This window comes from Nannocystis punicea (assembly GCF_026965555.1).
GTDB classification, from domain to species: Bacteria; Myxococcota_A; Polyangia; order Nannocystales; family Nannocystaceae; genus Nannocystis; species Nannocystis punicea.
Window position 1 is genome coordinate 11,047,672 of the sequence record NZ_CP114040.1, and the last position, 56,768, is coordinate 11,104,439.

A 56,768-nucleotide genomic window follows, 5' to 3' on the forward strand; every position below is an offset into this window, starting at 1 on the left:
TGGCGGCCGACGAACTCGACCGGCAACAGCGGCGTGCCGTCGGGCGCCGTCCACAGCTGCCCGAGCCAGTTGAGCTTGACCAGCCGCTCGTGGATCGGCAGCGTCAGCAGCTCGGCCGAGGTGACCTCCTTCGGGTCTGTCCGTTTCAACCTGTCCCTCCACACATGCTCATAGGTTCATGTCTCAAGGCGCAGGCGAAGCGGGTCGCCGGCGCAGCGCCAGGAAATAATACGGCAACGGCAGCAGCAGACAGCCGGCCGTGAGGGCGACGATCGTCGCGCCCGAGCCGGCGATCATCAGGGCGACCACGGCCAGGCCGACGGTCGCGGTCCACGGGGCGCGGCGGCGCTGCTGCGGCGAGAAGCGGTCGGGTTCGCGCCGCAGCAGCACCAGCTCGGCCGCGCAGGCCACCCCGATGGCGACCAGCGCGGTGGCGGTCGAGAGCAGGGCGATGAAGTTGTAGATCTCGAGGGTCGTGCCGCTGAAGTAGAGCCCGACCAGCGCGCCCGACAGCACCGCGGTGAGCACCAGCGCGCGGGTCGGCGTGCCGAAGCGCGGGTGCAGCCGCGCCAGCGCGCGCGGGCCCAGGCCGTCGCGCGCGGTCGCGTGGGCCATGCGGCTGGTCACCAGCACCCAGCCGTTCAAGATCCCCGCCACCGACACCAGCGCGCCGATGGTCACCAGCGTCGCGGCAGTGGGGCCGAAGTGATAGGCCGCGACGTCGGCGAGCGGGCTGGCGCTCTTCGCCAGCAGCTCGGCGGGGACGGCCAGGCCGAGCGAGCCGAGGACCAGCAGGTAGATCGCGCTGGTCATGAGGAAGCCGATGTAGACCGACTTCCGGATCGTGCGACCGGCCCCGACGATCTCCTCGGCCGGCACCGTGACCGACTCCATGCCGACGAACAGCCACGACACCAGCGACACCGCCGGCAGCAGCGAGCCCCAGCCCCTGGGCGCGAACGGCTCGAGGTTCGCCGTCGACGCCAGCGGCCACAGCGCCACGCTGAGCACCACCAGCGGCGCGAGCTTGCAGATCACGGTGATCACCTGGACCGCCCCGCCGGCGCGCACCCCGAGCGCGTTCGTCAGGGTCAGCGCCCACAGCAGCGCCTGGCTGACGACGAAGGCCGTCCACGGGTCGCCCGCGGCCGGCCACAGCACCGCGAGGTAGCCGACGAAGGCAGTGAGGAACGCCGCGTTGCCGATCACCGCGCACAGCCAGTACAGGAACCCGACCTCGAGCCCGACCAGGTCGCCGAAGGCCCGCCGCGCGAACGCCTGCAGACCGCCCGACACCGGGTAGGCGCCGCCGAGGTCGGCGAACACCGCGGTGAGGCACAGGTAGCCGGCCGCGTTGATCGCCCACGCGACCAGCCCCAGCGGGCCCGCGGTGTCGGCCAGGCTCGACGGGATCACGTAGATCCCCGAGCCGATCATGTTGCCGACCACGAGCGCGGTGGTGGCCACCAGCCCGAGGCCGCGGAACATCCCCGACGGAGGGTTCGTCGGCGCCGCCGCGTCCGCCACCGTCACCCGATCGGCCGCAGCCGGCTCATCAGCGGCTCGACCTGCTTGCTCAGGCTCTGGTCCTTCGAGCGGCGCACCAGGCTGCCGGCGGTGAACAGGGCGAAGCTGACGTAGTCGTACAGCAGCTCCTTGAGCTGGCGCTCGATGTTGGCGCCGGCGAACAGGGCCCTGGCGTTGTCGACCACGCGCTGGGCCTCGAACGCGCCCTTCTCGGCCGGGCCGGCGCGCGAGAACAGCTGCTCGTAGGTCGGGTCGACGAAGCTGGCCAGGTTGTTGCGCAGGATCGTGCCCTTGCCGCCGGAGTCGGCCTCCTGGTGGATCTGCTGCAGCACCGAGTTGGCGGTCTCGACCACCTCGAGCGGCCCGCCGCGCATGCGCGGCTTCTGCATCGTCACGTGCTTCGACTGGATCAGCTGGAACAGCTGCTTGGTGGTCTGGAACTCGCCGAGGCCGAGCACGCGGCCGAGCTCGATCACGCTGAGCACGCCGTCGATCGTGTCGTAGATCGCGCGGAACTCCTTGGGCGCGTCGGTGCGGCCCTCGGCGCGCTCGGGCACGTAGTCGCCGCTGGGGACCCGCTGCCGGAAGTAGCGCATCTCGTCCATGCGCGTGACGCCGTCCATCAGCAGGTTGTTGAGGTTGAGCGAGTGGTGGAACGGGACCGCCTCGTCGTCGAAGCCGTCGAGGAAGCAGAACATCCCGTCGCTGACCTGCATCGACGCCAGGACGATCTCCTCGGCCTGCTTGCCGAGGTACTGATAGACCTGCGAGTGGTTCGAGATCCCGAGCTCGACCGCCATGTCGCCGAAGCGCAGGCCGCTCTCCTTCTGCTTGTCGAGCGTGTGGCGCAGCTGGAACTCGTCGATCGCGCCGAAGCGGTACATGATCTTGCCGAACCGCTCCTCGTCGACGTCGCTGGTGGCGCACACCGCGTTGCCCGAGTCGATGAAGATGCTGCGCACGTGCTCGCCGTCGCGGACGGTCAGCTCGCCGCGCCAGTTGGCCTGGGCGATCAGCGCGATGACGTCGCACATCGTGCCCGGGTGCGTGATCTCGCCGGCCAGGCGGACGATCGCGCCGTCCTCCTCGTCGCGCCGGCCGTCCTGGCCGGTGAAGCGCATGAACACCACGTGGTTCGGCGTCGGCATCAGCCGGTACGCGCCCGCGCGGGCGCGCATCTGCGTGCCCGCGTGCTCGCCGTGCGGCTGCGCCACGCCTCGCTCATCGATGAAGACCAGGTCGTCTTGCGGCTTGCGCATGCGCTGCGCGGACCTGCGTCCGCGTTCTCCGCCTGCTTGGTATCACCCGCTCGATCTGCCCGCAAGCGGCCGCGAGCCCTCTGCAACCCGTTGCAACCGGCGCCGCGACCCATGGAGACAGCGTTCCACGCGCCGTCGTCGGCACACGCACGCCTCAGTCGAGGCGGAACGTGAACAGCACCGTGTCCTGCGGCTCCTCCACCCCGCCGACGGCCGCGTACAGGCGCATCGCCGGGGTGTTCGAGCGATCGGTCGCCACCCACGCCACCCGACAGCCGAGCTCGCGGCCCAGCGCCAAGGTCGCCTGCAGCAGCGCCTGGCCGAGGCCCTTGCCGCGGTGCGACGAGGCCACGCCGACCTCGTTGATCCACAGCTCCGGGTCGGCCTTGTCGGGGTGGAGGTAGTCGACCGCGGAGACCATGCCGACGACCACGTCGTCCGCGACCGCGACGACGAGGTGGTGGTGCGGGTCGGCCAGGAACTCGCGCGCGCGCGCCGGCACGATCGGGTCGTCGAACACGTCGTCCGCGACCCGCTCCAGCAGCTCCGCCTCACCCGCTCCGAGCGGCCTGATCTCCGTGCTCATACTGTCCCTTTCAACATGTCCTAGAAGACAGCCACGGAGCCGGCCCAGGTGAAGCCGGCGCCGAAGGCGGCCATCAGCACGCGCGAGCCGGGGCCGATCTTGCCCTCGCGCCACGACTCGCTGATGCCGATCGGGATGGTCGCGGCGGTGGTGTTGCCGTAGCGCTCGATGTTGTGGACGACGCGGTCGTCGGGGATCCCGAGCTTGGCGGCGACCAGTTGGTTGATGCGCATGTTGGCCTGGTGGGGCACGAACATGTCGATCTCGGCCATCGTCAGGCCGGCGCGGCGGACCACCGAGTGGGCCACCTCGGGCATCTTCTCGGTCGCCCAGCGGAACACCTGCTTGCCGTTCATGCGCGGGTAGTGGCGGCCCTCCTCGAACATCTCCGGGGTCAGGCGCGGCACGTACATGCTGGCCGGGGCCTCGACCCACAGCTCCTGGGCGCCGACGCCGTCGGCGTGGAGCTCGACGTTGTGGATGCCCTGGCCGTCGCGGGTGGCCTCGCCGACCAGCACGCAGCCGGCGCCGTCGCCGAACAGCACCGCGACGTCGCGGCCGCGCTCGTTGAACTCCATCCCGGTCGAGTGGACCTCGGCGCCGGCGATGAGCACGTTCTTGTACACGCCGGCGCGGACCCACGCGTCGGCGACCGACAGGCTGTAGAGGAAGCCCGAGCACTGGTTGCGCACGTCGAGCGCGGGCACGCCGGGGATGCCGAGCTTGTGGGTGAGGAAGCAGCCCGAGCCGGGGAAGTTCACGTCGGGGCTGAGGGTGGCGAAGATCACCGCGTCGACGTCCTTCACCTCGCGGCCCGCCTGCTCGAGCGCCATCTTCGCCGCCGGCAGCGCCAGGTCGCTGGCGCCGATGCCGGTGCGCTCGATGAAGCGGCGCTCGCGGATCCCCGTGCGCTGGTGGATCCACTCGTCGCTGGTCGGCATCAACTTCGACAGGTCGTCGTTCGTCACGACCCGCGTCGGCACGTAGTGGCCCGAACCCAGGATTGCGGCGCGCTTCGTCATCGTCGGCATGGTGCCAGGCGCGCCGCAGCGTTCAAGCTGAAAGCCCGTGCGCACCGCCTCTGCAGGCCGGGCGCAGCGTTTTTCGCAGGGCCAGCGCACGCGCTAGCGAGCGCGGCCGCGACGTCGCGAGCGCGAAGGACCGCAGGCTTTCGCGGCCGACAGCGAGGCTCGAAAATTTCGAGACCAAAAAGACCGAGACCGAGCGGGCTGGTGGCCGGCTCGGTCTCGTGTTGGTTCGGGCTCTTGGTTCCCGCGGTGGAGGCGAGGGGGTTCGAACCCCTGACCTTTGCGCTGCCAGCGCAATGCTCTCCCAGCTGAGCTACGCCCCCGCTTGTTTGGTGGGCGGAGTGTCTAACAGCGAAGCCCCCGTGTCGTCAAGCCCGTGCACGTGAGCGCACTCCCATGGCGGCCGCACCGACAGGTTGCGACGGGCCCCTGGCAGAGAGTAAACCGCTTCAATCCGCTCCCGGCGGATCTTCTTTCCTCGGCCGAGCCGCCGGCTCTGCCCGCATCTGGCAACACTCACGGGCCTGCCGCCGAGGTAAGGCTCTCCGACCGGGCGAACCACAGCGATGGATCTCAAGGAACTCTTCGAACAGGGCGGGCCCCTGATGTGGGCCATCTTGGCCGCCTCGATCGTGGGGGTCGGCATCTTCTTCGAGCGGCTGTGGTCGACGCAGCGGTCCAAGGTGCTGCCCCGCGCCTTCGTCGACCGCATCCGCGCGCTCGTCGCCAAGGGCAAGGTCAACGAGGCGCTGCTCCTGTGCGAGGAGAACGCGTCGTCGATCGCGCTGATCATCGCCTCCGCGCTCCGCGCGTTCGAGCACAGCACCAGCCGGGCCGACATCAAGGAGGCCGTCGAGGAGGTGGGCGCCCGCGAGATCGCCCACATGGACCGCAACGTCGAGATCGTCGGCACCGTCGCCACCATCTCGCCGCTGCTCGGCCTCCTCGGCACCGTCGTCGGCATGATCCAGGTGTTCCGCAACTTCGTCGAGGCCTACGCCTCCGGCGCGGTCGGCCCCGACACCTTCGCCCAGGGCATCTGGCAGGCCCTCATCACCACCGCCTACGGCCTCACCGTGGCGATCCCCATGCTGCTCCTCTACCGCGTGCTGCTCGACCGCACCAACAAGCTGGTGCTCGAGATGGAGGAGGACGCGATGGCGATCGTCAACCTGCTCGAGGACGGCCGCCGCGCCGCCAAGGCCCGCCCGGCCGCCGCCGCGCCCGCGGAGCCGAAGCCCGCGCCCGCGCCCGCCGAGGTGTCTCCGTGAACTTCCGCGGCAAGAACGGCCGCAAGCGGCCGGGCAGCGGCGGTAACCTGGTCGACCTGACGCCGCTCATCGACGTCACCTTCCAGCTGCTCATCTTCTTCCTGCTGACCGCCACCTTCAACACCGACAGCGCCTTCAAGGTCAAGCTGCCCAAGGCCTCGAGCAACGAGCCCGCCAGCGAGTCCAAGGCCCTGGTGGTCGAGATCAGCGAAGACGGCCGCTTCGAGGTCGACCGCGTCGTCGTCGACGACCGCGAGCTGCAGATGCGCCTGTGCAACGCCGCCAAGGACAAGCAGGTGTCGACGGTCAACATCAAGGCCGACCAGAACACCCGCCACGAGAAGGTCGTCCAGGCGATGGACGTCGCCAAGCTGTGCGGCATCGAGAAGCTCGGCATCCTGCACCGCCACTGAGCCTTCGAGGCATGTCCTTCGGGACAGCCTGAGCGGGCGCCGGGACCCGGGTGACGAGCGAGCTCCCCTGTCTCGCCTCGGCACATGTCCTCCGAGACAGCCTGAGCGGGCGCCGGGACACAGGCGAGCGGCGAGCTCCACGTCCCGCCCGAGAAGACTCTCGGGACATGTCCCTTGAGACACGCCCGTCGACCGCGAGCCTCTCGGACCTCCGGCGCGCGACCGCTCAGGGCAGTCTCCCGCGCCGTAGCTCGTCCGAGCGCCCCGTCCGCGCGCCATTTGACGCCGACGCCGCGACGGAGGAACCTCGAGGCGAGATGCTCCGCCGCGGGTCCGCGCGCCTCGGATTGCTCGCCGCCGGCCTGCTGTGGGCCCGGCCTGCGCCGGTCGCCGCCTGCAAGCCGGCCGCGTTCATCGCCGAGAAATTCGACCTCGAGCTGGTGGCAGCCCACCGCGCCGGCCGACCCGCCCCCCTCTCCGGATTCCCCGCGCGCCTCGGCCTCCACAGCTCGCCCTACGACCAGATCCTCTCCTTCGACATCGGCTGGCTGCCCCTCGTCGAACACACCCGGCCGCTGCCCGCGAAGGTCGAGCGGACGATCCGCCGCCACCGCCGACGCTTCGTGATCCAGTGCTATCTCCAGGCCGTGGTGTTCCACGAGCCGATCGTCCCCGGCCGCTTCACCACGGTCGGCGGCGAGCGGGACACCGACGCGGACGCCCGCTGGCGCTCGACCTGGCCGAGCGACGTCGACGGCACGCTCGAGGTGATGCCGACCCGCGACCGCGTGCGACTCCACATCGAGCGCCCGGACGGCCCGCTCGAGCTCGAGTACCGGCTCCGGCACCGGACCTACTGCGACGTCACGACCGACACCCGCCCGCCCGCGCTCCTCCTGGTCGTCGCGCTCGCAGTCCGGCGTCGCCGTCGGTGACAGTCGTCCGCGCTGCTCGCGTTCGCGCTCGCCTTCCTGCCGCAGCACATCGCCACCGGCGGGAGCGCCGGGGACCTCGCGAGCTGGCCCGCTTGTGGTTCAAGCTCAACTGGCCCGTCCGCGACGTACACGAGCGCGCCCAGTGGCGACACCTCATCGAGGTCCGAGCACCCGCTACAAATGCTCGCCTTGCGACCGGGTCAGACTGGTGCTGCCCCGAAGTCGATACGTTCGACTCTGCGAAGCGTGGCGGGGCATCGACTCCATCGATAAGCGGGCTGCGATCATCATTCATGAAGGGGGCCACCACGGCCCCTGCGTCGCGCCGTCGAGGCCTGGCCCTCTCGTCGGCTGAGTTGACCTCGGTGTGCCGGTCTGAGAAATTCGTTGCGAGTGAAACATCCGTCGTACCGCTGCAGCCCGCACCTGGCCGTGGCTGTCGGCGCGTGGCTGCTGCTCCACTCGGCTCCGGTGTCGGCCTGCAAGCCGCCGCAGTTCGTCGCCGAGCGCCTCGACTTCGCGCTCGTGGCCGCACGGCAGGCCGGGCAACCGGTCTCGCTCGAGCATCTGCCACCGACCTTGCGCGCCAGCAGCACGCCGTATGCTCACCTGCTGGTCCGCGACATCGGCTATCTGAAGCTCGTCGAGGCCACGAGGCCGCTCCCTCGCCCGATCGAGCGCCACATTCGCCGTCAGCGGCGCATCGCCAAGCCGATCTGCGCCATCCTCGTCTACCGTGAACCGGCGGTCCCCGGCCGCTACGCCCCGGACCTCGATCCTGAATACCACGAGTTCGACGATCCTCGGTGGCGCGCTCTGTGGCCGCTGGACGTCCCGGGCGTCGTCGAATTGACGCCGCACCGCGATCGCCTCCTCGTGACCATCGAGCGGCCCGACGCGCCGCTCGAGCTCGAGTACCGCCTCACCCACGCGACCTTCTCGAGCTGTGACGTCACGTCCGGTGATGGCCGTCCGCCCGCCGTCCTCGTGCTCCTCGCTCTGGCGCTGCGACGGCGACGCCGCGAGTGACGCGGTCGGTCGCCTGTCCGCCACTGCACAGGCGCGCAGCATCGCGCACTCGGCCGGTCGCTCTCGCCGATTTTTTGCCCCGATCGATCACCCCGGCCAAGGTCGGTCCGCTCCCCATGCAATGGGTCAACCGGATCCTGCTCGCCGCGCTGCTCGCGTTCGCGATCGCCTACCTGCCGCAGCACGTCGCCACCGGCGGGAGCGCCGAGGACCTCGCGCGCGTGGAGAAGGAGCACGCCGCGCTGCGCCGCGGCAACGAGCGGCTGCAGGCCGACATCGACGCCCTGCGCGCCGAGATCGCCGCCCTCAAGCGCGACCCCGAGGAGGTCGCGCGGATCGCCCGCGAGGACCTCAACCTGATCCGGCCAGGTGAGGTGGTGTTCGAGATCCGCCGCGACGACAAGACCAAGCCATGACGACGCTCGCCCGCACCATCCACGGCCTCCGCCTCCGCGCCCGCGAGCGCTGGAGCCTCCTCGTCCTGCTCGCCACCTGGCTGGTGCTGGCGGTGGGGGCAGCCACGCCGACCGCCTTCGACGAGGGCAGCCCGGCCCTGGCCGCCTCGCTGACGGTGTTCGCCGCCACCCTCGTGCGCGCGCTGCTCCGCGAGCTACGCCCGAACGCCGCCACCTATTCGCAGACCCACGAGCTCGAGCTCGGCCTCCTCATCATCACCGGCACCTATCTGCTGATCGCCGTCACCGGCGGCCTCGCCAGCCCGGCCCACCCGCTGGTCTACGCCCTCGCCTCGTTCCTGCTGCTGCTCCACCGCGCGCGCTGGATCGCCGGCGTGTGGCTGGCATCGATCGCCCTGCTCGAGGTCGCAGTCGGCTGGTCTGCGGGACATGACTCCGGGGCCAGGATCGCCTTCCACCTCAGCTACATCGCCTTCTTCGCCGCCGGCAACCTGCTGATCCTCGGCGCCCTCGTCCGGCGCCTGCGCGGCGAGCACGCCCAGCGGCTGGCCGACGAGCTGTCGCACATCCGCCAGGAGGCCCGCGACTTCCGGCTGGTCGCCGCCGCCGCCCCGCGCAAGAGCCGGGACGCCGAGGAGGCGCAGCTGACCCAGTCGGCGGTGCACGCGATCCACGAGCAGGTCGCGTTCAGCCTCGAGCTCATCCGCGGCGACCTCGAGCTGCACACCTGCGCGCTGCTGTGGATGTCCGAGGAGGAGCTCGTGCTCAAGCGCGCCGCCTCGGCCGCGACCGCGCTGGTCGGCGCGCCCGAGCTGGCGAGCCCCGGCGTGCTGGCCGGGCTGCTGCGCAACCCGAAGACGCTCGTCCTCAAGAACATGTCCGAGAAGCACCTGCCGCCGTACTACGGCGCGCCGGTGGCGGTCACCGACCTGTGCGCGGTGCCGCTGGTCCGCGGCGAGCGGCTGCTCGGGGTCCTGTGCGCCGACCGGATCGACGGCAAGCCCTTCACCGCCGCGGAGCAGGACAAGCTGACCTCCGCGGCGCAGCACGTGCTGCGGACCGTCGACCACGAGCGGGCCTTCATCACCGCGATGCGCAGCCGCTACGAGCACGAGCAGCTGTACCGGGCGAGCGAGCTGCTGAGCGGCGCGCTCGGGCTCGAGGCGCTGTACGGCAAGAGCTTCGAGGCGATCCGCGCGATCGCCCCGTACGACCTGGCCGCGATCGCCACCTACGACGAGCACGCCGAGGCCCACCGGGTGCTCGCGGTCGACGTCCCCGGCGACCGCGACCCGACCCACGGCGACGGCTGGCGGAGCATCGCCGAGTCGCTGCGCGACCGCGTGTTCGAGCACGGCTCGGGCCTCGTCGCCATGGCGACCAAGAACCGTCACTTCATGCCGGCCGCCGACGAGCGCGTCGAGCCGGAGACCGTCGTGTTCGACGTCCACACCCGCCTGCGCCCGGCCCAGAGCGTGCTCGTCCTGCCGCTGCTGCACGGCGAGAAGGTCCTCGGCACCCTCACCTTGGCGGCCGCGCGCGAGCGCCAGTTCCCGCGGGCGACCCGCGAGATCCTCCGCGTCCTCTCGCACCAGCTCAGCGTCGGCCTGCAGAACGCGCGCATGTACCGGGCCATGGAGGAGCGGGCCACCACCGACGGCCTCACCGGCCTCACCAACCACCGCGCCTTCCAGGAGCGCCTGGCGCAGATCCACGCCCTGGCCGAACGGACAGGTCGCAACTTCTCGCTGATCCTCACCGACATCGACCACTTCAAGAAGGTCAACGACACCTACGGCCACCCGATCGGCGACGCAGTGCTCAAGCGCGTCGCCGCGGTGTTCGCCGGCCGCGCGCGCAAGGTCGACATCGTCGCCCGCTACGGCGGCGAGGAGTTCGTGCTCGTCCTGCCCGACACCGACGCCGAGGGCGCCGCCATCTTCGCCAACAAGCTGCGCGAGGAGGTCGCCGCCCAGACCATGACCAGCGACCAGGGCCCGTTCGCAGTCACGATCTCCATGGGCGTCGCCGAGTACCCGACCGACGGCCACGCCACCGCCGAGCTCATCGAGCGCGCCGACCAGGCGCTCTACCACTGCAAGCACAACGGCCGTAACTGCGTCACGCGGGCCAGCCAGCTGCCCTGAGCGCCCGCGCGCCCGCCGACCTCCCACCGATCTGCCATACTGACCGCATGCGATACGCCTGGCTCGTCCCCCTCCTCCTGGTGTTCGCCCCCGCCTGCGCGGAGCAGCACAACTACAGCGAAGGCGAGATCTGCGTCGACGCCCCTGCCCTCGCCTCGTTCGCGGCCGGCGACGAGCTCGAGGTCATCGTCGTCCTCGACGACTGCATGGCCTGTCCCAAGGACTTCAACGCCAACTGCGAGGTCGAGCGCGAGGGCAGCACGATCAAGCTGCTCGCCGGCGGCGTCTACACCCAGCGCAGCGGCCCCTGCGACACCTGCCTGACCCTCTCCGTCGCCTGCATCATCGGCGGCCTCGAGCCCGGCAACTACACCCTCCGCAGCGGCGACCAGACGCTCGAGATCAGCCTCCCGCAGGCCGAAGCGCCCAAGCTCGACTCGACCTGCGACGGCGTGAAGTGGTGAGCGGAGCGCCAGTCACTCGCCACACGACAGGACCTCGTAGCCGAACACGCGCAGCTGCTGGTGCACTGGATGCACCAGTCCAGTCCGCAATGCCGTGACGGGTGGTGCCAGCTGGACACGAAGCACGTGGGCCGCGAGCAGCTCGAACCCCGCGATCGCCTGATCCAGTGAAATCACTGCTGGGGTGTGTTCGAAGCCGAAAATTACGACCGCGCGCCGCTCCACGAGCGGGGCAGCGAGTAGCTTCAAGCAGTCGCCCAGCGCACTCGTGTTGCCGGCGTAGGGGTGCAGAACATTCTCGCTCCAGTGTTCGGCTGGCTTTCCGTTGTCGCCGAACGGACGCAAGATCTTGAACTCGATCGCCCACTTCGACGGGATGAGCAGATCCGGCAGGCGCTTGATTCTCGCCGCTGCGTAGTCATCCGCGTGTCGCCGTTGTAGCTCCTGCAGCGCGGCCCGCACGGCCTCGGATTCCCCCCAGGGACCGATACCGAGCTGGAATCCCTTGTGTGCGACGCGAGTAGCGTCCACCGCGACCAATGCATCCGCGAAGTTCTGAACGACTCGCTCGAGTGAGAGCTCCATCTCGTCACTCCCGCAGCTCGATGCGCACCGGGCAGTGGTCCGACACCGAGCCCATCTTCGGCGGCTCCGCCGTCTGCGTCTCGCACGCCAGCTCGGCGCACATGCCGAGCACCTGGGGTGTCCCGAGGGACATGTCCTTCGATCCGAGCATGTGATCGAGCAAGCTCGGCTCCCAGCGCTCCACCCTGGCGTCCCGCTGCCAGTACTCCGAGCATCCGAGGGTGCTGGTCGGCAGCTGCAGCGCGTGCTCCTCGACCATGTCGTCGATGAAGCGCCGCTCGTCGTTCGCCTCGAGGTAGCCCGTCGTGTTGAAGTCGCCCGCGACCACGACCTGGGCCCCGAACTCCTCGCGCAGCGCGGGCAGGATCGACGTCAACCACCGCCACTGCTGCTTGCGCCGCGCGACGTCCTCGGGCTTGCCACCCGGGTCGAAGTGCACCGACACCAGCGCGAAAGCCCGTCCGGAGGTGGTCTGGAGGGACGCGAGCGACGCAGGCGCCTGTCCCGTGGGACAGGCCTCGCCCTTGCTGAGCGCACGGTAGTCCTTCAACTCCAGCCGCGCCGTGTCGTAGACGACGCCCACGTTCAGCCGCCCGCCCGAGCGTCCTCGACACGAGGGCGTCAGCGCCGCCGCGTAGCGCCTCCCGGTCAGCGCGCTCGCTCTGTCGAGCGTCTCGTAGAACTTCCCGGGCTCCCGGATCTCCTGCACCGCGAAGGCGTCGGCGTCGAGCTCGGCGATCGCCCCCGCCACCGCGCCCGGATCCGTCGTCTCGTGCGGGAACGTCTGGATATTAAACGTCCCGAGCACGAGCGGCGCCTCGCGGCTGCACCACAACCACAGCGCGACCACCACCAGCACCACCCACGGCCACACGCGACGACGACGACGGCGCTCCTGCATTGCAGGGTCGACGGTAGACGCCGCCGGAGCCGCTCACAAGGCGGCGAGATCGCGCCTCAGCCGTCGCGGGGCTCGCGGAGCAGGCGCATGCGGACGTGCTGGTGTTGTCGGCGCTTGTACTCCGCGTGCGAGCTCTCGCCCTGCTCGTTGGCCTCGGCGGTGCGCTTGTCCATCACCTGGAACTCGGCGAGGACGAACACCACGCGGCCGCGGCGCTCGTCGTGGTCGTGGGGCAGCAGCGCGTCGACGCGGACCGGCAGGTCGGCGACGAAGTTGAGCACGTGGAAGCTCTTGCCGGAGAACTCGTTGGGCCCCGGTTGCGGGCGGTTGGCCGCGTCGGTGTCGAAGTTCGCGTCGGCGCCGAGGACCTTGAGGCTGTTGAGGTCGATCAGCGTGTTGACCGTCTGGTCGGGCACCACGTAGTTGAACGGGATGCAGCGGTGCAGCATGATCCGCAGCGTCGGCACCAGGTCGTCCGGGTCGCGGACGATCAGGCGGAAGCGCAGGCGGTCGAACACGCGCGCCGCGTTGGTCTCTTTCTTCAGCAGCAGCTTGGTCAGCTGCGACTCCTTCGACTTGCGCGACCACGAGAACTCGACCACCGGCACGCCGGCGGTGCGCAGCTCGTCGAACATGCGGGTCACGCTCTCCTCGACCAGCGAGAAGATCTCCGAGTCGGAGATCGCCAGCGACGCCCGCATCTCGCGCGCCTCGAGGTGATTCAGGATGTGCATCACCTTGAGCAGCGTGCAGGCCTGGCGCTGGTGCGGGCCGGCCTTGCTCGAGGCGATCCGCGGCAGCTGCACCCACGGCACCTTGTCGGCGATGGTGTCGTCGAGGCGCAGCTTGAGCACGTCGCTGATGTAGCGGACGGCTTGCTGGCGCAGGTCGGCGAGGCGGGCCTCGTCGCGGGGGTCGCCGAGGTCGAGCCCGTTGAGCGCGAGCAGGCGGCGAACGTCCTCGTCCGAGGTGAGGGCCAGGCGGTGCCAGTCGATGACCGACTGCCCGCGCAGCAGCAGCTGGATCTCGTTGATGTCCTGCAGCGACAGCTCGGCGTGCTCGCCGCCCTGGGCGGCCTCGCGCCACAGCGCTTGCGAGGCCAAAAAGGCGCCGAACTGATCGGAGCGCTGCGGAGGCCTGGCCATCGCGCCGCAGCCCAGCTTAGCCGCTTACGCGCCGAGAGAAGCGGAGGGTACCGACGAGCAGACCGATTGTGACGAGGGCGGCACAGATGTTTCCGAGGTAAGCGGTCATGAACCTTGTTGCTCCAGTCCTTGCAGTCGTGTGCTCAGGACTTATCACGGAATCGGGCGAGGTCGGAAAAAGTGGGAGATGTAGGACAATCTCTCGAAGCTCAGTCCAAGGTTCGCAAGGCAAGGAGGTCCGGGCGCCGGGCCCTTAAATCAAGCTGGAGCGGGGGGATTTTCAGGCCGGGAATTCTGGCGATTTCGGGGTCCTGCGGCCTGAAGCGCCAGGCCCCCGACTTCTGGGGCCAGAACGCCGGATGGCAGATAACACATTCCCGCGGCCGTTGGAAAGTCCCCCGCCGGCGCCGGATCCGCGAGCGGTCTGGCGGCGGCTGCGGAGACGCGTGGGCGCACCTCGGGACGGATGGCCACGCGTGCGCGGCAGCGCTACTGTGACGCCATGCGCGACCCCGAGGACGACGATGTGCCACCCCGCGACGACCGTCTCGGGTTCACCTCGAGCAGTTTCCGGCGCAAGATCGGCGAGGGCCTCGCGGGCTTGCTCGACCCGGACGGCGCGATCGGCAAGGGCAAGGAGATCGTGACCGGGGTGACGCAGGCGACCAAGAACGAGGTCGTGCGGATGATCAGCGCCGAGGTCCGGCAGTTCCTCGACGGCATGGACACCGTCGAGTTGATGCAGCGGGTCATCGCCGGCCTCGTGATCGACGTGAAGGCCGAGATCCGCTTCTCGATCGACCCCGAGGGCCAGCTCAAGCCGGCGATCAAGGCCGAGAAGGCGACGCAGCGGACCCGCGAGCAGTCCGGCTCGCAGCCGGCGCCCGGCACCCCGACGACGCCGCAGGCGCCGCCGAGCTCCCGGACCCCCAACAAGGAATGAGCCAGAGCTTCAGCTCTGCGCCTCGGAGTCGACCGGCACGACCTTGTTGTCGCCGTCGTCGTCGGGCAGCCCGAGCTTCTTCTTGACGGCCTTGTAGATGTCGGCCCCGAGCTTGAGCCCGAAGCCGGTGATGATTGCACTCACGAGGATCCGCATGGCCGGCAGCGTAGCAGCAAGGAGCCGGTCGACCTGACGCGGGCCCCTGCTTCGTCGCCCCAGGCGCTCTGGGCGCCGCGCCGGTTCACGCGGGGATCACGCAGACCCCGACATCCTCATAAGAGGGCGGAGCCATTCCCATCTCGAAGAACGGCGTGCACTCCTCGCCTGCCTGGCACGGCCCGTTGCCGCCGCTGACCGGGCAGAACGGGGTGCAGCAGCCGGTCGACATCGGCGGGCAGTTGGCGACCGCGCTCGTGGCCGCGCAGAAGCCGCCCTTCTGACACTGATTGATGTACTGGCACTCGTCGCCCGCACCGCCCTCACCGGGCATCGCCGACTCCTTGAAGCACACGAACAGGTCCCCGGCCGAGTTGTAGCAGCCCTGTCCTTCGGGACAGTCTTGCACGAGCGGGTCGCACGAGCCGAGGCAGATCGGCAGCGAGCCGTCGTTGTAGACCACGCAGTTGGCGGTCGGCGTGTCGGGGCAGGCGTCGTTGGTGTCGCAGAACTCGACGCACACGCCGTCCTTGCCCTCGTCGTCGGTCAGCAGACAGATGTTGCCGAGCGCGCAGTTGTCGATGCCGGTGTACTTGCCCTCCTGGACGTCGCACGGATCGCCGACGACTCCCTCGCCCATGATCTCGACGCACGTGTTGACGCCCCACGGTTCGCCCTCGGCCGGCGCGACCGCCGTGCACTTCTGTCCTTCGGGACAGTCTTGCAGCCGCGGGTCGCACTGCCCGCTGATCCCGCCGTCGGGCGGGACGATGAAGCCCGCGCTCGTGGTCGTCTCGCCGTCGGAGGTGCTCGTCGGGTTCGCCGGCCCGGTGGTGGCGCTGGCGCCGCCCGTCGTCCCGTCGGTGGTCGACGTCGCCCCCGGCCCGGTCGTCTCGGGTCCTTCGCTGTCGTCGCCCTCGGAGTCGGGCGGCGTATCGCCGGTCGGCCCGGACGCGCCGGTCGCGGTCATCATCCCGGACTTGTCACCACATGCGCCGAACGCGACCACGGCGACGGACACGAACCAGAGCTGAAGCGATCTCATGAGCAGACCTCCAGCCCGGACGCTATCACAGAAAGCAGCAAAAACCCGAAACCTCCCAGGAGGTTCGTAGGTCTAAGGCCGCCCTCTGCCGAGGCCCACGTTCGAGAGCGCCGCCAGGGTCGCCGCCAGCTCCTCGCGGATCTCCGGCGAAAGCCCCGGATCGGCCGCAGCGGCCTCCAGACGCCCGATTTGCGGCAACCAGGTCGCGTGGGCGGTCTCGTCGAACGCCACCCCGGCGGGGGTCAGCGCCGCCGCCTCGTCGTGTAGCGCCTGCGCCTCGCTCAGGGAGATCGGCGCTCTCGACGCCACCACGGGCGGCGCAGCCACTGCGACCTCGACGGGCGCCGGCTCGACCTCGGAGGCGTCGGCCTGGAGCCCTTGCAGCGCCACCGCCGCCACTACACCGAGCACGGCCGCGGCCAGGATCGAGGGCCACTGGCGCCAACGCGGCTCCGGCAGGCGCCGGCAGCCCTGATTGACTCGCCGCTCCACGCCGGGCGCGATCGCCGGCCGCGAATTGTCGCGGCGGTCCCTTCGCCCCTGCCGCCTGTCGAGCTCCGGACCCATGCCGGCAGGGTCGCGGGGCGCGGCCAATCCGGCAAATTTCAGGCTTTGGCGGGCTCTGTCGGCCAGGCCATGTCGGCGCCTTTCGCAGTTCCGCATAGCTTGACCTGAGCAAATTGTTTGTATACACCCGTTCAGTGCCGAAGGCGTGATCTCCGCAGCCGCCGCAGGAGGCTCTCCCCGTGAAACCCCAGCTCACCCACCGCCAGCAGCAAGCGCTCGACTTCATCTCCTCCTGTCTGGATGCGAACGGGTATCCGCCGACGCTGCGCGAAATCGGCGAGCACATGGGGATCCGCTCGACCAACGGGGTCAACGACCACCTGAAGGCGCTCGAGCGCAAGGGGTACCTGGTCCGCGAGGAGCTCAAGAGCCGCGCGCTGCGGCCGGTGGACGCGCCGGACAGCACGGCGCGTGTTCGCACCACGGAGATCCCGATCCTCGGGCGCGTGGCCGCGGGCCAGCCGATCCTGGCCGACGAGAACGTCACCAACCGGATCAGCGTCGACCAGTTCTTCCTCCACGGTAATCAGCCGCGCGAGGTGTTCGGCCTCGTCGTCCACGGCGAGAGCATGATCGAGGATGGAATCTTCGACGGCGATTACGTGTTCGTCCGTCGCCAGGCCACCGCCGAGCGGGGCGAGATCGTCGTGGCGATGATCGAGGGCGAGGTGACGTGCAAGCGTTACTACCTCGAGGGCGACAAGATCCGCCTGCAGCCGGGCAACGAGGCCATGCAGCCGATCTACGTCCATCGCGGCGATCATCGCGCCTTCGAGTTGGTCGGCAAGGTGATCGGCGTCTACCGCAGCCTCCACTAGCTTCCCCGCGGTCGCGGCCGCTGTCGCCGCCGTGAGTGCAGGCGAACGGCCGCGGCGAGCCCTGACGAAATATTTCCGCTACAGTGTTGCCCGTGCCGCGGCCGCCCACACCTGGCGCCCTCGCGCCTGGGGACCGCACTCGGCGTCGTCGAGGCGCCGGGCCACTCGCGCTCCTCGGCTGTTTCCTGTTCTCTGCGGGCCTCAACGTCGCCGCGGTGACCACGAGCCTGCTGGTGCTGATCCGCTCGGACGAGCGCGTGGCGTCGGCCCCGGTCGCGCGCAAGCCCGCGTGCGTCAACGGCTACGAGCGCGGCGTCGACCTGCTCGAGAAAGCGCTGTCGGGCGACGAGGACCAGCTCTACGACGGCCTCCTCCACACGATCGTCGACGGCAAGTGCGAGACCGAGGTGATCGTCGCGCTGGTCGACGACAAGGAGCCGATCGAGCCGATGGCCGAGCTCGAGGATCTCGAGCCGCCGGAGCCGAAGAAGAAAGAGCGCGAGAAGAAGAAGAAGGAAGAGGAGAAGCCGCCCGAGCCGCTGCCGGTCGAGGAGCCGAAGCCGGAGGAGAAGAAGAAGGAAGAGGAGAAGCCGCCGGAGGAGGAGCAGCCGAAGGAGAAGATCGACTTCGAGCTGCTGCAGCTCAAGATGGTCGAGCAGCTCGAGGAGAAGGACGAGAAGGAGTCTCCGGACGACGCACACTACCTGTCCAACGTCAACCGCGACGTCACCGAGGAGACCCGCGCCGAGATCACCAACCTGCAGCAGGACGCCGAGCAGGCCAAGGCCTCGCAGCAGGAGCCGAGCAACGAGCCCACCAAGGGCATGGCGGCCGAGGACAAGATCGCCGAGACGCGCGAGCAGAAGAGCCAGCTGGCGCAGGAGGCCCCGAAGGTCCAGCAGAGCCCGGAGACCAAGATCCCGGAGCAGAACGACCCCAAGGCCAAGAGCATGCTGTCGATGCGCGAGCTGGCCCCGCGCGAGCACTCGCCCGAGATGCTCAAGCACGAGGCCACCGCCGACGCCGCTGCGTCCGGCGAGCTCGCGCCCGATCAGAAGGCCGCCGCCGCGGTCATGCAGCGGAACAAACAACAGGCCGGCTCCTCGGATACCAAGTCACCTGTCGTTCGGTTCAGGTTGTCGGCCAACGAGATGAACGCCCTGTTCGGGCGCGACATCGCCGAGAAGAAGGACCTCATCTCCCAGCGCCAGTCGAAGAAGAAGGGCATCTGGGAGGAGGCGCGCGAGCTGTATCAGTCGCCGCTCGAGAACATGGTCCCCGAGGTGCGGCCCGGCAATCAGACCGCCCTGCGCTCGCGCAAGCACCCGTTCGCCCAGTTCATCGCCACGATGCACCGGACGATCCACGACAAGTGGGCGTTCGGCTTCCTCGAGCAGCTCGACACGATGGGCCGCGGCAACGCGCTCAACAAGCCCGACCTGTGGACGCGCGTCGAGATCGTGCTCAACAGCGACGGCTCGCTCGACAAGCTGCGGACCGTCCGCTACTCGGGCAACATGCAGTTCGACGGGGCCGCGCGCGAGGTCGTGCGCAACGCCGGGCCCTACCCGCAGCCGCCGCGGGAGATCTTGAGCGGCAACGGCAAGGTCTACATCCACTGGGCGTTCCACCGCGACGAGCGGGCCTGCGGCACCTTCGGCGCCGAGCCGTTCATCCTCGACAACGCCGGCCAGGGCGAGCGGCCCGATCCGAACCGGGCTGTCCGTCCGGCCAGCTCGGAATCCGAAGCGATGGCGTCGCGCCGGCTCGCGCGGCAGATGGGCCCGGCCGCGCCCGGGCCCGCCGGTCCCGAAGGTCCCTCGGCGCCGGGCGGCCACAACCACGAGCACGGCGAGGGCGACGGCCACAACCACGGCGCACCGCCCGAGCAGGGCAGCGGCGACCAGCCCGACGCCGAGGCCGGACACGCCGCGAACGCCTGGCTCAAGGTGTTCGCCGCCCGCGACGCCGCCAAGCTGGCCGCGCGCGCCAGCCTGCCCTTCGTCATCGGCGACCAGGTCGTCGCTCGCACGCGCGAGGAGCTGCAAGGTGTCCTCCAGGCCATGCTCGACGAGGCCGGCAGCGGCGCGCCCGGAGCCGTCGAGGTGTTCACCGCCTCCGGCCTGCGCAAGCGCTTCGGCAGCGTCCCCGCCGGCGTCCAGGAGGGCCTCGGCCGCAACTACGCCGTCAGCAAGGTCCGCGGCGAGCCCTTCATCCTGATCCTCGAGCGTCGCTTCGGCGACTGGCGCGTCGTCGGCGTGGCTCGCTGACCTCCGCGCGAGCGCGGGGCATTCGCGTGTGCGTGCGGCCAGCGGCCGCTCGCCGCGCGCTTCGCGGGGCGAGCTCGGGCGTACCACAATGGCCGCTCGCTCGTGCCCTGGGGACATGTCCCTTCAGACAGGACGGTCGGTCCGTGAACGTCGTTTGCAGGAACTCGCCAGGCCGGCCCGCGAACGCGGCCCCTGGCGCGCGCACGCGCTGTAGCCCAGAAAAGCCCGCCGGAGAGGCCGCCTGGACAGGCGTGCGAGCCTTCGCTACAAGGGGTGCCCAGTTGGAGCGCCTCGATCATGGCTGACACACACCTCGCTCAGATGTTCTTCGACCGCGCCCGCTCCGAGGGCCAGAGTCCGGGTTATTGCGTCCGCCAGGGCGGTGCATACGTCGACGTGGCCTTCGGCGAGGCCGCCGATCGCGTCGAGGCGATCGCCTCCGGCCTCCTGAAGGGCGGCCACGCGCCCACGCTGGGCACCTGCGTCACGATCATGGCCAACACGCGGCTCGAGTGGGTTTTGGCCGACTGGGCGCTGCTGTCGCTGGGCTATCGCACTGTGCCGATCTACGTCAGCCTGCTGCCGCCCGAGATCGGCTACATCCACGCCGACACCAAGGCCGAGCTGCTGGTGGTCGAGAACAAGGAGATGCTCGACAAGGTGCGCGCGGCCCAGCGCGGCTTCACCTTCTTCGAGGTCGAGTATCCGGCCGACGCGGTCAAGCTGAAGCGCTTCATCGTCATCGACCCGACCGGCATCGCGCCGGCAGCCGACTGGGAGAGCCTGGCCGACGTCGAGGCCCGCGGCCGCGCCGCGCTGGCCGAGACGAAGGGCGAGCGCGACAAGCGGCTGCAGTCGATCCAGCGCTCCGACGTCGCCACGTACACGTACACCTCCGGCACCACCGGCCCGCCGAAGGGCGTCATCCAGACCCACGACAACATGCTGAGCATGCTCGAGAACGTCGAGGAGGTCGGCATGTTCAGCGATCGGGCGCGCGTCGGCGGGGCGTTCCTGTTCTTGCCGCTGGCGCACTCGTTCGGCCGCCTGGTCGAGTTCGGCGGCGCCTTCTTCCGCTGCAAGATCGTCCTGTCGTCGATCGCCACCGTCGCCGAGGACCTCGGCCTGTCGCGCCCCGGCTTCCTGCCGGCGGCCCCGCGGGTGTACGAGCGCGTCTACGGCAAGATCATGACCACCGTCGCCGCCAGCCCGCCGCTGCGGCAGAAGATCTTCCACTGGGCGCTCGGGGTCGGCAAGGCGACCATCCCGTACCGCCAGAAGAACAAGCCGCTGCCGCTGGCGCTCGGCATCAAGTACGGCCTGGCCGACAAGCTGGTGTTCTCGAAGCTCAAGGCCAAGCTCGGCATGGACCGCATGCACGTGCTGCTGTCCGGCTCGGCGCCGCTGCCCAAGGAGGTCGGCGAGTTCTTCATCGCCATGGGCCTCAACGTGTGCGAGGCCTACGGCCTGACCGAGACCTGCCCCGGCCTCACCACCAACCGCCCGAACAACTGGAAGATCGGCACCGTCGGCCCGGCCATCAAGGGCGTGTCCCTGCGCCTCGCCGAGGACGGCGAGATCCTCGCCAAGGGCCCCAACGTCGTGTCCGGCTACCTCAACCGGCCCGACGCCACCGCCGAGGCGTGGGACAGCGACGGTTGGTTCCACACCGGCGACATCGGCGAGTTCGACGAGGACATGCACCTGCGGATCACCGACCGCAAGAAGGACCTCATCAAGACCAGCGGCGGCAAGTACGTCGCCCCGCAGAAGATCGAGGCCCTCCTCAAGACCAAGCCGATCCTCAGCGAGGCGGTCGTCATCGGCGACGGTCGCAAGTACTGCGTCGTCCTCGTCACCGTCGACAAGGAGAAGCTCGCCGCCTGGTCGCAGCGCACCGGCAACCCCGCCGACATCAACAGCGACGCCGTCCAGAAAGAGGTCCAGAGCTACCTCGACGACGTCAACCAGGGCCTCGCCTCGTTCGAGTCGATCAAGTACTTCAAGATCGCCCCCGAGGAGTTCACCGTCGACAACGGCATGCTCACCGCGTCCTTCAAGGTCAAGCGCAAGGAGGTCTCCAAGCGCTACAAGGCCCTGATCGACGCGATGTACCCCGCCGGCAAGGACTGAGCGGGTCTGCTCTTCAAGACATGGCGCCGAGGACATGCCCTCGGCGCCATGTTCTTTGGGTCACATCACAGCGGCTTGGTGAACGTCCCCAGGTCGACGTACGCGCGGTCCTTCATGATCACGAACGGCCGCTCCTCGAACTTCAGCTCGCCCTTGCCGTCGTGCTGGACGATCTGCAGCTTGCCCATGCCGTAGCCCATCGGCCCGCGGCTGAAGTAGTGGGCCTCGAGCTTGTACGGGAACGCCTTCGGCTCGCCCTCGATCGTGAAGCACTCCGGCCCGTAGCCGGTCGTCACGTCGGCGTACAGCTCGCCGCCGCTCGGCAGCCGCTTCTGGGCGTAGAAGGCGTGGTCCTTGCGGCCGTCGTGGACGTGGAAGTCGACGTCGTTGGCGTCCGTCTCCCAGTTGATGACGAACCGCGTCGACGGCCCCTTCGGCAGCTGAACGTTGAGGCCGTCGAGGGTGGCCCGCACAGTGAACGCGACCGACGGATCGGCCTTGATCCACGCCGCCGCGATCAGGCCCAGGTCCTCGCGCAAGATCTTGTCGACCCCGGCGAAGCGGCCCCACGGGTATGTCCGCGTCGCCCCGGCCTTGATCGCCTCGAACGCCTCCTTGTGCTTGCCCGCCTTGAGCAGGGCGTACGCGTACAGGCGGTGGCTCGACGGGTGATCGGCGCGCGACTCGACCGCCTTGGCGAAGGTGTCGACCGCCAGCGCCGAGCCGGCCTCGCCGAGCCGCTCGAGCCGCGCGCCGACGTAGCGCCGCAGGTCGGCGCGCGACGGGAACAGGTCGATGACCGAGCCGTAGGCGCGCGCCGCAGTGAGCGGGTCGCCCGCGGTCTCGGCCGCCTCGCCGAGGGCGATCAGCGCCAGCACGTCGCCCGGGTCCTGCTCGTGCCACTCGAGCGCGAGGGCGACGGCCCCGCGCGCGTCGTTCTCCTGCAGCTTCTTCGCCACGTCGAAGAACTTGCCGGTGTACGGGCTGTTCGCGGTGCGCTCGGCCTCCTGCTGCTCGGCCTGCCGCAGCGCCTCCTGCTCGCGCATGCGCGCGTCCACTTCCTGCTCCACGGCCCGCTGCAGCGCCAGATCCTCGGGCGTCGGCGGCGGCGGCGGCGTGTAGTCGGCCGGCACGCCGCCGCCGGGCTCGAGCACGAACGGATACGTGACGGTCACCGACCCGCCGCCCTGCGGCTTGGGGAAGTTCCAGCGGCGCACAGCCTGGGCCATGCAGCTCCCCACCCGGGCGTCGCGCATCGTGCTCTCGGACACCACCGCCGTCGGGACCTTGCCGGTGCCGCCGATGACGAACTGGATCGCCACGCGCCCCTTGGCCCCCGGGTCGCGGGCCAGCGCCTGGTTGTAGCAGTAGCGGATCTCGTTGATGTGGGCGCGGACGATCCGGCGGATGATGTCCTTGTCGAGCGCCCCCTGCACTTCGGCCTTCGCTTGACGCACCGTCGGCACCCGGGTCCCACGCCCGCCGAAGCCCGCGCCCGCGCCCCGTCCATACCCGGAGCCGGTGCCGCCCCCGCCCCCGCGGCCGATCAGCCCCGAGCTGCCGAGGCCGATCGTGCCCTCGCCCGTGCCTCCGCCGCCGCGACCCGTGCCGACGAGCCCGAGCCCGCCGACCCCGTACGACTCGCCGATCTCGGTGCCGGTCAGCCCGCCCCATACGTCGGCGTCGTCGTTGCCGACCGCGAACGCGCCGCCGTACGGGCTGGCCAGGAAATGACCTGACTCTTGGGACATGACCCCGAGGATACCCGCCTGCCGCTGCGCCAGCTCCGGGTCGAAGTTCCGCGCCATCATCGGGATGGCGTCGGGCTGCGGCTCGGCCGGCGCCTTGAACTCCTCGCGCGGCTCGCGTCGCACCAGCGTGCCGGGGTCGGGCAGCTTCGGCGCTGGCGGCGGCGTCTTGCGGTTGTACAGCTCCACTCCGGTCGCGCCCACCGTCAAGATGTCGGCCAGCGCGTTGCGGTCGATGTTGAAGCGCTGATAGTCCCACTCCGACTCGAGCACCAGCAGCGCAGTGAAGTCGCTGAGCACGCGGTACTTGGTCGACAGCTCGACGATCGTCTTCTGCAGCCCAGCCCGCGCCGCGGTCTCGGTCTCCGCCAGGCTCGAGCGCTGCGCCTGCAGCCGCTCGACCTGCGCCCGCACCCACGCCCGCTCGAGCAGCGGCCGCTCGACCGCGGTCGTCGGCACCTCGGCCTCGATGCGATCCTTGCCCTCGATCACCACCCGCATCGCCGCCTCGGCCGGCAGGTCGGCGTAGACCAACATCTCGTCGCCCGGCTGCGCGCCCTCGATCGTGTCCGGCCACACCCACGCCGCCCCCGGCACCGTCACCTTCATCGCCGGCAGCGTCGCGCTGCCGAGCTTGTGCGCGATCGTCTCGAGCGGGAGGCGAGCGTCCATCACCACGCCGTCGCTCGGGAGGTCGGCGGTCGTGAGCACCTTGAGGCCGGTGGTGTCCTGGATCCCGCCGTCCACGATCGCGTCGGCGCGCTCGAACCCGGCGGCCGCGAGCGCCTTGCTCGCGTCGCGCAGGGCCGCGTGCTCGGCCGAACCCGCGGTCGTGATGCCGTCGGAGAACACCAGGAGCCGCCGCGTTCCGCCCGCGTCCGCCGCCAGCGACGCCAGCGCGCCGGCCAGGTCCGAAGCGCCCAGCGCCCGCCGCGACGCGATCCGCTCGAGCTGCGCCTGACCGAACCCGCTGGCCGGCCCGTCGTAGACCGCCTCGGTCGTCTGGTCGAAGCAGACCACGCGCAGCGGGAAGTCATCGCCTGTCTGTTCGCGCATGCTCTTGAGGACATCCGCGAGACGCCGCAGCTGACGGTCGAAGCCGAGCGCCCGCGACGCGCTGGTGTCGAACAGCACCGTCAGCGCGCCGATCGGGACCGCCGGCATGTCGCCCGCCGGGGCCACACGCGCGACCGCCAGGTTGTCGTGACGCAGACCCATCACGGTCGCCGGGCGGTCCGAGCGGACCTCGAGGTCGCGCTCCGGCAGGTACTTCTGCTTCTTGATCTCGATGACGCTGGTCTGGACCGCCGCGCCGCCCAGGTTGGTCGGCGCCGCCGCGTCGCCCGGCTGGCGCAGGATCACGCTGGCGTCGAGCTCGTCGAGCTCGGGTAGCCCGCGCAGCATCAGGCGGTACGGCTCGGCGGAGCTCGCCAGCTCCTGCGAGTACGAGACGATCAGCTCCTTGCGCTCGCGCGGGCCGATCGGGAACACGCGGGCGCTGAACGAGTTGCCGGCCTTGTTCTCGAGCAGCGCCGGGTCTTGCCGCTTGTGCAGGAAGTCCTCGTAGGCGACCCGCGCCGCCTGCCGCTCGACGACCTCGCCCTCTTGCCAGCGGTCGTGGATCTTCATGGCGAAGCGCGAGATCGCGGCTCCGGGCGGCATGTCGATCTCGAAGCGGCCCTCGATCTGGCGGTCGTTCGGGTTCTCGAACACGAGGTGCAGCTCGGTGAACGCCAGCGGCTCCTCGACCACGCCGCGCGCCTTGAAGCTCACCAGCTTGAGCCCGGTCCCGTCCGAGGCCGTCAGCGACACCGGCGCCCGCCGCGTCGCGCCGTCGTCGGTGAGCTTCACCCCCTTGGCCGGCAGCGTCATGGTGCTCGCCGTCGCCTCGACCTTGCCGGGGTTGGCCGTACACGCCAGCGTCAACGCCGCGCCACCGACCACCAGTCCATTTCGACATGTTCCAAACAACATGTCCTTAAATTTCAACGAGGGCGCGGTCGAGCGGGCACGACGGTCGAGGCGTGGCATACTGGCGCCTCAGACAACCTCGAGCGGGCCAGGTTCCGCTCGATCGCAGCCGTCAGAGCGGCGGCAGGTCGACGAGCGCCGCGTGGGCGTCGGCCCACATCTTCATCCCTGCGCCGTCGAGGGAGTAATCGCTCGTCAAGCTCCACGGCCACGCGCCCGCGTAGCCGTTGGCGAGCAGGACGTCGAGCCGGGCGGCCGCCTGGTCCGAGGCGATGAACTCGCCCACCACCATCGGCCGGTCGAGGCCGAGGTCGGCGTATTTCTGCGCCGTCGGCGAGAACTGCACCGTGCCCAGCTCCGGATCGCCGGTCCACATCTGCCCGTCCATCCACGGGTAGTAGTGCGTCTGATAGAAGTCGAGCCCCAGCGGCGGCAGCCCGTGCGCAGCCGCGAACTCGGGCGTCCACACCCGGTACCACTTGAGCGACGCCGAGCCCAGCGTCACGTAGGACGAGGTGTTCACGTGCACCGCGTCGGCGACCGCGGCCGCGAACGCGTAGAAGTCCGCCAGCGGGACGGCATCGGCGCCGCCATCGGGAGACGCGGCCGGCAGGTCGGAGATCGACCACTCCGGCTCGTTCATGATCTCCCACGCCAGGATCGCCGGCTCGTCCGCGAACGCCTGCAGCAGCGGCACGATCACCGCGTCGACCAGCGCGGCTCGCTTGGCCGGGTCTTCGAGCGTATCGCTGCGCCCGCCCGTCTGCACCCCGTTGTTCTGCTGGGACCAGAACATCCAGTGGAAGTCGAGCAGCACCGGCACGAGGTAGATCCCTCGCGCCCGCGCGATCGTCACCGCCACTTGCATGTCCTCGAGGACATGTTCTCCGAGACCTGTGGGCGTGCCGTCGCCGGCGAAGGAAACCCCCGCCCGCCCGTCGGTGAACACGAACCACCGCGCGACGCGGAGCCCGTCGCCCTGCATCGCGTCGAAGTGCGCCCCGACCTCGGCCTGCTTGGTGTGCACGCCGTAGGTGCCCCAGTTGTTGCCGCCGAAGTCGCCGCCGTAGTTCAGCCACGGGTAGTTGGCGCCGAGCAAGAAGTAGTCACCATCGCCGACCGGGATCGTGCTGCCAGGAGGTACCTCCTGCCCGCCCGTCGTCTCGCTGCTCGAGCCGGTCGAAGGCGCCTGTGTCGTGCTCGTCGCGGTGGTGCTCGTGCCCGTGCTGCTCTCCCCCCCGGTCGTCGGCAGCGTCGTCGTCGTCGTCGTGCTCGTCGTGCCCGCCGTCGTCATCGCCGAGGTCGTGCCGACGAAGCTGTCGGAGGTGCTCTCGAGGCCATCGACCGGTCGGCACGCGACCCCGAGCAGCCCGCAGACCAGAACGCGTCGATGCATCCCCCTCACGATAGCGGCGAGCGCCGCGGAGCGCATGCAGCCACAAATGGCCGAGGGGCCGCCCGGCAAGCCGGACAGCCCCTCGCGTTGCAGCTCGCGTGGAGCTCAGCCGCCGGTGAGAGAGCCGGTGACGGAGACAGCCGCGTCGAGCTGGGTCTTCAGCTTGCCAGCCGACTCGGTGATCAGGTTGCCCGCCTGCGGGAGCAGCTTGATGGCACAAGCCGCGCCGATCGAGGCCTTGAGGTCGCCCGAGGCCTTGAGCTCGCCCGCCGCGCCGTTGACCGCAGCGACGCCGGCGCCGCCGAGCTTGGCGGTGACGTCGATCAGGCCCTGGGCGCGCTTGACGGCGGCCAGCAGCGCCGCGTAGCGGAGCTTGAAGTTGCTGATGAAGGCCTTGAACTCGACCTGGCCGTTCGCGTCGATACCGGCGGCGAACCGGAACTGGACGTCGAGCGAGGGCGGGTAGCACTGGACGCTCGCCTCGGCCTTGGCCTCGACGGTCGCCTCGCACTCGGCCGAGACCTCCGGCGGGGTCGCCTTGCCGTCGCAGCCGCCCTTGCACTCGACCTTCGCGTCGGCGGTGGCCGAGCAGCGGACCTCGGCGCCAGCCTGGCAGTCGAGCTCGCCCGGGTCGTACTCGCAGGTGCCGGTGCAGCTGCCGTTGCAGCTGCCGCCAGCGCTCAGTTCGCACTGGCCCTGGCACATGCCGTCGCAACGACCCTCGAAGTCCATGCCGTTGCACTGACCGCGGCAGGTGCCGTCGCACGCGGCCGCCGCCGTCAGGTCGCAGCCACCCGTGCAGCTGCCCGAGCACTTGAAGTCCGGCGCAGTGCCCTTGCAGGTCAGACCACCGGCGGCGCGGCAGTCAGCCTGCGCGTTGACGTCGACCTCGCAGGCGCCCGAGCAAGAGACCTCGACGCTGCCCGGCTTGGCCATCACGTCGCACTCGGCGGCCGCCTTCGCGGTCACGTCGAGCGACGCCTCGCAGCGCGCCGGCTCGGCCTTGATCTCGATACCGCCGTCGATGAACGCGCTCACCTTGGCGTCGAACGCGGCCTTGAAGTCCGCGGCTGCTTCGACCCCGACGAGCGCGTAGAGCCCCTTGAGCTCGGCCTCGATGTCGAGGGCGGTCGCATTGATGGCGCCCGACACGTCGAGCGTGGCGCTGAAGAACGCGTCGACCTCGGCGATGCCCGACACCGCGAACTTGCCGTTGAGGAACGCCTCCTCGTCGCACGTGAGGCCGCACTGCTCTGCGAGGTCGCCCGGATCGCAGCCCTGCGTTGCCGTGAGCGACAGACCCGCGATGAGGCCGCCGGCGATCAACCCAAAGGATCCCATTCGATTCGTGATCATGATCTTGACTTGCTCCTTACCAAGCTCTGCGAAGAACTCGTCGGTGGTTTCCACGGAATTCTCGCCGCATGGGCGCGGGTGCAGACACACCCGCGTCAGACGGTCGAGATGGTCCCATGACCGAAGGACCCTGCAAAGCCCTTTAAAAGGGAACGAGCCCGGGCGCAGCAACATGGGCACTGCGCCGGGCTCGTCACGAACTGCAACCCAACCACCCAGGGGGAGGTTAGCTTTGCAAGGTTCGCTCGCGAAGACAGGACCAGACATGGAAGCCGATGGTGCCCTTGGACAGCGCGACCGCGCAAATCTTCAGCCGGGCGGCGCGTGTTTACCATGCCCCAAGCCGCGCGCCAGTTTGTTCGCGCGCGAAACCGACGCAGCGCCGATCTTCTGTATCAGGGGTCGTCGTCGGGGGTGCGCTCGAAGTCGACGATGACCGGGCAGTGGTCGCTCAGATCGGCGTAGTCGCGCTCCGGATGGGTCGGGGTCGAGCGGAACGGCCGACAGGCATGACGCGCGCAGTGTAGGAGCGGCTCGGCGTGTACCTTCGTGACCTCGGCCGCGAGGAGCCCGCGGACCCACACCAGGTCGAGGAGGGATGGTTCGTGCCAGGCATCTCGCCGCGCGCCGTCCCAGTAGGCCGAGCAGCCTGAACTGTTGACCACTCGCTGCAGACCCACTTTACCGAGGCGCGCATCGAGTGCTTGCAATTCTTCGTCGGGCATCCCCCGGGAAGGTCCGGTCGCGTTGAAGTCGCCGAGGACGATGACATCGTCGTCATCTCGCGCGATCTCCTCGACGATCTCGGCCAGCACCTCCCACTGCGAGCGACGCAGCGCGTAGCCCTCGTCGCGCGCCTTGAGGTGGACCACCAGCACGTGGAAGTCGGGCCCGCCGCCGCGCGCGCGCAAGTAGCCCGAAAGGCCAGGTCGCACCGGCCCGCCCATCGCCAGCCGCGCGTGCTCTCGCGGCGCGCCGATCAGCTCGAGCGCGGCCGGATCGTAGAGGAAGCCCAGCCGCTGTCCGCCGCGCCCGCCTGCCTCCGAGAGCACCAGCTCCCAGCCCGGCATCGACTGCTTCAGTCGCTCCGCGTCGTGGATCTCCTGCACCGCGATCACGTCGGCCGCGAGCTCGGGCAAGCGGGCGGACAGGCGCGCGAGGTCTTGCCCCTCGGCGGGGAAGTTGCGCAGGTTCCACGTCGCCACCCGCAGCTGCTCCGTCGACTTGCCCGGCGCGGCGCCCTCCCCGGGCAAACCCCACCAGCGGCGCAGGTGCTCACCCGCGAGCGACCACGTCAACACCAGCGCGAGCACCAGCGCGAGGCCGAGCCAGCGCGGCCGTCGTCTCCGCCGTCGCGTCACGTCAGGCCTCGAACTCGTACTCGGTGAACCCGAGCTCGAAGGTGCAGGCCAGCGCCGGAGCGATCGCCGTCGGCGGAGCGGCCGCGTGCTGCACCACGTACGGACCGGCGAGGCGGACCACCGCGTCGGGCGCGTGCGCAAGACCTGTCCCGAAGGTCAGGCGCCTGCCGCCGCCGGGCGCGTCGACCTGCGCGAGCAGCTGCAGCGCCGTCGCCTCCTCGGGGCCCTGGGCGTAAACGTCGCAGCCGGCCGCGTCGGCGGCGGTCTGCTCGACCTCGACCTCGACGCGCATCGACCAACCCCGCCGCGTCGCTCTGCGCTGGAGATCGGCGAGCAGATCGGCGGCGGCGAACTCGTGGATATCGTCGTCGTCGAGCGCCCCGGGCTGCGCGACCGGCAGCGCGACGGTGTAGACCGGGCAGAACACCGCGCCCCCGTTCGGATCGCCGACGCCGAACACGCAGCGCAGCGCGATCAGGCCGGGGGCGGTACATGCATGTTCGGACATGTCCCTCGGGACACCGTCATCGCGCCGGGCGGCGACCAGACGCAGGCGCATGGGACATGTCCGAAAGGACTGCTAGCCCTCGCCGCGCATCATCGGCCGCTTGCGCTGGCGACGCTTCCGGCGGCGCTCGGCCTCACGGAGCTTGCGCTTCATCTTCACGCTCGGCTTCTCGTAGTGGCGGCGGCGCTTGATCTCGCGGAGCACGCCCTCGCTGGCCATCAGGCGGCGGAGCTTGCGGATCGCCCGCTCGACGCCGCGCTCGTCGACCTTGACCTCCAGCGGGCGGCCCGTCACCGGCCGATGATCGTTCACGGTGGTGGCGGGGTTCGGGAGCGGCTCGCGGCGCTGGTTGTAGTCGGAGAACTCTTCGTCGGTTTGGCGGGCCATGGTTGGAAGGCCGCAATGGATAGGAGATCCCGCGGCGGCGGTCAAGCGGCCCGCCTGGCCGAGGTTCACACGCCGGCGACGCCACCGGCGGCCAAGCGGCCGCCGTCGACGGCGATGACCTGGCCGCTGACGAACGAACTGCGGGCCAGGAACAGCACGGTCTCGGCCACGTCCTCCGGCGTGCCGATCCGCCGGAGCGGGATCGCGCGCAGAATCCGCGCGCGGATCTCCGACCCTTCGGCGAACCGCGGATCTTCTTCAGGCCAGGCGACGGTGCCGGGCGCCACGCCATTGACCCGCACCGCCGGCGCCAGCTCGACGGCCAGCGCCTTCGTCGCCATCAGCAGCCCCGCCTTCGCGGTGCAATGATCGAGATAACCCCGCCACGGCTGCAGCGCCGCGACGTCGAGGATGTTGACCACCGACCCGCGCGCCGCGACGAGCGCCGGCACCAGCGCCCGCGTGAGCGACACCGGCGCCACCAGGTTCACCTCCAGCACGCGCCGCAGATCGTCGTCGCCACGCGCCGTGAACTCACCCCGCTCGAAGGACGCCGCGCTGTTCACGAGCAGGTCGAGTCGACCGCCGGCCGGCCCCGACGCATCGACGACCTGCTTCGCCAGGGAGGCTCGCGCCGCCTCCGCCGCGAGATCGGCCTGAATCGTGCCGACACACCCCGCGCCCAGCGCCGTCGCCAATTCCCTCGCCGCAGCCTCGCTGCGGTAATAGTGCAACCAGACGCGATAACCCGCGCCCGCGAGCGCGGTGGTGATCGCCCGGCCGACTCGCACGGCCCCGCCCGTGACCAGCGCGATTGGCGCCGAATGCTCGGAGAGCTCCATCGGGGACAGAGCCTACCGATCTCACGCGCAGACGCCACCCTCAGACTCTCTCGCAATATTGACTGTTACGATAGGTCACGCGTAGGATTTAATCATGTCGGGGTCGGAACGGACGCTCAGTTTGAAGGACATGCTGGCCGGAAGCGGCTGCACTCCGCGGACAGTGCGGTTTTATGAGCGTGAGGGGTTGCTGCGGGCCACGCGGACGCGCGGGGGGCACCGCGCGTTTTCGCCCGAGGAGCTCGACCGTCTCAACTTCATCGTCGCGCTGCGGGAGGCAGGCTGGTCGCTCGAGGAGATCGCCGAGCTCCTCGCCGTCCGCGGGACCGCCGCCAGCGATCGTGAGGCGTGCCGGCGGATCGACCAGACCTTGCACGCGCGACTCGGCGAGCTCGAGCGCAAGCTCGACCTGTTGACGCGGCTGCGCAGCGACCTCGAGGGCACCCGCAAGGCGCTCGCAGTGTGCAGCGAGTGCACCCAGGAGTCTCCCGATCGGGCGCGCTGCCTCGGCTGCACGCGGCTGCCTGAGCCGGCCGAGTTACCGCGAGGGTTCCGGCTGACCTGGCGGATCGACGGCTAGCGCACGTGCTTCGACCGCGCGGACCGGGTATATCGGGCCGTGGCCTCTTCCAAGCGCGCTGAACAAGAGCCCGCGATCGACCGCCGGATCGCCCTCGAGCAGGCGATCACGGCGCTCCTCGAGGCCTGCGGGCTCGATCTGCGGCACAAGGACTTCACGAGCACGCCGAGTCGAGTCGCGCGCGTCTGGTCGCAGGAGTTCCTGTCGGGCTTCGACATGGACCCGGCCAAGATCCTCGGCGACCCGGTCGAGGGCGAGGGTGAATCGGCGCTCGTCGTGGTGCGGGGGATCCCCTTCCACGGCCTCTGCCCGCACCACTTGCTCCCCTACACCGGCACCGCCACCGTCGCCTATCTGCCCGACACCAAGCTGGCCGGCTTCGGGCGCCTCGCCGATCTCGTCGCCTGCTTCACGCGCCGCCTCACCCTGCAGGAGCGCGCCTGCAACGACGTCGTCGACGCGCTGGTCGAGCACCTCGGCGCGCGCGGGGCCGGCTGCGTCATGCGTGGGCGACACACCTGCCTCAGCATCCCGGACAACAAGCACGGCGCCGAGGTCGTGACCAGCTCGGTGCGCGGCGAGCTGTCGGCCAGGCCTGACCTGCAGGCCCAGCTGTTCGCGTGACCGGTCTCCGCCTCTATCTCGTTCGCCACGGCGAGCCTGTCGATTCGGACATGTTCATCGGGCACGCCGACGTCGGTCTGTCGGCGCGAGGCCTCCGGCAGGCCGAGGCAGCCGCGCGAGCCCTGGCCGACGTGCCGCTGGCCGCGATCTACAGCTCCGACCTCGAGCGGGCCACGATCGGCGCCGCGCGGATCGCCGCACTCGGACCTGAGCGTCCTGCGCCGGTGGCCCTGCCGGCGCTCCGCGAGATGAACCTCGGCGTGCTCGAGCGCGTGGCCTTCCGCGAAGGCCGCGCACGTGTGCCCGAGCTCGCCGGCATCGGCTACGACGACCTCCTCGATCATCGCTTCCCTGGCGGGGAGAGCGTACGCGACCTCGCCGATCGGGTGGTCCCCTGCATCACGGCGCTCGTGGCTCGCCATCTGCGCGGCCCGGACCAGCCTCGCCGCAGCCCGGCCCCGGCGGTCGCGATCGTCGCCCACAACACCGTCAACCGCCTGGTGTTGGCCAGCGCGGCGGGCCTCGGGCCGGCCGGGTACACGCGCTTCGAACAGGCCCACGGGTCGCTCAGCCGGGTCGACTTTCCTGACACCTGGAGCGCAGCGGACCCATGGGCGGCGACGCGGATCGGGCTCGTCAATTGGCTGCCCGAGACGAGCGAAACGAGCAGCGGAAGTCGCTAGAGCAATTCCTGCGCGTTTGTGCCCCAAGCGGCCTGCTGGCCCGCGGACTGGTGGCGGCCGGCAGCACGCGGGGTATAAAGCAGCGTCGCCCATGCTCACGGCCAGGTCCACACCGCTGCCCGAAGTTCTGGCGGCGTTGCCGATCTTCCCGCTGCCGAACGTCGTCCTCCTGCCGGGCATGGTGCTGCCGCTCAACGTGTTCGAGCCGCGCTACCTGCAGCTCGTGGACCACGCGCTGAATGAAGGCCAGCACATCGGCGTGCCGCTGCTGCGGCCGCGCGGCGAACGGACCGCGGAGCGGCGACCCGCCTTCGAACCGGTGTTCGGGCTCGGCAAGCTGGTGTTTCACCTGCGCCTGCCCGACGGTCGGCGACTGATCCGCCTCGAGGGCCTCGGGCGCGTGCAGCTGGTGCGCGAGCTGCCGATGACCAACCTCTTCCGCCAGGTCGAGGTCGCGGCGCTGCCGGAGCCGCCGGTGTTCGACAAGTCGTCGCTGCTGCTGCTGCGCTCGCAGATCGAGCGGCTGGCGCGGCTGTCGGGCGACGACGGCGACGCGCTCGGCTCGCTGCTCGCCCTGCCCGACCCGCGGATCCTCCTCTACGCGCTCACCGCCTTCCTCCCCAGCCTCGAGCTGCTGGGCGGCCACGACGTCGCCTCCGCCGCCGCCCGCCGCGAGCTCGTCGACCTGCAGCAGCAGAGCCTGGCCGCCGAGACGCCCGAGGACCGCCTCGGCTTCCTCGTCGACCGCACCGCGACGCTCCTCCGCCGCCTCGGCGACGGCACCGAGGCCTCGATCCTGCTCAATTAAGAGTTCGAAGGGACATGTCCGATACGACATGTCCCTTCTATTCTGCCCCAAGGGACAGCCGCTCAGGTCACCGTGCGCAGCAGGCTGCTGCGCTTGGGCCCGGTCGCGCTGAGCTTGCTGAGGGCCAGGGCGGCGCGGGCGGCCACGCTGGTGAAGGCCTTGGCCTGCTCGCTGTCGGGCGCGCCCTCGACGACGGGGACGCCGGACTCGCCGCCGTAGGACACCTTGTTGTCGATGGGGACCTGGCCGAGCAGCTCGACGCCGAGCTCGCGGGCCAGGGCCGCGCCGCCGCCGCTGGCGAAGATGGCGTCGTGGTGGCCGCAGGACGGGCACACGTAGTAGCTCATGTTCTCGACCACGCCGACGACGGGGACCTCGAGCTTGTTGAACATGTTGACCGCGCGGCGGACGTCGATGAGCGCGACCTCCTGCGGCGTGGTGACCATGATCGAGCCGGTGATCGGGATCAGCTGGGCGAGCGAGAGCTGGGCGTCACCTGTCCCCGGGGGCAGGTCGACGATCAGGTAGTCGATGTCGCCCCAGTCCACGTCCTCGAGGAACTGCTTGAGCAGCTTGTGGATCATCGGCCCGCGCCAGACCACGGCGTTGCCGGGCTCGACGAAGAAGGCGACGCTCATCACCGGGATGCCGCGGTAGAGCGCGGGGCTGATGCGGTCGCCGGCGAGGGTGGTCGACGTCTCGCGCTCGGGGGTGCCGAGCATCTTCGGCACGCTGGGCCCGTAGATGTCGGCGTCGAGGAGCGCCACCTTGGCGCCGAGGCGGTGCAGCGCAGTCGCCACGTTGACGCTGACGGTGCTCTTGCCGACGCCGCCCTTGCCGGCCGCGACCGCGAGGATGTTCTTGACCGTGGGCAGGCGGTTCAGGTCCTGGCGCGCCGGCTTCTGCGGCACCTTGAGGCCCCACTCGATCGTGCCGCGGAGGTTGCGAGCGGCGAGCGCCGCGCGCACCGACGCCTCGAGGGCGTCGCGCAGCGGGAAGCCCGGCGAGATCAGGTCGATTCTGAACGTGGCCTCGCCCGCGGCGTCGATGCGGACGTCCGAGACCTGGTCGGCGACGATCTCGCGGCCGGTCGCCGGGTCCTTCACGCCCGACAGCGCGGCCAGCACTTGCTCCACGGTGACGCTCATGCCTTCTTCTCCTCCGCCGCCGTCGCGTCGGGGACCTCATGCCCCTCGAGCGCGGACAGGTCGAGCAGGTTGTCCTTGGGCAGGCGGTGGCGCCGCAGCGCCTCGCCTGGTTCGCCGGCGAGCACGTGCTCGCGCATGAGCGCGTCCGCCGTCGCCACGTCCATGCGCCCGTAGTACGTCGCGCCGCCCTCGTCGTCGACGACCAGCACGGTGACCCCTGACTCACACGGACCGAGGCACGTGCAACCCATCACGCGCAGCCGAGTCTTGAGACCGAGCTCGACGCGGAGCTGCTTGAGGCGGTCGAGCACGTCTTTGCTGCCACGACGCATGCAGCTGCCCTGGATCGCGTCCGGGTCGCGCAAGTTCTGGCAGACGAACACGAGCGAAGGCTGCTTCATGGCGCGGCGCTCACCTGTAGCACGGGGACTTTGCCTGGCCGTCGCGCCGGCTTACAATATCGGCGGAGCCAACGCACAGGTTATGGCAGTCCTCGACATCGTCAAGTATCCCGACCAGCGGCTGCGCGAAGCGACGTTCGACGTCGGCGAGATCACCGACGACATCCGTCAACTCGTACGCGACCTGATCGACACGATGTACTCGCTCAACGCCGCCGGCATCGCCGCCATCCAGGTCGGGCGGCTCGAGCGGATCTTCGTGCTCGACGGCAAGGTCCCCGCCGGCGGCGACGACAACAGCCCCCCGCTCGTCTTCATCAACCCCGAGTTGGTCGAGACCGGCAAGGGCCTCGCGGTCGCCGAAGAGGGCTGCCTCAGCTTCCCGGGCGTCTACGTCGACATCAAGCGCCCGCGCTGGGCCAAGGTCCGCGCCCGCGACGTCGACGGCAACACCGTCGAGGTCGACGGCGACGGCCTCCTCGGCCGCGCCCTGCAGCACGAGCACGACCACCTCACCGGCAAGCTGATGATCGACCTCGTCGGCACGATCAAGAAAGAAGTCATCAAGCGCAAGATGAAGCGCTGGCACGCCGAGCACGACGGCGAGAAGCCCGCCGCCACCCCGAGCTTGCCCGAGCTCGTCTAGCCGCGAGCCGCACTGGCCCCGAGGACGAGGCGAGGCCGCCCGGAGACCCGGGCGGCCGATGATTTTTGTCGAGGACGACGAGGCCGCCGCTTGGGCCGCCGATGAGGTTCCGGCGACCGCCCGCGCAGCTGCGACCCGGACGGGACGCTCGCAGCGCCACCGCGGCGGTCCGGGCGACCGGCCGCGAAAGTCGAGCCCGCCTGGACTCGAGCGACGCGGACGCCGCCGCGGCCCGCTACACCAGCGCCGGCACGGGGGCCGCGTCGGCCTCGTCCTTCTGCGCCGCGACGACCGTCAGCGCAGTCATGTGGACGATGTTGTCGACCGAGCAGTCGCGCTCGAGCACCGTCACCGGGCGGGCCATGCCGAGCAGCACCGGGCCGACCGCCGGCACCCCGCCGAGCTCGCGCATCAGCTTGTAGGCGACGTTGCCGGCCTCGAGGTTGGGGAAGATGAGCACGTTGGCGGGGCCGGTCAGCTGGGTCGACGGGAAGATGCTCTGCATCAGCGCGTAGTCGACGGCGACGTTGGCCTGCATCTCGCCCTCGACCTCGAGGTCGGGGCGGCGGCGGCGGAGCAGCGCCGTCGCGTCGGCGACCATGGTCGAGCGGGCGTCGCGGACCGAGCCGAAGTTGCTGAAGCTGAGCATCGCCACCCGCGGGGTCACGCCGAACGTGCGCGCCGCCTCGGCCACCATCTCGGCGACGTCGGCCAGAGTGGTCGCGTCGAAGTCGAGGTTCACGGTGGTGTCGCCGAAGAACAGCATGCCGCCCTTGTGGAGCATGAGGTACATGCCGCAGATCTTCCGCGCCCCGGGGCGGATGCCGATGATCTGCAGGGCCGGGCGGATGGTGTCGGAGTACGAGAAGTTGAGGCCGGTGACGATGCCGTCGACGCGGCGCTCGGCGACCATCATCATCCCGAAGTGGTTGCGCTCGCGCATGAGGAGGCGCGACAGCTCGGTGGTGACGCCCTTGCGCTCGCGGCGGCGGTGCAGCAGCTCGGCGTAGGCCGCCGCGTCGGCGTCCTCGCGCGGGTCGACGATCTCGTAGCTGCCCTCGACCAGGTCGATGTCCTGCTCGCGGATGAGCTGATGGATCCGCTGAGGATCGCCCAGCAGGATCGGGCGGGCGATCTGCTCCTCGGTGATGATCGACGCGGCCTTGAGGATCCGCGGGTCATCGCCCTCCGGGAACACGATCTTCTTCGGCCCGCTGGCGGCCATCCGCACGAACTTGCGCATCACCGCGGTCGAGCCGCCGAGCAGGCCCTGCAGGCGCTCGACGTAGGCGTCGAGCTCGAGCTGGACCTGCGCCACCCCGGTCTCCATCGCCGCCTTCGCCACCGCCGGCGCGACCCAGTGGAGCACGCGCGGGTCGAACGGCTTGGGGATGATGTACTCGGGCCCGAAGTGGAACTCCTCGCCGTAGGCGGCGGCGACCACCTGCGGCACGTCCTTGCGCGCCAGCTCGGCCAGCGCCTGGGCGGCCGCCACCTTCATCGCCTCGTTGATCTGCGTCGCCCGTACGTCGAGCGCCCCGCGGAAGATGAACGGGAAGCCGAGGACGTTGTTGACCTGGTTGTTGTAGTCGCTGCGCCCGGTCGCCACGATCGCGTCGGGGCGGGTCTCCTTGGCCGTCGGGTAGTCGATCTCCGGGTCGGGGTTGGCCAGGGCGAAGATGATCGGCCGCGGCGCCATCGTCTGCAGCATCTCCGGCGTCACCAGGCCGGCGCGCGACAGCCCGAGCAGCAGATCGGCGCCGACCAGCGCGTCGGCCAGGGTCACCGCGTCCGTCTCGCGCACGAACTCGAGCTTCGGGTCGCCGGCCTCGAGCTTGCGCTTGTGCGACAGCACGCCCTTCGAGTCGCACATGACGATGTTCTCGAGCTTGACCCCGAGGCTGACGTAGAACTTGGCGCAGGCGATCGCCGAGGCCCCCGCGCCGCTGACGACCACCTTGAGCTCGGCGAGCGACTTCTTCTGGATCACGACCGCGTTGAGCAGCGCCGCGCCGCTGATGATCGCGGTGCCGTGCTGGTCGTCGTGGAACACCGGGATGTTCATGCGCTGCTTGAGCTTCTCCTCGATGTAGAAGCACTCGGGCGCCTTGATGTCCTCGAGGTTGATGCCGCCGAAGGTCGGCTCGAGCGCCGCGACACACTCGATGAACTGGTCGGGGCTGGTGGCCTTGACCTCGAGGTCGAACACGTCGATGTCGGCGAACTTCTTGAAGAGGACGCCCTTGCCCTCCATCACCGGCTTGCTCGCCAGCGGGCCGATGTCGCCGAGGCCGAGCACGGCGGTGCCGTCGGAGATGACCGCCACCAGGTTGCCGCGCGCCGTGTACTTGTAGACCTCGGCGGGGTCCTTGAAGATCTCCATGCACGGCTCGGCGACCCCCGGCGAGTACGCGAGCGACAGGTCGCGCTGGGTCGTGAGCGGCTTGGTCGGGACGACCTGGATCTTGCCGGGGCGGCCCTTCGCGTGGAACTCGAGGGCGTCCTTGCCGCGATTGGAACGGGGGTTCGACATAGGGCCTGCAAGATACTCGCAGCGGCCCACGTCGTCACGTTCCCGGCGCGCATGCCGGCGCGCAGGCCGGTTCACGGGCGCGCGCAGGCACCTACGCGCGCCGGTCGAGGCCGGCGCTGGCTAGCGGTCGAGCAGCTTGTGCACCTGCGTCCGCTCCCACAGCACGGCCTCGGCGTAGCGGTCGAAGAGCGCCTCTGCGCGGCGGAACTCGGGCGTGTGATAGACCCGCCGGCCGTCGACGATGGGCATGTCGTGCACCTCGTGAAGCATCTCATGGTAGATGATCCACTCGACGAAGAAGCGCGGGACGTCGGCGGCGTCGAGCACGGGGTGCACGCGGATGAGCTGCTCCTCGACCGAGTAGCTGCCGAGCTTGATGGACTCGCGCCCGGGCTTGCGGCGGGTCCGCGGGCCCCAGGTGATCTTGGCCTGGATGCCGCCGGCGAAGTAGCGCGCGTTGAGGTCGTCGAACAGCTCCTGCAGGTTGAAGTGCGCGCCCTGGGTGTCGAGCTGCTGCGCCCGCGGCCGCTCGGCGTCGCGGATCAGGTGCTCGTTGCCGTCGATGTAGCGGCGCAGCAACGCTCCCGCGTCGCGATCCTGCGACTGCGCGTAACGGGCCACCGCGCGCAGCACCGCCGGCGGAGCGGCCGCGAACATTCGGTGCATGCGCAAGGTGTAGACGCCCTGCCCGCGCTTGACCGACAGCATCGTGTGGACGTTGTCGGTGAAGATGATGCGCGCCCGATGGCCCGCCTTCAGGTAGGCCGACAGCCGGCGCTGCAGCCACTGGCGCAGCGCGTCCTCGGTGGCCGGGTCGAGCTCGCCGGCCGCCGCGCGCTCCGCCGCCGCCGTCAGCGCCTCCTCGAGGTCCTCGCCGAACTCGCCGCCGACGTCGACATCGACGTCGACATCGACATCGTCCTCGTAGTCCGCGGCTGCGTCGCCGGCGCCGCGCGCGGTCGGCTCGGGGGCGTCGGCCTCCGCCGGAGACTCGGCGTCGACGAGGCGGAGCGCGGGGGCGTTGGCGGAGCGGTGGGACTTCATCGCGGCAGAGCGCCCTGCAGGCGCTTGACGACCACGCAGGTCGGATGCGGTCGAGTCTCTCGGGGCGAGCGGCATCATAGGCATCGGTGTCGAGGTTACGAGTTCGCGGTGATCTCGATGGGATCAACGAGCTCGGATGTAGGATATCCGCCTACGCAACGGCGTCGAATTCGTGGGGTATCGGCCCCGGCTCGCCGGTCGCGGCGCGAAATTTGATCTGCTCTGCGCGATCTGGAAGACGCCCCGCCGCGGGGCAGTACACTGCCGGCGCATGCACCTGCGCGTCCTGCTCTTCGCGGGCCTCCGCGAGCGCCTCCGCCGCGACAGCGTCGACGTCGAGCTGCCCGCCGGGGCGCGCGTCCGCGACCTGCTCGCCGCCCTCGCCCGCGACTGGCCTGATCTTTCGGCCAGCCTCTCGGTCTGCCGCGTCGCCGTCGACCACGAGTTCGTCGCCGCCGACCACGTCATCGCCGAGGGCAGCGAGGTCGCGGTCATCCCCCCGGTCAGCGGCGGCCACGACGGGCCCGCCGCCTCTCCGTTGGCCGCCTATCAATTGATCAAGGACCGGCCGCTCTCGCTGCCCGACGTCGTCGGCGCCGTCGCGCACGCCGGCGCCGGCGGCCTCGACATCTTCGTCGGCAACGTCCGCGACAAGAGCCGCGGCCACGACATCGCCCGCCTCGAGTACGAGGCCTACGAGCCGATGGCGCTGCGGGTGATGCAGCAGATCGGCGCCGCGATCGAGGCCGAGATCCCGGGCGTGCGGGTGGCGATCCACCACCGCCTCGGGCGGCTGCAGATCGGCGACAGCGCGGTGATCGTGGCCGCCTCGGCGCCTCACCGCGCCGAGGCGTTCGCGGCCTGCCGCGCGGCCATCGAGAAGCTCAAGCAGGACGTGCCGATCTGGAAGCGAGAGGTCGCCACCGACGGCCAGGCGTGGGTCGTGCAGGGGCCGTGACTCTTTGTTACTTCGGGACATGCCCTGAGCGACATGTCTGAAGAGACAGTCATTACCTCGGCCGGCGCTCGCGGCTGACCTCGCGGCTCGCTCCGCCACGTGCCCTCGCGTGGGGTCCCGACGCGACGGCCGGTCGCGGGGAAGCAGCGGCGGCGCCGGCGTCCGCCCTGCCGCCCGCTCGACCCGCGGGAACGGGGTCCGTCGGCGAACACGACGCCCGGCCGCTGGGGTACTCTCGCCGGGCCCATGGCCCGCTACGCCCCGCTCTTCCTCCTCTTCTTCCTGTCAGGCATCAGCGGCCTCATCTACGAGTCGATCTGGTCGCGCTACATCAAGCAGTTCGTCGGCAGCGCCGCCACCGCCCAGGTCCTCGTCCTCAGCCTGTTCATGGGCGGCATGGCGCTCGGCTCGCTGCTGGCCTCGCGCAAGCTCGCCAGCGTGCGCGCGCCGGTGCGGGTGTACGGCCTGATCGAGGGCGGCATCGGCCTGTACGCGCTGGCGTTCCCGTGGCTCAGCGAGCTGGCGATGCGCGTGTGTTACGACCACGTGTTCCCGCAGCTGGGCGGCGGCCTCGGCGTCGAAGTGATCAAGTGGAGCGTCGCCGGCCTGCTGATCCTCCCGCCGTGCGTGCTGCTGGGCATGACCTTCCCGCTGATGAGCGCCGGCATCCTCCGCCGCGACCCCGAGCGCTCGGGCGAGATCCTCAGCTTCCTCTACTTCACCAACAGCATCGGCGCGGCGCTCGGCGCCCTGCTGTCGGGCTTCGTCCTGGTCGCCAACTTCGGCCTGCCGGGCACGCTCGCCTGCGCCGCCGCGCTCAACATCGTCATCGCCGCGATCGCCTTCGCCCACCGCCGCCAGCACGCGCCGATCACCGAGGACACCGCAGTGTCGGCCGGCACCGACGACCTCGTCCGGCTGCTCCTCCTCGTGGCCTTCGGGACCGGCCTGTCCTCCTTCATGTACGAGATCGGGTGGATCCGCCTGCTGTCGATGATCGTCGGCAGCGCGACCCACTCGTTCGAGGTCATGCTGTCGGCGTTCGTGTTCGGCCTGGCGATCGGCGGCCTGTGGGTGCGCAAGCGGATGGACAAGTTCAAGCGGCCCGAGCTGGTGCTCGGCATCGTCCAGCTGATCATGGGCGTGGCCGCGATCGCGACCTTGCCGGCCTATCAGTGGGCGGTCGAGGCGATCGGCTGGCTGCTGGTCGACTCGCAGGGCGCCCGCACCGAGGCGCTGTGGCAGCAGTTCAACGTGCTCCGCTACCTGCTGTGCCTGCTCATCATGTTCCCGGCGACCTTCTGCGCCGGCATGACCTTGCCGCTCATCACCCACGTGCTGCTGCGGCGCGGCCAGCCCGAGGGCGTCATCGGCCGCGTCTACGGCTTCAACACCTTCGGCGCGATCGCCGGCGCGGTGCTCGCCGGCCTCGTCCTCATGCCGCTCATCGGCCTTCAGCGCGTCATCGTCCTCGGCGCCGCCGTCGACGTCGCCCTCGGCCTCGCGCTCGTGTTCGGCGACGCCCGCCGGGCCAAGAACCCCGCCAAGATCCGCAGCTTCGGCCGGCTCGCCGCCGGCAGCTCGTTCCTCACCCTCGCGTTCGGCCTGTTCGTCGTCAAGATCGACCCGATGGTCCTGTCGGCCACCGTGTTCCGCAACGGCCGCACCCGCCTGCCCGAGGGCTTCGAGCTGCTGTCCTACGTCGACGGTCGCACCGCCTCGGTCTCGGTCATCCGCCTCACCGACGAACGCGAGTACCGCGTCATCTACACCAACGGCAAGCCCGACGCCTCGGTGGTGCTGAACCGCTACCCGAAGGACCGCGACCCCGAGCTCGGCCCCGACTTCGCCGGCGACGAGCCCAACCAGGTGCTGGTCGGCTTGCTGCCGCTGATGGCGAAGCCGGAGGCGACCGACGTGGCGCTGATCGGCTTCGGCTCGGGCGTGACCGCGCACGTGCTGCTCGGCTCGCCGACGCTGCAGCGCCTCGACACCATCGAGATCGAGCGCGAGATGGTGACCGGCTCGCGCAACTTCTACCCGGCCAACGCGCGCGCCTACGACGACCCGCGCAATCACTTCTGGTTCGACGACGCCAAGGCCTACTTCGCCGGCGCCGCGCGGCAGTTCGACTTCATCGTCTCGGAGCCGACCAACCCGTGGGTCAGCGGCGTCTCGAGCCTGTTCACCGTCGAGTTCTACCGCGAGGCCAAGCGCTACCTGAAGCCGGGCGGGATCCTCGCCCAGTGGCTGCAGGGCTACGAGCTCAGCGACGAGCTGCTGCTGACCGTCCTCGCCGCCCTCGACCAGGAGTTCAGCGACTACCAGATCCTCCGCGTCGGCTCGAGCGACTGGGTCATCCTCTCGGTCGCCGACGGCGAGCTCGGGCGGCTCAGCGAGCAGCCGCTCGCGTGGGAGACGATGAAGCCCGAGCTGCAATTGCTCGGCGTGCACGACATCGGCCAGGTCGACAACCTCATCGTCGCCAACCGCCGCATGCTGCACCCGTTCCTCCACGGTCGCCCGGCCAACTCCGACGCCATGCCGCTGCTCGACACCGGCGCCGAGAAGGCCCGCTTCCTCAAGGACTCGGCCGGCTTCCTCCACCGGATCCGCTGGACCCCCGCGCCGCTGCTCGAGGTGCTCGGCGGCATCGAGCGCCGGCCCTACCCGAGCAAGGGCATCGGCGACCGCCGCGACCCGCACGTGTTCGAGGAGGCCGAGACCGCGGAGGCGCTGCTGCGCTTCTACGCCGACCCGACCCTGCGCTTCGCCGAGGACATCAGCCTCACCACCATGAACCAGTGGGTCGACGAGCAGCGGCGGATCACCGCCGGCATCGACGACTGGAACTCCTGGGTCGAGGCCACCTACGGCGTCTACATCAACCTCGTGCCGCACCTCCGGCTCGACGACGTCGCCTGGTGGAAGGAGGTGCGAGACACCGCCCGCGACCACCACGCCTCCGCCGAGGTCCTCGCCTTCCTCGACGCCCTCGACGCCCTCCAGGCGCGCGACGCCGCCCGCCTGCGCGCCCGCCTCGACGAGCTCGACGCCGCGAACAGCAAGCTGCTCACCAAGGGCATGCGCGCGATCTCTGGCATGGTCGCGCGCGAGCTCGCCGGCGACGAGGCGGGCCGCCGCGCGTGGGCCGACAGCAACATGGAGGGAGTCGCCGACGCCGAGCTCCGTGGCGAGCGCCTGGCCTACGAGGCCCTGCGCGCCTACGCCGGTCGGTGAACGCAGCGCCTGTCCCTTCGGACATCTGATTTTCGCCTGCATGCGGAGACCCGCGCTCCTGCGCGTCCTCCCGTGCAGAGCGTGGTGCGACCGCGCGCGCGGCGACGCGGCGAGCGTGCGGCGTCGCGGACCCGACGGCGCGCGCGCGGTGTAGTCTGTAGACGACGCGCGGGATGGACACCGATCGAGAGCACGAGCGGAAGGTCCGACTCGCCCGGACCGTCCTCGCCTGGCTGACCGCCTGCGGCGGCGTGTTGACGGTCGCCGAGGCCGCGCTGCTGCCGACGCGTCGCGACTGGCAGCACCTCGTCGGCCTCGGCCTCGCGCTGATGTTCGTCGTCGCCTGCGGCCTCGCCCTCCGCCGCGCTCGCGTCGATCCCGGCCGCGCGCTCGAGCTCGGCTACGTCGCCGTCCTCGCGGCGCTCGCGGCCACCGGCGTGCTCGTCGCCCTGCCGCTGCTCGTCCTCGCCTGCGCCGCCGCGTTCCTGATCCTCGCCACGGCGCCGCGGGTGGTCGCGCCGGCGCGCGTCGACACGTGGACCTTCGTCGCGGTGTTCGGCGCCCTCGCTCTCGGCGCGCTCGAGCTGGCGCCGCTGCCGACCCGCGCCCCCGACCTCGCGGGCGGCCCGCTGCGCGACCTCGCCTGCGTCGCCGCGCTGCTCGTCGCCGGTGCGCTCGCGGTCCGCGACTTCTCCCGCTACTCGCTCAAGATCAAGCTCACCCTCGTCACCCTCCTCGTCGCCCTCGCGCCGCTGTTCGTCGTCCGCGCCGACGCCCACCTCCGCCTGGCCGCGATCGATCTCGAGGCGGCGCTTTCGGACATGTCCGATCGGGCAGCCAGCTCCGCGAGCGCGTGGGACGGGTTCCTCGCCGGTCAGCTGGCCTCGCTGCGCGCCCTCGCCGGCGGCGACGAGGCCGCGGCGGCTTGCGGCGGCGCCACGGAGCCGCGCGAGGCGCTGGCGCGGCAGCTGCGGCGCTGGTCCGAGAGCCCCGAGCTGCCGGCCCACGCGGCCGGCCTGTGGGGCGCCGTCGGCCAGCGCGTCGTCACAGCGGGCGAGTTCCCGCTCGCAGCCCCGCCGGCCGGTACGGTCGCCCTCGCGTTCGACCCCGAGGGCCGCGACGTCCTCGTCCTGTCGGCGCCTGTGAGCGGCGACTGCACCCTCGCCCTCGCGCTGCGGCCCGGCCTCGTGCGCGAGTGGACCGGCGAGGTCGCGGCCGAGGCCGCCGTCGCGGTCGTCCTGCGCGACCGCGAGGACAGGGTGCTGTTCGGCGCCGACGACCTCGCGCCGCTCGTGCCCGGCTACGCCGCCCTGCCGCCGAGCGCGACCGCCGGCCAGGAGTTGCCGCTGCCGCGACCCGCCGAGCGAAACACCGCCGCGGTGCGCCTCGACGACGGCCGCCTCGCCGCGGTCGCGCGGATCGCCGGCGCCGACTGGACCCTCGCGCTCGTGCGCGACGCCACCGACCTCCCCACGGTCACCGCCGCGCACGCCCGCCGCGTCCAGTGGATCACCCTCGTCGTCGCCGCGCTCGCCAGCCTCGGCGCGTTCGCCCTCAGCCGCCGCCTGGCCGCCCCGATCGCCCGCCTCGCCGAGGCCATGGCTCGCTTCACCGGCGACGACCCGCGCGCTCTCACTCGCACCGGCGACGAGATCGCCGCCCTCGCGCGCCGCTTCGATCTCATGGCCGACCAGGTCGGCGCCCTCCTGCGCGCGCAGGAGCAGCAGACGCGCCGCCTGCAGGCCGAGGTCGAGGAGCGCAGCGAGCAGGAGCGGCGCCTGCAGGCGCTCAACCGCGAGCTGACCGCCGTCAGCGACGCGTCCCAGGCGGCCAGCCGGGCCAAGAGCACCTTCCTCGCGCACATGAGCCACGAGCTGCGCACGCCGCTGACCGCGATCATCGGCTACGGCGAGATGCTGCTCGAGCAGGCCCGCGACCACGGCCAGGAGGCCTACGCGCGCGACGCCGAAAACATCGTCCAGGCGGCCCAGCACCTGCTGACGATCATCAACGAGATCCTCGACCTGTCGAAGATCGAGGCCGGCAAGATGGACATGGTGCTCGAGGAGTTCGACGCCGCCAAGCTGACGCGCGAGGTCGCCGAGACGATCCGCCCGCTGGTGGCGGTGAACCGCAACAAGCTGTCGGTGGAGATCGAGCAGTCCCCGGCGCCGATCTACAACGACCGTCACAAGCTCCGCCAGGTGCTGCTCAACCTGCTCGGCAACGCGGCCAAGTTCACCGAGGACGGCGAGATCGTGCTCGGCCTCAAGCAGCGCAGCGCCGCGGGCCTCATCTGCCTGGTCTTCACCGTCCGCGACACCGGCCGCGGCATCGCCGAGGCCGCGCTCACCGACCTGTTCGAGCCGTTCACGCAGGTCCTCGATGCCGGCTCTCGCCGGACCACCGGCACCGGCCTCGGCCTCGCCATCTCCCGCCGCTTCTGTCGCCTCATGGGCGGCGAGATCGGCGTGACCTCGATCCCGGGCGCCGGCTCCACCTTCACGGTCACCGTCCCGGTCAGCTACCGCGGCCTGCGCGAGAGCAACTCGTGGCGCCCGCACAAGAGCCCTTTGAGGATGGACGAGACGGCCCGCGTCACGCTCTGAGCGCCGAATCAATTGCCCTCGCGGTGTTCGTCCGCAGCACCGCGCGATCTGCCACGACGACCGACCACGAAGATCGACCGGACGGGAACGAGGCCGTCGTGGCCGCGCGCGACTTCGGCGAGCTCCCGTCCGCACATGTCCCCACGACCAGCCGCCGTTCGTGCGCGGAACTGCGAACCCTCGCCGTTCCTGGGTACCGGCCCGCGCGCCGCGAGGCCCCTCGCCCCCGCTCGTCACGCTTGCCGCGATCGCCGGCCCCGCGATACCTTGCGACCGTGCCCCAAGCGTGGCGGAGGCTTCGTATGACCTCGACTGGCAAACGGCGCTCTGCGCCAACGCTCATCGCCCTCGGCGTCGCCGGCATCGCCGCCGGTGTGCTCGGCGCGTGCAAGGACGGCGGCGTCGACGGTGACGGCGACAGCTGCGTCTCGACCCGCGAGTACTTCGCCAACGAGGCGTGGCCCAAGGTGTTCGGCAAGACCTGCATCACCTGTCACGGGCCGGCCGGCATCGCCGAGGAGCAGGGGGCCGAGTTCCGCCTGCTGCCGGCCTCCTACCCCGGCTTCCTCGACGCCAACCTCGCCTCGGTGAGCGAGAACGCCTCGGTCAGCTACGACGACCTCTCGGCGCTGCTCGCCAAGCCCACCGCCAAGACCAAGCACGGCGGCGGCGAGGTGATCAAGGCCGGCAGCGAGGAGTACCGGATCCTCGAGACCCTGCTGGCGCAGCTGAAGGCCCCGCGCGAGTGCCCCGACAGCGACGGCGCCGACCTCGAGGCGGTCGAGCTGATGGGCCCCGAGGAGACCCTGCGCAAGGCCACGCTGCACCTCGCGGGCCGCCTGCCGACCGGCGAGGAGCTCAAGGAGGCCGCCGCCGGCGAAGAGGCGCTGGCCGAGGCGATCCGCGGCGTGCTCGAGGAGGACGGCTTCTACGACCGCCTCGGCGACATCTTCAACGACCTCCTGCTGACCGACCGCTACCTCGTGTACACCGGCTTCGCGGTCAACATCCTCAACTCGGAGGACTTCCCGAACGCCGGCGCGTGGTGGGAGGGCCTCGAGGGCCAGGACGAGCTGCGCGAGCAGGTCAACCGGGCCGCCGCGCGCGAGCCGATCGACCTCATCAACTACATCGTCCGCAACGACCGGCCCTTCACCGAGATCCTCACCGCCGACTACACGGTGCTGAACCCGTTCTCGGCCCAGCTGTACAACCTCGAGCTCGGCTTCGCGGACCCGACCGATCCGCGCGAGTTCAAGGAGGCCAAGCTGTTCACCGTGCGCGGCGGCAAGAAGACCCTGCCGCACGCCGGCGTGCTCAGCTCGCCGATGTTCCTGAACCGCTTCCCGACCACGCCGACCAACCGCAACCGCCACCGCGCGCGGATGACCTACAAGCTGTTCCTCGCCACCGACGTGCTGCGGATCGGCGAGCGGCCGATCGACCCGTCGCTGTCGGAGGCGTACTCGAACCCGACGCGCGACGACAAGCAGTGCAACTTCTGCCACCAGCTCATCGACCCGGTGGCCGGCGCCTTCCAGAACTACGACGACTACGACATGGAGGTCCTGACCACGCGCGAGTGGTTCCCGGAGATGTTCGCGCCCGGCTTCGACGGCGAGGACATCCCGAAGTCCGACTTCCCCAAATCGCTCGAGTGGCTGGCCGCGCGGCTCGTCAAGGACCCGCGGTTCGTCATCTCCACCGTCCACACCGTCTTCCGCGCGCTGACCGGGACCGAGCCGCTGCTGTTCCCGGCCGACGCCGAGGACCCGCTGTACAGCGCCAAGCTCAACGCCTGGGAGGCCCAGGACGCCCTGTTCCGCCAGATCGGCGAGGACTTCGTGGCCGACGACTACAACCTCAAGGCGGTGATCGTCGGCGTGGTGATGAGCCCGTACTTCCGCGGCCTCTCGCTCGACAAGGTCGAGCTGTCCGAGGCCGAGAGCGAGGAGCTCGGGGTCGTCGGTCACGGCCGGCTGTCGACGCCCGAGCTGCTGGCGAACAAGCTCGAGGCGACCACCGGGATCCGGTGGATCCGCGGCTGGGACCTGAACGACTGGCTGACCACCGACTACCGGATCCTCTACGGCGGCATCGACTCCGACAGCATCACCCAGCGCCTCTCGCACATGAACGGCATCATGGGCGCGGTCGCCGGGCGCATGGCCAACGAGGTCGCCTGCGCCGTCACTGCCTACGACTTTTCGCGCGCGGCCGACAAGCGCAAGCTGTTCCCCGAGGTCACGCTCGACACCGTCCCGCTGAGCGAGAACGGCGCCGAGGTGCCCGACAACATCGGCGCCATCAAGAACAACATCGTCCACCTGTACCAGCGGGTGCTCGGCGAGGAGCTCGCGGTCGACGACCCCGAGGTCGATCGCGCCTACGGCCTGTTCCTCGACACCTGGAAGGACGGCGCTGCCAACGTCGCCAGCGGGGCCGAGAACGAGTGGCTGAGCTGGTGGTGCCAGGCCCGCGTCGACCCCAACACCAACGTCGACCTGCCCGAGGCCGAGAAGATCGAGACCGACAAGAACTACACGATCCGCGCGTGGATGGCGGTGATGACGTACATGCTGTCGGACTACAAGTTCCTCTACGAGTAACGACGACGACGAAGGATAAGCCACCATGGATCGCCGCAACTTCTTGAAGATCGCCGCCATGTCCGGGCTCGCCGTCGCCGCGCCGCTGGGGGTGCGCCGCGCCCTCGCCGACGCCGAGCCGTACGAGGGGCCGTACTTCGTGCTCATCAGCGCCTCGGGCGGCTGGGACCCGGTGTACCTGTGCGACCCGAAGGAGCAGGGCCCGCTGAACCGCCTGTACTCCGCCGCGGCCACGCAGGGCAACATCAGCTACGCGCCGATCGGCCTCGACCCGGTCGCGCTCGGCCTCGAGGAGGCCGCGGCCGCGTACCTGATGTCGAACACCGACTTCTTCACCAAGTACGCCAGCCAGCTGCTCGTGCTCAACGGCGTCGACATGGCGACCAACAACCACGACGCCGGCGCGCGGGCGACGTGGAGCGGCCGCCTGCCGGAGGGCTTCCCGTCGTTCGGCGCGCTGGTGGCGGCCGCGCGGGCGCCCGAGAGCACGTTCGCGTACGTCAGCGCCGGGGGCTTCGACGCCACCGAGGGCCTCGTCCCGCTGACGCGGATCAGCAGCGTCGACGCGGTCAAGAAGATCGCCAACCCCAACCTCACCGACCCGAACAACGCCGAGACCGACAAGTTCCACTCCGACAAGACGATGGAGCGGATCCGCAAGGCCCAGACCGAGCGGCTCGAGGCGCAGATGGCCGCGGCTCGCCTGCCCCGCGCGAAGGCGGCGATGAACGAGCTGTTCCTGTCGCGCGGCGGCGAGAAGCTGCTCAAGGGCCTCACGCTGCCGGCCGAACCGGCGACCCTGCCCGGCTACCAGCTCGGCGACCTGCAGGGCTTCATGCAGCAGAGCCAGTTCACGGTCGCGGCCTTCAAGGCCAAGATGGCCGTGGCCGCCAACCTCAACCTCGGCGGCTTCGACACCCACGGCAACCACGACCGCGACCACGTGCTGCAGCTGGCCAAGCTGCTCGCCGGCGTCGACTTCTTCATGCAGGAGGCCGAGGCGGCCGGCATCGCCGACAAGCTGACGGTGCTCATCGGCTCCGACTTCGCCCGCGGCCCCGGCTACAACGGCGACAACGAGTACGCCGGCAAGGACCACTGGTCGGTCACCAGCGTGATGATGATGGGCAAGGGCATCAAGGGGAACCGCGTGGTCGGGGCCACCGACGCCGAGCAGTACGGCGCCCTCGTCGACCCGTCGAGCCTGGCCGTCGGCAAGGGCAAGAAGCTCACGCCCGAGAGCGTCCACCTCGCCCTGCGCAAGCTGGCCGGCATCGACACCGCCGACGTCACGGCTCGCTTCCCGCTGGCCGGCGAGGACATGCCCAAGCTGCTGGCCGGCTGAGCCCGTTCACTGCAACCTCTGCTCCGCCCTCGCGCCCGCGCGGCGCGAGGGCGTTCGCGTGTTCGCCGCGACCGTCGGACATGTCCCGAAGACCGCGTGAGTCGACGCGCACGCGAGCGGTCGTTCGCGCGGCTCGATCGACGGCGAGCTCCCCGCTCCACATGTCCCGAAGACCATGTGCGACGACGCGCGCGGACGAGCCCGCTGGCCGCCTCGGCGTCGATCGACATGTCCAAAAGAACATGTGCGACGACGCGCGCGGCCGTGCTCACCTGGCCCGTTGTCGCCTCGCCGACGGGGCCTTCGGGCGCCCGCACCGCCGGTCTTTTGAACCATGTCCAAAAGAACATGTGCGCCTACGCGCCACGTAGCGGCCCGCGGGCCCGCGCGCACGTTCGCGCGCCGCCCCGCACACTTGTGCACAGGCGCTGTGGATCTCCGCGAACTCGTTTGTGGATCGCCCGGCTCCTTGCACTCGCTTCGCGAGCGTCGATCGATCTGTCCCGAAGACATTGCCGCCTCCGACGAGAGGTGGTTACTCTTGCTCACCCCCCGAATGATTGAACCCAAGCGAGCTCGCGAACCCGACGCGCCGCGCGCCTTGTGTAGCCGCCGCCCGTCCGCCGACCTCACCGGCCGCGTTTTAGGCGGCCGATACAAGCTGCTCCGCCGACTCGGTCACGGCGGCAGCGGCGCCACCATCTACGAGGCCGAACACGTCGAGCTGCGATGGCGCGTCGCCGTCAAGGTCCTCGACCCCGGCCTGTCCGACGCCGACACCGTCGCGCGTTTCACCCACGAGGCGCGCGCAGCCGCGGCGCTGAACAGCGAGCACATCATCGACATCATCGAGCTCGTACGCGACGACAGCGAGCTCGTCTACATGGTGATGGAGTGCCTCGACGGCGAGGACCTCGCCGCCACTCTGGCGCACGACGGGCCGCTCGACTGGCGGCGCGTGCTGTCGATCGGCACCCAGGTGTGCGAGGCGCTGGTGGCGGCCCACGCTCGCGGCGTGGTCCACTGCGACATCAAGCCCGGCAACTGCTTCCGCATCACCCGCGGCGGCACCGCCGACTTCATCAAGGTGCTCGACTTCGGCGTGTCCAGCTTCGGCGGACGCGCCGCGGCCGCTCGTGACAGTGACGGCCGCCCGAGGTCGGGGCCCGTCATCGGCACGCCCGGCTACATGCCGCAGGAGCAGCTGCGCGGCGGTCCGTACGACCACCGCGTCGACATCTTCGCCCTCGGCGTGCTGATGTTCCGCCTGCTCACCGACAAGATGCCGTACTCGGGCGGCAGCCTGTTCGTCCCGCGCCGCCCGGCGAGCGGCCCCATCGCCCTCCGCCGCGCCGCGCCGGCCGTGGAGATCCCCGACGCCTTCGAGGCGGTGATCCTCAAGTCCGTCGCCAGCGACCCCGCCGAGCGCTACCAGAGCGCGACCGAGCTGCTCGCCGCGCTGCTCGCAGTCGCCGCCGTCTCGCCCGCCCCGCGCCTCGCCCGCGACCCGATCGCCTGGGGCGAGCAGCCGTCGGCGGCGTGAGCCGCCCCGCGCCTGGGAGAGCCTGTCCGTTCGGACAGGCTCTCGCTTTGGGTGACGATGGCATGCCCCTTCGGACATGCCCTCTCGCTCAGGAATTTCAGCATGTCCCTTCGGACATGCGGCTCACGTCGGGCTCGACAGCTCGTCGTAGCCCCGGCCCTTGAATTGAAGGATGCACAGGCCGTGGCCCCACGGATCGGCGAGCAGCACGATCCGCCCCCACACGGCCTCGCGGATCGGGCTCTCGACCGTGGCGCCCGCGGCCTGCGCCCGCGCGAGCGCCGGCTCGAGCTCCTCGACCACGACGTCGAGGTGCACGGGGGTCCAGTGGCGGCCGTAGTCGCGCGGCGACGCGGCGACCTCGGAGGCCGGCGTGCCGGCTGGCTTTTCCAGCAGGTACAACGGGACACCCGCGCCGAGCAGCTCGACGGCCCCGCCGAACCGGCGGCCGACGGTGAAGCCGAACGCGCCCACGTAGAACGCCTCGGCGGCGGAGACATCAGGGACATCGATGTTGACGAGCAAGCTGGGCATGAGGGCCTCATTCCTCCTGGGCTACGCCGCTCACGTGCAAGCCCGGCAGCGGCCGCTCTTCGCGGCTGAGCACGATGACGTGGGGTCTGAACCAGTGCAAGCGTCGCTTGATGGCTTCGGCCAGCATGGTGCGATCCGCTGGCCGCGTCTGTGGATCCTCCTCAAGCCAGAGCACTACGTTGCACTTCTTCTTGATCGCGAAGAGTTGACCGAGCAACGAACGAAGCGGGGCGGTATCGAGCCCGCGATCCATCGCCCAGACCAGCCCCGCGATCGTGTCGCGAACCTTGTTGGCGACCTCGTCGGCGAGTGCCCCGCTCATGAGCCGTCGCTTGTTCTCGATCCGATAGTCACGGAAGTTCTTCACCTCGATAAAATATGGATCCGATCCGAACAGGCCGATGAAGTCGACGGCCGCCGTGGTCGCGTGCATCCCGAGGCCGCCCGTGTAGCAGGCATGCCTGTCCCACTGCTCCATCAACTGCCACGGTTCACCGAACCGGAACCGCAGCCGGGACTCGACTATCTCGAACATCTCAGCCTCCCTGGCTGTGATCGAACAGCTCGCGCTCGAAGTCGTAGTGGCGAGCAAACTCTTCGACGATCGGGTTGCTCGGCAGGTCGGCGAGCGTGTCGCCTCGAGACACGGTAACCGGCCCATCCGGCTCGCTACGCGCGAGCCCAAAGAATCGCACGGTGCCGGGCGGCACCTTGTCGTACTCGGCGAGCAACGACAACCGATGAGACAGCAGGTAGTCGTGGGTCGCCAAGACGATCTGCACGCCATGCCTCGCCAGCTCGATCAAGACGTCGACGACCTGGGTGATGAGCCGTGGGTTGAGATTGGTCTCCGGCTCGTCCCAGAACAGGACGCCTCCAGGCGCGATCCCTCCGTTCGCCACCAATCGAGCGATAGTGGCGATCTTCCTCAACCCCTCGGCGACGAGATGCGCCTCGACCCTGTCTCCGTTCGTCGGCTGAACATAGAAGCGGTTGCCCTCGAGGAGGACCTTGCCGCCGATGATCGCCTCGAGCCTCTGTAATAGAGGAGCAATCTGCTCGGCTCGCTCCCCGCGCAAGACGTTGGCGTTGAGGGCCACGCAGAGGTCGAAGAAGGTCTCGTCGAAGGACAGCTCGCGGCTCTGGTACGCGGCGATGAAGCCCTCGTACATCGAGAGCACCTCGCGGGAGGGAACATAGAGCGCAGGCAACCAACGTCCAGGCTCGCCAAGGACCGAAGTCAGTTGCCCGCCCTGGTGAACCATGAAAAGGCGGCCCTTCCCTTCAACCCGCCAGCCCACCCGTGCTTCCGTCTTGCCCCGCCGGACGAGTCGCGAAACGTCCCCCTTCTCCGGCAGAAACACCTGAGTCATCTTGCGAGACTGCGCGCTCTTCTTCTCGTCGCCGATCAACGCGTACATCGCCTTCATCGCGTGAGACTTGCCCGTCCCGTTGGTACCGATCAACACGTTGATCCCCGGGCACAACTCCACACGGGCATCGGCGAAGACCGTGAAGTTCTGGAACGTGACGACTTCGAGCGTCATGCCGCCAGGAACATACACCAGGTCGGTGGCATGTGCATGCCGAGCGCCCGCACCTCCCCCGCAGAGAGCATGACAGTGTGGGCACTCTGTTCTACGCAAATCGCTACTCCACCCGCAGGCACCTCGCTTGCGGCGAAACCACGAAGCCCCCAGTCGCAAAAATATTGCTCGTGTTCACTGCCGCAGGTGCGGCCGCGCCTGGGCGTAGCACCAGCCGAGCACGAGCAAGAGCGGCACCAGGCTGAGCGGGCCGGGCAGGCCGAGCATGCGACCGAGGTTGGCGGGGCCGGTGTAGCCGGTGTCCGCGGCCCAGATCCGCGGCCACGCGTGGCCCCACAGCGGGTCGCCGAACTGCGGCGCCTCGGGGGCCGCGGCGGCCAGCAGCAGGGTGAACGCGCTCGACAGCAGGGCCAGGCCCACCACCGCGCGCGGGACGACGCGGATCGCCGGGGCCAGCGCCAGGGCCAGGAACGGCAGCATCGGCACGCAGTGGCGCGGACCGATCGCCGCGCCGCCGTCCCACATGTAATAGCCGGCGTTGAGCGCCAGGTAGAAGCCGACCACGCCGAGGCACACGCAGGCGACCTGCCTCACCGGCCATGTCCCTGACGACATGCCCTGAGGTGCAGGCGGCCAGCCGCGCAGCTCGCAGCCGAGGCCCCACGGGGTCAGCAGCAACACCGGGGCGAGGTAGAACAGCCCGCGGTAGGCGCCGAACAGCAGCTCCAGCAGCACGCTTGGGTCCGGCGCGTGGATGCCGTAGTTGACGCGCATGCCCTCGGCGAACTCGGCCAGGTAGACGAAGTCGTAGCCGGTCTTGAGCGGGCCGCCGAACGCGACGGTGTGGTAGACGGCGAGGGCCACGGCCGCCGGGGCGCCGCCGAGCGCGGCCACTGCGGCGAAGCGGGGCCCGCGGCGCAGCCAGGCGAACAGCCACAGCAGCGCGACCGGGACGGCCGCCGGGTACTCGCACAGCACCGCCAGGCCGAGGCACATGCCTGTCCCGAAGGCCATGGCCTTTCCGCCATGTCCCAGGAGGATGCCGGCGAACCCGAGCAGGAGCAGGTCGGCGCACAGCTGGTGGCCGTAGAAGGCCGAGCCGTAGACCAGCGCCGGGGTGGCGAGGGCGTAGGTCGCCGCCAGCAGCAGCGCGCCGGCGCGGTCGCCGAGGCGGCGCAGCGCGAGGAGGTAGAGCGCCAGCGCGCCGAGCACCGCGAACACGCCGACCGAGCCCACGCGGCTGACGTAGAGCGCGGTGCGGTAGGCCTGGTTGTAGGCCAGGCGGTCGCCGGGGCGGCGGGCCGCGGGGTCGCGGTTGGGGTCGCGGGGGTCGAGGGGGACCAGGCGGACGTCGGGCGGCTCGGCGCCGACGAGGCGGCGTGCGCCGTGGTAGAGCGCGTAGGCGGGCACCGCCAGCAGCGAGGTCCCGGGGGCCTTGTCGCTGTAGAAGTGGCCGTCGCGCAGGCTCTTGTCGCCGGTGGTCGCGTGGTAGTCGTCGATGATCGGCGTGCCCTGCTCGACCAGCGCGCGCGTCAGCGCCAGGCGCGAGTTCTGGTTCCACGCCGGCGGGCCCGAGAAGTACGACGTCGCCGCCAGCACCGCCACCGCCAGCGGCAGCAGCACCGGCGCCTCGGCCCTCACCAGCGCTCGCAGGCCGCCGGCCTCTCGAAGGCTCGCCCCGTCGCCGGAGCCTGGCCTAGCGGACATGTCTCTCAGACCATGGCCCGGGCGCTGGCCTCGACCACCAGCGCCCCCAGCTCTTGCTGGGCCCGCTCGGCCGCGGCCGCCTCCGGGCACTGGGCCAGCCGCTGCAGCACTTGATACGCGTTGGCGTAGCGGCGGGCCGGGTCGCGGTCGAGGTTCTTGCGCACGATCTCCGCCAGCTTGGTCGACAGCCCCGGCAGGCGGCGGCTGGGGTGGCCGGCGTCGAACTTGACGATCGCGTCCATCGTCTTGAGGTCGTCGTCGGCCTTGAAGCAGCGCTGGCCCTTCAGCATCTCCCACAGCATCACGGCCAGGCCGAAGATGTCCGAAGAGACAGTCGCGGCCGCCGTCCCGACCACCCGCTCGGGGGCCATGTACGCCTTCGAGCCGGCCTGGGACATGTCGCTCTCGCGGGCCAGCCAGATGCTGGTCGCCGAGTTGTAGTCGGCCAGCATGACCTGGCCGGTGCGCGACAGCAGCACGTTGGCCGGGCAGATGTCGCGGTGCACCACATTGAGCTCGGTCAGCTTGCCCTTGTCCTCGGCCTCGGCGGTGTGCACGTGGTGGAGCGCGTCGGCCAGCTGGCCCATGATGTAGACCGCGATCTCCTTGCTGAGGCCGCGCGGGCTGCCGACGTCGTGGCCGAGCAGCACTGCCAGGTCGCAGCCGTCGATCGCGTCGAGGACGAGATAGCGCACGCCGTTCTGCGCGCCCTCGGCGTGCGCGCTCGGGATGCCCGGGTGATTGAACGCCTGATAGAGGCGGATCTCGTGCTCGAATTGAGCGGCCAATATCGCGTGCTCGGGGCCCGAGCCCGACGGCAGCAGCTTGACGACGTAGGCCGGCGGCGCCGCCTCCGGGTCGTCCTCGTGGCGCGCGAGGAACAGGTGGAACACCGAGCTGCGCACCGCGAGCGGCCGGACCAGACGGAACTTGCCGAGACTCTGGAGCTCCATGGACGAGCCCAGTGTGCCGCCCGCAGATCCGCGTGTCCATCGCCGAGTG

General features: G+C 70.3%; 49 protein-coding genes and 1 tRNA gene (1 of these 50 running past the window's edge). 22 read left to right on the forward strand and 28 right to left on the reverse strand.

Annotated features, from left to right (window positions below):
• The 6 genes from O0S08_RS42285 to O0S08_RS42310 all read right to left on the reverse strand — a co-directional run.
• Positions 1 to 149: the beginning of a rhodanese-like domain-containing protein gene (locus O0S08_RS42285; RefSeq protein ID WP_269035203.1), read on the reverse strand. It extends 1,285 nt beyond the left edge of the window; the window shows 149 of its 1,434 coding nt (coding positions 1–149); it begins with the start codon at positions 147 to 149; its stop codon lies beyond the left edge, outside the window.
• A gap of 34 nt (positions 150 to 183) precedes the next feature.
• Entirely contained in the window at positions 184 to 1,488 is a 1,305-nt protein-coding gene (locus O0S08_RS42290; RefSeq protein ID WP_269035204.1) for an APC family permease, read from the reverse strand.
• 41 nt (positions 1,489 to 1,529) lie between these two features.
• Positions 1,530 to 2,786 (reverse strand): DUF4388 domain-containing protein, encoded by a 1,257-nt coding sequence (locus O0S08_RS42295; protein WP_269035205.1) that lies wholly within the window; start codon positions 2,784 to 2,786, stop codon positions 1,530 to 1,532.
• A 154-nt stretch (positions 2,787 to 2,940) separates the two neighbouring features.
• A complete protein-coding gene (locus tag O0S08_RS42300) occupies positions 2,941 to 3,372 on the reverse strand; it encodes a GNAT family N-acetyltransferase (RefSeq protein ID WP_269035206.1) in 432 nt (143 codons plus the stop codon).
• A gap of 20 nt (positions 3,373 to 3,392) precedes the next feature.
• A complete protein-coding gene (locus tag O0S08_RS42305) occupies positions 3,393 to 4,394 on the reverse strand; it encodes a 3-oxoacyl-ACP synthase III family protein (protein ID WP_269035207.1) in 1,002 nt (333 codons plus the stop codon).
• A gap of 256 nt (positions 4,395 to 4,650) precedes the next feature.
• Positions 4,651 to 4,723, reverse strand: a tRNA-Ala gene (locus O0S08_RS42310).
• A gap of 243 nt (positions 4,724 to 4,966) precedes the next feature.
• Between O0S08_RS42310 and O0S08_RS42315 the strand changes: the two genes are divergently transcribed.
• The 7 genes from O0S08_RS42315 (at position 4,967) to O0S08_RS42345 (ending at position 11,075) form a co-directional block, all read left to right on the forward strand.
• Positions 4,967 to 5,671 carry a MotA/TolQ/ExbB proton channel family protein gene (locus O0S08_RS42315; RefSeq protein WP_269035208.1) on the forward strand — a complete coding sequence of 235 codons (705 nt, stop codon included), beginning with the start codon at positions 4,967 to 4,969 and terminating at the stop codon, positions 5,669 to 5,671.
• The gene (locus tag O0S08_RS42320; protein WP_269035209.1) at positions 5,668 to 6,084 is read left to right on the forward strand and encodes an ExbD/TolR family protein; all 417 of its coding nucleotides are present in this window, start codon (positions 5,668 to 5,670) and stop codon (positions 6,082 to 6,084) included. The genes O0S08_RS42315 and O0S08_RS42320 overlap by 4 nt, the downstream gene beginning before the upstream one ends.
• Before the next feature lie 317 nt (positions 6,085 to 6,401).
• Positions 6,402 to 7,019: a hypothetical protein gene (locus tag O0S08_RS42325; protein ID WP_269035210.1), complete on the forward strand. Its 618-nt coding sequence runs from the start codon at positions 6,402 to 6,404 to the stop codon at positions 7,017 to 7,019.
• 393 nt (positions 7,020 to 7,412) lie between these two features.
• Positions 7,413 to 8,048, forward strand: a complete 636-nt coding sequence (locus tag O0S08_RS42330; RefSeq protein ID WP_269035211.1) for an MYXO-CTERM sorting domain-containing protein — start codon at positions 7,413 to 7,415, stop codon at positions 8,046 to 8,048.
• A 74-nt stretch (positions 8,049 to 8,122) separates the two neighbouring features.
• Positions 8,123 to 8,464, forward strand: a complete 342-nt coding sequence (locus O0S08_RS42335; protein WP_269035212.1) for an FtsB family cell division protein — start codon at positions 8,123 to 8,125, stop codon at positions 8,462 to 8,464.
• The gene (locus O0S08_RS42340) at positions 8,461 to 10,611 is read left to right on the forward strand and encodes a sensor domain-containing diguanylate cyclase (RefSeq protein ID WP_269035213.1); all 2,151 of its coding nucleotides are present in this window, start codon (positions 8,461 to 8,463) and stop codon (positions 10,609 to 10,611) included. Before O0S08_RS42335 ends, O0S08_RS42340 begins: the two co-directional genes overlap by 4 nt.
• A gap of 47 nt (positions 10,612 to 10,658) precedes the next feature.
• Positions 10,659 to 11,075 carry a hypothetical protein gene (locus O0S08_RS42345; RefSeq protein WP_269035214.1) on the forward strand — a complete coding sequence of 139 codons (417 nt, stop codon included), beginning with the start codon at positions 10,659 to 10,661 and terminating at the stop codon, positions 11,073 to 11,075.
• 12 nt (positions 11,076 to 11,087) lie between these two features.
• On the opposite strand, the gene O0S08_RS42350 is transcribed toward O0S08_RS42345, so the two are convergent.
• Genes O0S08_RS42350 through O0S08_RS42360 form a run of 3 tightly spaced genes read right to left on the reverse strand, consistent with a single transcriptional unit; the run spans position 11,088 to position 13,706 of the window.
• Entirely contained in the window at positions 11,088 to 11,660 is a 573-nt protein-coding gene (locus O0S08_RS42350; protein WP_269035215.1) for a hypothetical protein, read from the reverse strand.
• Between the two features lie 4 nt (positions 11,661 to 11,664).
• A complete protein-coding gene (locus tag O0S08_RS42355; RefSeq protein WP_269035216.1) occupies positions 11,665 to 12,561 on the reverse strand; it encodes an endonuclease/exonuclease/phosphatase family protein in 897 nt (298 codons plus the stop codon).
• Between the two features lie 56 nt (positions 12,562 to 12,617).
• Positions 12,618 to 13,706, reverse strand: a complete 1,089-nt coding sequence (locus O0S08_RS42360; protein WP_269035217.1) for a TIGR04552 family protein — start codon at positions 13,704 to 13,706, stop codon at positions 12,618 to 12,620.
• A 502-nt stretch (positions 13,707 to 14,208) separates the two neighbouring features.
• Between O0S08_RS42360 and O0S08_RS42365 the strand changes: the two genes are divergently transcribed.
• Entirely contained in the window at positions 14,209 to 14,649 is a 441-nt protein-coding gene (locus tag O0S08_RS42365) for a hypothetical protein (protein WP_269035218.1), read from the forward strand.
• Positions 14,650 to 14,658: 9 nt separating this feature from the next.
• Here the strand turns inward: O0S08_RS42365 and O0S08_RS42370 are convergent, their stop codons facing one another.
• The 3 genes from O0S08_RS42370 to O0S08_RS42380 form a co-directional block, all read right to left on the reverse strand.
• On the reverse strand, positions 14,659 to 14,805 hold the full coding sequence (locus tag O0S08_RS42370; RefSeq protein ID WP_269035219.1) for a hypothetical protein: 147 nt from the start codon (positions 14,803 to 14,805) through the stop codon (positions 14,659 to 14,661).
• Between the two features lie 85 nt (positions 14,806 to 14,890).
• On the reverse strand, positions 14,891 to 15,850 hold the full coding sequence (locus O0S08_RS42375; protein ID WP_269035220.1) for a hypothetical protein: 960 nt from the start codon (positions 15,848 to 15,850) through the stop codon (positions 14,891 to 14,893).
• A 72-nt stretch (positions 15,851 to 15,922) separates the two neighbouring features.
• Complete coding sequence (locus O0S08_RS42380) at positions 15,923 to 16,513, reverse strand: hypothetical protein (protein WP_269035221.1); 591 nt, start codon at positions 16,511 to 16,513, stop codon at positions 15,923 to 15,925.
• An 83-nt stretch (positions 16,514 to 16,596) separates the two neighbouring features.
• Here O0S08_RS42380 and lexA point away from each other — a divergent pair, with 83 nt between their 5' ends.
• The 3 genes from lexA to O0S08_RS42395 all read left to right on the forward strand — a co-directional run bounded on the left by lexA (position 16,597) and on the right by O0S08_RS42395 (position 21,638).
• A complete protein-coding gene (lexA, locus tag O0S08_RS42385) occupies positions 16,597 to 17,235 on the forward strand; it encodes a transcriptional repressor LexA (RefSeq protein WP_269035222.1) in 639 nt (212 codons plus the stop codon).
• Positions 17,236 to 17,450: 215 nt separating this feature from the next.
• Entirely contained in the window at positions 17,451 to 19,505 is a 2,055-nt protein-coding gene (locus tag O0S08_RS42390; RefSeq protein WP_269035223.1) for a TonB family protein, read from the forward strand.
• A gap of 297 nt (positions 19,506 to 19,802) precedes the next feature.
• Positions 19,803 to 21,638, forward strand: coding sequence for an AMP-dependent synthetase/ligase (locus O0S08_RS42395; RefSeq protein WP_269035224.1), 1,836 nt, complete (start codon positions 19,803 to 19,805; stop codon positions 21,636 to 21,638).
• A gap of 65 nt (positions 21,639 to 21,703) precedes the next feature.
• On the opposite strand, the gene O0S08_RS42400 is transcribed toward O0S08_RS42395, so the two are convergent.
• From O0S08_RS42400 to O0S08_RS42430, 7 genes are all read right to left on the reverse strand, one after another.
• On the reverse strand, positions 21,704 to 25,360 hold the full coding sequence (locus O0S08_RS42400; protein ID WP_269035225.1) for an AgmX/PglI C-terminal domain-containing protein: 3,657 nt from the start codon (positions 25,358 to 25,360) through the stop codon (positions 21,704 to 21,706).
• Between the two features lie 109 nt (positions 25,361 to 25,469).
• Positions 25,470 to 26,753: a cellulase family glycosylhydrolase gene (locus tag O0S08_RS42405; protein WP_269035226.1), complete on the reverse strand. Its 1,284-nt coding sequence runs from the start codon at positions 26,751 to 26,753 to the stop codon at positions 25,470 to 25,472.
• A 105-nt stretch (positions 26,754 to 26,858) separates the two neighbouring features.
• Positions 26,859 to 28,109 (reverse strand): hypothetical protein, encoded by a 1,251-nt coding sequence (locus tag O0S08_RS42410; RefSeq protein WP_269035227.1) that lies wholly within the window; start codon positions 28,107 to 28,109, stop codon positions 26,859 to 26,861.
• A 395-nt stretch (positions 28,110 to 28,504) separates the two neighbouring features.
• Positions 28,505 to 29,470, reverse strand: a complete 966-nt coding sequence (locus O0S08_RS42415) for an endonuclease/exonuclease/phosphatase family protein (RefSeq protein WP_269035228.1) — start codon at positions 29,468 to 29,470, stop codon at positions 28,505 to 28,507.
• Position 29,471: 1 nt separating this feature from the next.
• Complete coding sequence (locus tag O0S08_RS42420; protein ID WP_269035229.1) at positions 29,472 to 29,978, reverse strand: hypothetical protein; 507 nt, start codon at positions 29,976 to 29,978, stop codon at positions 29,472 to 29,474.
• A 72-nt stretch (positions 29,979 to 30,050) separates the two neighbouring features.
• Positions 30,051 to 30,257, reverse strand: a complete 207-nt coding sequence (rpsU, locus tag O0S08_RS42425; protein ID WP_346660392.1) for a 30S ribosomal protein S21 — start codon at positions 30,255 to 30,257, stop codon at positions 30,051 to 30,053.
• Between the two features lie 173 nt (positions 30,258 to 30,430).
• Entirely contained in the window at positions 30,431 to 31,207 is a 777-nt protein-coding gene (locus O0S08_RS42430) for an SDR family oxidoreductase (RefSeq protein WP_269035230.1), read from the reverse strand.
• A gap of 94 nt (positions 31,208 to 31,301) precedes the next feature.
• Between O0S08_RS42430 and O0S08_RS42435 the strand changes: the two genes are divergently transcribed.
• From O0S08_RS42435 to O0S08_RS42450, 4 genes are all read left to right on the forward strand, one after another.
• Positions 31,302 to 31,787 (forward strand): MerR family transcriptional regulator, encoded by a 486-nt coding sequence (locus O0S08_RS42435; protein ID WP_269035231.1) that lies wholly within the window; start codon positions 31,302 to 31,304, stop codon positions 31,785 to 31,787.
• Positions 31,788 to 31,826: 39 nt separating this feature from the next.
• Positions 31,827 to 32,411, forward strand: a complete 585-nt coding sequence (gene folE / locus O0S08_RS42440) for a GTP cyclohydrolase I (protein ID WP_269035232.1) — start codon at positions 31,827 to 31,829, stop codon at positions 32,409 to 32,411.
• A complete protein-coding gene (locus O0S08_RS42445) occupies positions 32,408 to 33,094 on the forward strand; it encodes a histidine phosphatase family protein (protein WP_269035233.1) in 687 nt (228 codons plus the stop codon). The genes folE and O0S08_RS42445 overlap by 4 nt, the downstream gene beginning before the upstream one ends.
• Positions 33,095 to 33,185: 91 nt before the next feature.
• Entirely contained in the window at positions 33,186 to 33,902 is a 717-nt protein-coding gene (locus tag O0S08_RS42450) for an LON peptidase substrate-binding domain-containing protein (protein WP_269035234.1), read from the forward strand.
• Between the two features lie 62 nt (positions 33,903 to 33,964).
• Here the strand turns inward: O0S08_RS42450 and O0S08_RS42455 are convergent, their stop codons facing one another.
• A complete protein-coding gene (locus O0S08_RS42455) occupies positions 33,965 to 35,050 on the reverse strand; it encodes an Mrp/NBP35 family ATP-binding protein (protein ID WP_269035235.1) in 1,086 nt (361 codons plus the stop codon).
• Complete coding sequence (locus O0S08_RS42460; RefSeq protein ID WP_269035236.1) at positions 35,047 to 35,451, reverse strand: (2Fe-2S) ferredoxin domain-containing protein; 405 nt, start codon at positions 35,449 to 35,451, stop codon at positions 35,047 to 35,049. The genes O0S08_RS42455 and O0S08_RS42460 overlap by 4 nt, the downstream gene beginning before the upstream one ends.
• An 82-nt stretch (positions 35,452 to 35,533) precedes the next feature.
• On the opposite strand from O0S08_RS42460, the gene def reads away from it, so the two are divergent.
• On the forward strand, positions 35,534 to 36,097 hold the full coding sequence (gene def / locus O0S08_RS42465; protein ID WP_269035237.1) for a peptide deformylase: 564 nt from the start codon (positions 35,534 to 35,536) through the stop codon (positions 36,095 to 36,097).
• A 235-nt stretch (positions 36,098 to 36,332) separates the two neighbouring features.
• On the opposite strand, the gene O0S08_RS51130 is transcribed toward def, so the two are convergent.
• Together O0S08_RS51130 and O0S08_RS42480 are read right to left on the reverse strand one after the other, a co-directional pair.
• Positions 36,333 to 38,630, reverse strand: a complete 2,298-nt coding sequence (locus O0S08_RS51130; protein ID WP_276082567.1) for an NADP-dependent malic enzyme — start codon at positions 38,628 to 38,630, stop codon at positions 36,333 to 36,335.
• A 120-nt stretch (positions 38,631 to 38,750) separates the two neighbouring features.
• On the reverse strand, positions 38,751 to 39,674 hold the full coding sequence (locus O0S08_RS42480; RefSeq protein WP_269035238.1) for a SprT-like domain-containing protein: 924 nt from the start codon (positions 39,672 to 39,674) through the stop codon (positions 38,751 to 38,753).
• A gap of 271 nt (positions 39,675 to 39,945) precedes the next feature.
• On the opposite strand from O0S08_RS42480, the gene moaD reads away from it, so the two are divergent.
• The 6 genes from moaD to O0S08_RS42510 all read left to right on the forward strand — a co-directional run bounded on the left by moaD (position 39,946) and on the right by O0S08_RS42510 (position 51,978).
• The gene (gene moaD / locus O0S08_RS42485; RefSeq protein ID WP_269035239.1) at positions 39,946 to 40,632 is read left to right on the forward strand and encodes a molybdopterin converting factor subunit 1; all 687 of its coding nucleotides are present in this window, start codon (positions 39,946 to 39,948) and stop codon (positions 40,630 to 40,632) included.
• A gap of 246 nt (positions 40,633 to 40,878) precedes the next feature.
• Positions 40,879 to 43,872, forward strand: coding sequence for a spermine/spermidine synthase domain-containing protein (locus tag O0S08_RS42490; RefSeq protein WP_269035240.1), 2,994 nt, complete (start codon positions 40,879 to 40,881; stop codon positions 43,870 to 43,872).
• A 173-nt stretch (positions 43,873 to 44,045) separates the two neighbouring features.
• Entirely contained in the window at positions 44,046 to 46,481 is a 2,436-nt protein-coding gene (locus tag O0S08_RS42495; RefSeq protein WP_269035241.1) for an ATP-binding protein, read from the forward strand.
• 302 nt (positions 46,482 to 46,783) lie between these two features.
• Entirely contained in the window at positions 46,784 to 49,090 is a 2,307-nt protein-coding gene (locus O0S08_RS42500) for a DUF1592 domain-containing protein (protein WP_269035242.1), read from the forward strand.
• Between the two features lie 25 nt (positions 49,091 to 49,115).
• The gene (locus O0S08_RS42505; RefSeq protein ID WP_269035243.1) at positions 49,116 to 50,435 is read left to right on the forward strand and encodes a DUF1501 domain-containing protein; all 1,320 of its coding nucleotides are present in this window, start codon (positions 49,116 to 49,118) and stop codon (positions 50,433 to 50,435) included.
• Positions 50,436 to 51,036: 601 nt separating this feature from the next.
• Positions 51,037 to 51,978, forward strand: a complete 942-nt coding sequence (locus O0S08_RS42510; RefSeq protein WP_269035244.1) for a serine/threonine-protein kinase — start codon at positions 51,037 to 51,039, stop codon at positions 51,976 to 51,978.
• 123 nt (positions 51,979 to 52,101) lie between these two features.
• Here the strand turns inward: O0S08_RS42510 and O0S08_RS42515 are convergent, their stop codons facing one another.
• The 5 genes from O0S08_RS42515 to O0S08_RS42535 form a co-directional block, all read right to left on the reverse strand.
• On the reverse strand, positions 52,102 to 52,512 hold the full coding sequence (locus O0S08_RS42515) for a VOC family protein (RefSeq protein ID WP_269035245.1): 411 nt from the start codon (positions 52,510 to 52,512) through the stop codon (positions 52,102 to 52,104).
• 7 nt (positions 52,513 to 52,519) lie between these two features.
• Entirely contained in the window at positions 52,520 to 53,047 is a 528-nt protein-coding gene (locus tag O0S08_RS42520; RefSeq protein ID WP_269035246.1) for a hypothetical protein, read from the reverse strand.
• Position 53,048: 1 nt separating this feature from the next.
• Positions 53,049 to 54,059: an AAA family ATPase gene (locus tag O0S08_RS42525; RefSeq protein WP_269035247.1), complete on the reverse strand. Its 1,011-nt coding sequence runs from the start codon at positions 54,057 to 54,059 to the stop codon at positions 53,049 to 53,051.
• Between the two features lie 174 nt (positions 54,060 to 54,233).
• On the reverse strand, positions 54,234 to 55,766 hold the full coding sequence (locus O0S08_RS42530) for a hypothetical protein (RefSeq protein WP_269035248.1): 1,533 nt from the start codon (positions 55,764 to 55,766) through the stop codon (positions 54,234 to 54,236).
• A 5-nt stretch (positions 55,767 to 55,771) separates the two neighbouring features.
• Positions 55,772 to 56,719 carry a serine/threonine protein kinase gene (locus O0S08_RS42535; protein WP_269035249.1) on the reverse strand — a complete coding sequence of 316 codons (948 nt, stop codon included), beginning with the start codon at positions 56,717 to 56,719 and terminating at the stop codon, positions 55,772 to 55,774.
• Between the last annotated feature and the right edge of the window lie 49 nt (positions 56,720 to 56,768).

What these genes read in the sequence shown, in the direction of transcription:
- O0S08_RS42380 (WP_269035221.1), bottom strand. Translation starts at nt 16,513, where the DNA reads ATGCGGAACTGCGAAAGGCGCCGACATGGCCTGGCCGACAGAGCCCGC.
- O0S08_RS51130 (WP_276082567.1), bottom strand. Translation starts at nt 38,630, where the DNA reads ATGTCGAACCCCCGTTCCAATCGCGGCAAGGACGCCCTCGAGTTCCAC.
- O0S08_RS42395 (WP_269035224.1), top strand. Translation starts at nt 19,803, where the DNA reads ATGGCTGACACACACCTCGCTCAGATGTTCTTCGACCGCGCCCGCTCC.
- O0S08_RS42345 (WP_269035214.1), top strand. Translation starts at nt 10,659, where the DNA reads ATGCGATACGCCTGGCTCGTCCCCCTCCTCCTGGTGTTCGCCCCCGCC.
- O0S08_RS42405 (WP_269035226.1), bottom strand. Translation starts at nt 26,753, where the DNA reads ATGCATCGACGCGTTCTGGTCTGCGGGCTGCTCGGGGTCGCGTGCCGA.
- O0S08_RS42355 (WP_269035216.1), bottom strand. Translation starts at nt 12,561, where the DNA reads ATGCAGGAGCGCCGTCGTCGTCGTCGCGTGTGGCCGTGGGTGGTGCTG.
- O0S08_RS42300 (WP_269035206.1), bottom strand. Translation starts at nt 3,372, where the DNA reads ATGAGCACGGAGATCAGGCCGCTCGGAGCGGGTGAGGCGGAGCTGCTG.
- O0S08_RS42370 (WP_269035219.1), bottom strand. Translation starts at nt 14,805, where the DNA reads ATGCGGATCCTCGTGAGTGCAATCATCACCGGCTTCGGGCTCAAGCTC.
- O0S08_RS42490 (WP_269035240.1), top strand. Translation starts at nt 40,879, where the DNA reads ATGGCCCGCTACGCCCCGCTCTTCCTCCTCTTCTTCCTGTCAGGCATC.
- O0S08_RS42360 (WP_269035217.1), bottom strand. Translation starts at nt 13,706, where the DNA reads ATGGCCAGGCCTCCGCAGCGCTCCGATCAGTTCGGCGCCTTTTTGGCC.
- O0S08_RS42325 (WP_269035210.1), top strand. Translation starts at nt 6,402, where the DNA reads ATGCTCCGCCGCGGGTCCGCGCGCCTCGGATTGCTCGCCGCCGGCCTG.
- O0S08_RS42525 (WP_269035247.1), bottom strand. Translation starts at nt 54,059, where the DNA reads ATGACGCTCGAAGTCGTCACGTTCCAGAACTTCACGGTCTTCGCCGAT.
- O0S08_RS42455 (WP_269035235.1), bottom strand. Translation starts at nt 35,050, where the DNA reads ATGAGCGTCACCGTGGAGCAAGTGCTGGCCGCGCTGTCGGGCGTGAAG.
- O0S08_RS42365 (WP_269035218.1), top strand. Translation starts at nt 14,209, where the DNA reads ATGCGCGACCCCGAGGACGACGATGTGCCACCCCGCGACGACCGTCTC.
- O0S08_RS42340 (WP_269035213.1), top strand. Translation starts at nt 8,461, where the DNA reads ATGACGACGCTCGCCCGCACCATCCACGGCCTCCGCCTCCGCGCCCGC.
- O0S08_RS42290 (WP_269035204.1), bottom strand. Translation starts at nt 1,488, where the DNA reads ATGTTCCGCGGCCTCGGGCTGGTGGCCACCACCGCGCTCGTGGTCGGC.
- O0S08_RS42350 (WP_269035215.1), bottom strand. Translation starts at nt 11,660, where the DNA reads ATGGAGCTCTCACTCGAGCGAGTCGTTCAGAACTTCGCGGATGCATTG.
- O0S08_RS42420 (WP_269035229.1), bottom strand. Translation starts at nt 29,978, where the DNA reads ATGTCCGAACATGCATGTACCGCCCCCGGCCTGATCGCGCTGCGCTGC.
- O0S08_RS42400 (WP_269035225.1), bottom strand. Translation starts at nt 25,360, where the DNA reads ATGTTGTTTGGAACATGTCGAAATGGACTGGTGGTCGGTGGCGCGGCG.
- O0S08_RS42505 (WP_269035243.1), top strand. Translation starts at nt 49,116, where the DNA reads ATGGATCGCCGCAACTTCTTGAAGATCGCCGCCATGTCCGGGCTCGCC.
- O0S08_RS42435 (WP_269035231.1), top strand. Translation starts at nt 31,302, where the DNA reads ATGTCGGGGTCGGAACGGACGCTCAGTTTGAAGGACATGCTGGCCGGA.
- O0S08_RS42305 (WP_269035207.1), bottom strand. Translation starts at nt 4,394, where the DNA reads ATGACGAAGCGCGCCGCAATCCTGGGTTCGGGCCACTACGTGCCGACG.
- moaD (WP_269035239.1), top strand. Translation starts at nt 39,946, where the DNA reads ATGCACCTGCGCGTCCTGCTCTTCGCGGGCCTCCGCGAGCGCCTCCGC.
- O0S08_RS42430 (WP_269035230.1), bottom strand. Translation starts at nt 31,207, where the DNA reads ATGGAGCTCTCCGAGCATTCGGCGCCAATCGCGCTGGTCACGGGCGGG.
- O0S08_RS42295 (WP_269035205.1), bottom strand. Translation starts at nt 2,786, where the DNA reads ATGCGCAAGCCGCAAGACGACCTGGTCTTCATCGATGAGCGAGGCGTG.
- O0S08_RS42480 (WP_269035238.1), bottom strand. Translation starts at nt 39,674, where the DNA reads ATGAAGTCCCACCGCTCCGCCAACGCCCCCGCGCTCCGCCTCGTCGAC.
- O0S08_RS42520 (WP_269035246.1), bottom strand. Translation starts at nt 53,047, where the DNA reads ATGTTCGAGATAGTCGAGTCCCGGCTGCGGTTCCGGTTCGGTGAACCG.
- O0S08_RS42530 (WP_269035248.1), bottom strand. Translation starts at nt 55,766, where the DNA reads ATGTCCGCTAGGCCAGGCTCCGGCGACGGGGCGAGCCTTCGAGAGGCC.
- O0S08_RS42495 (WP_269035241.1), top strand. Translation starts at nt 44,046, where the DNA reads ATGGACACCGATCGAGAGCACGAGCGGAAGGTCCGACTCGCCCGGACC.
- O0S08_RS42410 (WP_269035227.1), bottom strand. Translation starts at nt 28,109, where the DNA reads ATGATCACGAATCGAATGGGATCCTTTGGGTTGATCGCCGGCGGCCTC.
- O0S08_RS42515 (WP_269035245.1), bottom strand. Translation starts at nt 52,512, where the DNA reads ATGCCCAGCTTGCTCGTCAACATCGATGTCCCTGATGTCTCCGCCGCC.
- O0S08_RS42315 (WP_269035208.1), top strand. Translation starts at nt 4,967, where the DNA reads ATGGATCTCAAGGAACTCTTCGAACAGGGCGGGCCCCTGATGTGGGCC.
- O0S08_RS42450 (WP_269035234.1), top strand. Translation starts at nt 33,186, where the DNA reads ATGCTCACGGCCAGGTCCACACCGCTGCCCGAAGTTCTGGCGGCGTTG.
- O0S08_RS42500 (WP_269035242.1), top strand. Translation starts at nt 46,784, where the DNA reads ATGACCTCGACTGGCAAACGGCGCTCTGCGCCAACGCTCATCGCCCTC.
- O0S08_RS42375 (WP_269035220.1), bottom strand. Translation starts at nt 15,850, where the DNA reads ATGAGATCGCTTCAGCTCTGGTTCGTGTCCGTCGCCGTGGTCGCGTTC.
- O0S08_RS42460 (WP_269035236.1), bottom strand. Translation starts at nt 35,451, where the DNA reads ATGAAGCAGCCTTCGCTCGTGTTCGTCTGCCAGAACTTGCGCGACCCG.
- def (WP_269035237.1), top strand. Translation starts at nt 35,534, where the DNA reads ATGGCAGTCCTCGACATCGTCAAGTATCCCGACCAGCGGCTGCGCGAA.
- O0S08_RS42535 (WP_269035249.1), bottom strand. Translation starts at nt 56,719, where the DNA reads ATGGAGCTCCAGAGTCTCGGCAAGTTCCGTCTGGTCCGGCCGCTCGCG.